55 protein-coding genes (2 of these 55 only partly in view) are annotated in these 57,671 nt (G+C 45.5%); 24 read left to right on the top strand and 31 right to left on the bottom strand.

The window, feature by feature from the left end:
* The 4 genes from DXN04_RS05845 to DXN04_RS05830 form a co-directional block, all read right to left on the bottom strand.
* Positions 1–1,362 carry the 5' portion of a flavin monoamine oxidase family protein gene (locus tag DXN04_RS05845; protein ID WP_116852341.1) on the bottom strand. 300 nt of this gene lie to the left of the window's left edge, so the window shows 1,362 of its 1,662 coding nt (coding positions 1–1,362); it begins with the start codon at positions 1,360–1,362; the stop codon falls past the left edge of the window.
* 14 nt (positions 1,363–1,376) lie between these two features.
* The gene (locus DXN04_RS05840) at positions 1,377–3,350 is read right to left on the bottom strand and encodes a thiamine pyrophosphate-binding protein (protein WP_116852340.1); all 1,974 of its coding nucleotides are present in this window, start codon (positions 3,348–3,350) and stop codon (positions 1,377–1,379) included.
* Between the two features lie 202 nt (positions 3,351–3,552).
* A complete protein-coding gene (locus DXN04_RS05835) occupies positions 3,553–4,140 on the bottom strand; it encodes a hypothetical protein (RefSeq protein ID WP_116852339.1) in 588 nt (195 codons plus the stop codon).
* Positions 4,141–4,337: 197 nt separating this feature from the next.
* Positions 4,338–4,958 carry a hypothetical protein gene (locus DXN04_RS05830; RefSeq protein WP_147319847.1) on the bottom strand — a complete coding sequence of 207 codons (621 nt, stop codon included), beginning with the start codon at positions 4,956–4,958 and terminating at the stop codon, positions 4,338–4,340.
* A gap of 90 nt (positions 4,959–5,048) precedes the next feature.
* Here DXN04_RS05830 and DXN04_RS05825 point away from each other — a divergent pair, with 90 nt between their 5' ends.
* From DXN04_RS05825 to DXN04_RS05800, 6 genes are all read left to right on the top strand, one after another.
* On the top strand, positions 5,049–6,377 hold the full coding sequence (locus DXN04_RS05825) for an SWIM zinc finger family protein (RefSeq protein WP_116852337.1): 1,329 nt from the start codon (positions 5,049–5,051) through the stop codon (positions 6,375–6,377).
* A 90-nt stretch (positions 6,378–6,467) separates the two neighbouring features.
* Positions 6,468–9,185, top strand: a complete 2,718-nt coding sequence (locus DXN04_RS05820) for a DUF6493 family protein (protein WP_116852336.1) — start codon at positions 6,468–6,470, stop codon at positions 9,183–9,185.
* A gap of 179 nt (positions 9,186–9,364) precedes the next feature.
* Positions 9,365–10,399 carry an MBL fold metallo-hydrolase gene (locus DXN04_RS05815; protein ID WP_233525520.1) on the top strand — a complete coding sequence of 345 codons (1,035 nt, stop codon included), beginning with the start codon at positions 9,365–9,367 and terminating at the stop codon, positions 10,397–10,399.
* 220 nt (positions 10,400–10,619) lie between these two features.
* Complete coding sequence (locus DXN04_RS05810) at positions 10,620–11,231, top strand: Crp/Fnr family transcriptional regulator (protein ID WP_158568864.1); 612 nt, start codon at positions 10,620–10,622, stop codon at positions 11,229–11,231.
* Positions 11,232–11,304: 73 nt separating this feature from the next.
* Positions 11,305–11,943 (top strand): NAD(P)H-dependent oxidoreductase, encoded by a 639-nt coding sequence (locus DXN04_RS05805; protein ID WP_116852333.1) that lies wholly within the window; start codon positions 11,305–11,307, stop codon positions 11,941–11,943.
* A 189-nt stretch (positions 11,944–12,132) separates the two neighbouring features.
* Positions 12,133–12,672 carry a hypothetical protein gene (locus DXN04_RS05800; RefSeq protein ID WP_116852332.1) on the top strand — a complete coding sequence of 180 codons (540 nt, stop codon included), beginning with the start codon at positions 12,133–12,135 and terminating at the stop codon, positions 12,670–12,672.
* Positions 12,673–12,874: 202 nt separating this feature from the next.
* On the opposite strand, the gene DXN04_RS05795 is transcribed toward DXN04_RS05800, so the two are convergent.
* From DXN04_RS05795 to DXN04_RS05770, 6 genes are all read right to left on the bottom strand, one after another.
* Positions 12,875–13,621, bottom strand: coding sequence for an SDR family oxidoreductase (locus DXN04_RS05795; protein WP_116852331.1), 747 nt, complete (start codon positions 13,619–13,621; stop codon positions 12,875–12,877).
* Positions 13,622–13,694: 73 nt separating this feature from the next.
* Positions 13,695–14,624 carry a helix-turn-helix domain-containing protein gene (locus DXN04_RS05790; protein ID WP_116852330.1) on the bottom strand — a complete coding sequence of 310 codons (930 nt, stop codon included), beginning with the start codon at positions 14,622–14,624 and terminating at the stop codon, positions 13,695–13,697.
* A 132-nt stretch (positions 14,625–14,756) separates the two neighbouring features.
* Entirely contained in the window at positions 14,757–15,149 is a 393-nt protein-coding gene (locus DXN04_RS05785) for a hypothetical protein (RefSeq protein WP_116852329.1), read from the bottom strand.
* Entirely contained in the window at positions 15,133–15,861 is a 729-nt protein-coding gene (locus tag DXN04_RS05780) for a class I SAM-dependent methyltransferase (RefSeq protein WP_116852328.1), read from the bottom strand. Before DXN04_RS05780 ends, DXN04_RS05785 begins: the two co-directional genes overlap by 17 nt.
* Complete coding sequence (locus tag DXN04_RS05775) at positions 15,852–16,577, bottom strand: DUF2071 domain-containing protein (RefSeq protein ID WP_116852327.1); 726 nt, start codon at positions 16,575–16,577, stop codon at positions 15,852–15,854. The genes DXN04_RS05780 and DXN04_RS05775 overlap by 10 nt, the downstream gene beginning before the upstream one ends.
* Positions 16,561–16,932: a DoxX-like family protein gene (locus DXN04_RS05770; protein WP_116852326.1), complete on the bottom strand. Its 372-nt coding sequence runs from the start codon at positions 16,930–16,932 to the stop codon at positions 16,561–16,563. Before DXN04_RS05770 ends, DXN04_RS05775 begins: the two co-directional genes overlap by 17 nt.
* A gap of 111 nt (positions 16,933–17,043) precedes the next feature.
* Here DXN04_RS05770 and DXN04_RS05765 point away from each other — a divergent pair, with 111 nt between their 5' ends.
* A complete protein-coding gene (locus tag DXN04_RS05765) occupies positions 17,044–19,062 on the top strand; it encodes a CehA/McbA family metallohydrolase domain-containing protein (RefSeq protein WP_116852325.1) in 2,019 nt (672 codons plus the stop codon).
* A 122-nt stretch (positions 19,063–19,184) separates the two neighbouring features.
* Here the strand turns inward: DXN04_RS05765 and DXN04_RS05760 are convergent, their stop codons facing one another.
* Both DXN04_RS05760 and DXN04_RS05755 read right to left on the bottom strand, forming a co-directional pair.
* Positions 19,185–19,970 carry a hypothetical protein gene (locus DXN04_RS05760; RefSeq protein ID WP_116852324.1) on the bottom strand — a complete coding sequence of 262 codons (786 nt, stop codon included), beginning with the start codon at positions 19,968–19,970 and terminating at the stop codon, positions 19,185–19,187.
* A gap of 7 nt (positions 19,971–19,977) precedes the next feature.
* The gene (locus tag DXN04_RS05755) at positions 19,978–21,756 is read right to left on the bottom strand and encodes an ABC transporter ATP-binding protein (protein WP_116852323.1); all 1,779 of its coding nucleotides are present in this window, start codon (positions 21,754–21,756) and stop codon (positions 19,978–19,980) included.
* A gap of 93 nt (positions 21,757–21,849) precedes the next feature.
* On the opposite strand from DXN04_RS05755, the gene DXN04_RS05750 reads away from it, so the two are divergent.
* The 3 genes from DXN04_RS05750 (at position 21,850) to DXN04_RS05740 (ending at position 25,720) form a co-directional block, all read left to right on the top strand.
* On the top strand, positions 21,850–22,080 hold the full coding sequence (locus DXN04_RS05750; protein ID WP_116852322.1) for a DUF3072 domain-containing protein: 231 nt from the start codon (positions 21,850–21,852) through the stop codon (positions 22,078–22,080).
* A 92-nt stretch (positions 22,081–22,172) separates the two neighbouring features.
* A complete protein-coding gene (locus tag DXN04_RS05745) occupies positions 22,173–22,397 on the top strand; it encodes a VF530 family protein (RefSeq protein ID WP_116852321.1) in 225 nt (74 codons plus the stop codon).
* 143 nt (positions 22,398–22,540) lie between these two features.
* Positions 22,541–25,720, top strand: coding sequence for a reprolysin-like metallopeptidase (locus DXN04_RS05740; RefSeq protein WP_116852320.1), 3,180 nt, complete (start codon positions 22,541–22,543; stop codon positions 25,718–25,720).
* A gap of 49 nt (positions 25,721–25,769) precedes the next feature.
* Here DXN04_RS05740 and DXN04_RS05735 read toward each other — a convergent pair whose 3' ends face one another.
* Complete coding sequence (locus DXN04_RS05735; protein WP_116852319.1) at positions 25,770–27,065, bottom strand: hypothetical protein; 1,296 nt, start codon at positions 27,063–27,065, stop codon at positions 25,770–25,772.
* Positions 27,066–27,371: 306 nt separating this feature from the next.
* Here DXN04_RS05735 and DXN04_RS05730 point away from each other — a divergent pair, with 306 nt between their 5' ends.
* The 7 genes from DXN04_RS05730 to DXN04_RS05700 all read left to right on the top strand — a co-directional run bounded on the left by DXN04_RS05730 (position 27,372) and on the right by DXN04_RS05700 (position 34,287).
* Positions 27,372–29,564, top strand: a complete 2,193-nt coding sequence (locus DXN04_RS05730) for a ribonucleoside triphosphate reductase (RefSeq protein ID WP_116852318.1) — start codon at positions 27,372–27,374, stop codon at positions 29,562–29,564.
* Positions 29,557–30,234: an anaerobic ribonucleoside-triphosphate reductase activating protein gene (locus DXN04_RS05725; protein ID WP_199414987.1), complete on the top strand. Its 678-nt coding sequence runs from the start codon at positions 29,557–29,559 to the stop codon at positions 30,232–30,234. Before DXN04_RS05730 ends, DXN04_RS05725 begins: the two co-directional genes overlap by 8 nt.
* A gap of 280 nt (positions 30,235–30,514) precedes the next feature.
* The gene (locus DXN04_RS05720) at positions 30,515–31,099 is read left to right on the top strand and encodes a hypothetical protein (RefSeq protein ID WP_116852317.1); all 585 of its coding nucleotides are present in this window, start codon (positions 30,515–30,517) and stop codon (positions 31,097–31,099) included.
* Positions 31,100–31,313: 214 nt separating this feature from the next.
* A complete protein-coding gene (locus DXN04_RS05715) occupies positions 31,314–32,180 on the top strand; it encodes an EamA family transporter (RefSeq protein WP_116852316.1) in 867 nt (288 codons plus the stop codon).
* Positions 32,181–32,183: 3 nt separating this feature from the next.
* Positions 32,184–32,723, top strand: coding sequence for a prolyl-tRNA synthetase associated domain-containing protein (locus DXN04_RS05710; RefSeq protein WP_116852315.1), 540 nt, complete (start codon positions 32,184–32,186; stop codon positions 32,721–32,723).
* A 469-nt stretch (positions 32,724–33,192) separates the two neighbouring features.
* A complete protein-coding gene (locus tag DXN04_RS05705) occupies positions 33,193–33,930 on the top strand; it encodes a lysophospholipid acyltransferase family protein (RefSeq protein ID WP_116852314.1) in 738 nt (245 codons plus the stop codon).
* A 30-nt stretch (positions 33,931–33,960) separates the two neighbouring features.
* Complete coding sequence (locus tag DXN04_RS05700) at positions 33,961–34,287, top strand: gamma-glutamylcyclotransferase family protein (protein ID WP_116852313.1); 327 nt, start codon at positions 33,961–33,963, stop codon at positions 34,285–34,287.
* Between the two features lie 84 nt (positions 34,288–34,371).
* Here the strand turns inward: DXN04_RS05700 and DXN04_RS05695 are convergent, their stop codons facing one another.
* The 10 genes from DXN04_RS05695 to DXN04_RS05650 form a co-directional block, all read right to left on the bottom strand.
* Positions 34,372–34,941, bottom strand: a complete 570-nt coding sequence (locus DXN04_RS05695; RefSeq protein ID WP_116852312.1) for a hypothetical protein — start codon at positions 34,939–34,941, stop codon at positions 34,372–34,374.
* 157 nt (positions 34,942–35,098) lie between these two features.
* On the bottom strand, positions 35,099–36,628 hold the full coding sequence (locus DXN04_RS05690) for a hypothetical protein (protein ID WP_116852311.1): 1,530 nt from the start codon (positions 36,626–36,628) through the stop codon (positions 35,099–35,101).
* Positions 36,629–36,661: 33 nt separating this feature from the next.
* Positions 36,662–37,084, bottom strand: a complete 423-nt coding sequence (locus tag DXN04_RS05685; RefSeq protein WP_116852310.1) for a hypothetical protein — start codon at positions 37,082–37,084, stop codon at positions 36,662–36,664.
* Positions 37,085–37,498: 414 nt separating this feature from the next.
* Entirely contained in the window at positions 37,499–38,194 is a 696-nt protein-coding gene (ric, locus tag DXN04_RS05680) for an iron-sulfur cluster repair di-iron protein (protein ID WP_116852309.1), read from the bottom strand.
* A 21-nt stretch (positions 38,195–38,215) separates the two neighbouring features.
* Positions 38,216–38,983: an ABC transporter permease subunit gene (locus DXN04_RS05675; protein ID WP_116852308.1), complete on the bottom strand. Its 768-nt coding sequence runs from the start codon at positions 38,981–38,983 to the stop codon at positions 38,216–38,218.
* Complete coding sequence (locus tag DXN04_RS05670; protein ID WP_116852307.1) at positions 38,980–39,687, bottom strand: ABC transporter ATP-binding protein; 708 nt, start codon at positions 39,685–39,687, stop codon at positions 38,980–38,982. The genes DXN04_RS05675 and DXN04_RS05670 overlap by 4 nt, the downstream gene beginning before the upstream one ends.
* Positions 39,684–40,904: a nitrous oxide reductase family maturation protein NosD gene (locus DXN04_RS05665; RefSeq protein ID WP_116852306.1), complete on the bottom strand. Its 1,221-nt coding sequence runs from the start codon at positions 40,902–40,904 to the stop codon at positions 39,684–39,686. Before DXN04_RS05665 ends, DXN04_RS05670 begins: the two co-directional genes overlap by 4 nt.
* Positions 40,883–41,842, bottom strand: coding sequence for a nitrous oxide reductase accessory protein NosL (locus DXN04_RS05660; RefSeq protein WP_116852305.1), 960 nt, complete (start codon positions 41,840–41,842; stop codon positions 40,883–40,885). The genes DXN04_RS05665 and DXN04_RS05660 overlap by 22 nt, the downstream gene beginning before the upstream one ends.
* Before the next feature lie 10 nt (positions 41,843–41,852).
* Positions 41,853–43,814 carry a Sec-dependent nitrous-oxide reductase gene (nosZ, locus tag DXN04_RS05655; protein WP_233525519.1) on the bottom strand — a complete coding sequence of 654 codons (1,962 nt, stop codon included), beginning with the start codon at positions 43,812–43,814 and terminating at the stop codon, positions 41,853–41,855.
* A 7-nt stretch (positions 43,815–43,821) separates the two neighbouring features.
* Positions 43,822–44,313 (bottom strand): c-type cytochrome, encoded by a 492-nt coding sequence (locus DXN04_RS05650; protein WP_116852303.1) that lies wholly within the window; start codon positions 44,311–44,313, stop codon positions 43,822–43,824.
* Between the two features lie 178 nt (positions 44,314–44,491).
* Between DXN04_RS05650 and DXN04_RS05645 the strand changes: the two genes are divergently transcribed.
* From DXN04_RS05645 to DXN04_RS05625, 5 genes are all read left to right on the top strand, one after another.
* Positions 44,492–45,082, top strand: coding sequence for a Crp/Fnr family transcriptional regulator (locus DXN04_RS05645; protein WP_116852302.1), 591 nt, complete (start codon positions 44,492–44,494; stop codon positions 45,080–45,082).
* Positions 45,075–46,226, top strand: a complete 1,152-nt coding sequence (locus DXN04_RS05640) for a hypothetical protein (protein ID WP_116852301.1) — start codon at positions 45,075–45,077, stop codon at positions 46,224–46,226. Before DXN04_RS05645 ends, DXN04_RS05640 begins: the two co-directional genes overlap by 8 nt.
* A 17-nt stretch (positions 46,227–46,243) precedes the next feature.
* On the top strand, positions 46,244–46,774 hold the full coding sequence (locus DXN04_RS05635; protein ID WP_116852300.1) for a hypothetical protein: 531 nt from the start codon (positions 46,244–46,246) through the stop codon (positions 46,772–46,774).
* Between the two features lie 335 nt (positions 46,775–47,109).
* Positions 47,110–47,652 (top strand): hypothetical protein, encoded by a 543-nt coding sequence (locus DXN04_RS05630; protein ID WP_116852299.1) that lies wholly within the window; start codon positions 47,110–47,112, stop codon positions 47,650–47,652.
* A 48-nt stretch (positions 47,653–47,700) separates the two neighbouring features.
* Entirely contained in the window at positions 47,701–48,150 is a 450-nt protein-coding gene (locus DXN04_RS05625; RefSeq protein ID WP_116852298.1) for an SUKH-4 family immunity protein, read from the top strand.
* A gap of 2 nt (positions 48,151–48,152) precedes the next feature.
* Here DXN04_RS05625 and DXN04_RS05620 read toward each other — a convergent pair whose 3' ends face one another.
* The 8 genes from DXN04_RS05620 to DXN04_RS34515 form a co-directional block, all read right to left on the bottom strand.
* Entirely contained in the window at positions 48,153–49,256 is a 1,104-nt protein-coding gene (locus tag DXN04_RS05620; protein WP_116852297.1) for an FAD-dependent oxidoreductase, read from the bottom strand.
* A gap of 306 nt (positions 49,257–49,562) precedes the next feature.
* Entirely contained in the window at positions 49,563–50,603 is a 1,041-nt protein-coding gene (gene hypE, locus DXN04_RS05615; RefSeq protein ID WP_116852296.1) for a hydrogenase expression/formation protein HypE, read from the bottom strand.
* The gene (gene hypD / locus DXN04_RS05610; protein ID WP_116852295.1) at positions 50,600–51,688 is read right to left on the bottom strand and encodes a hydrogenase formation protein HypD; all 1,089 of its coding nucleotides are present in this window, start codon (positions 51,686–51,688) and stop codon (positions 50,600–50,602) included. Before hypD ends, hypE begins: the two co-directional genes overlap by 4 nt.
* Positions 51,685–51,930 (bottom strand): HypC/HybG/HupF family hydrogenase formation chaperone, encoded by a 246-nt coding sequence (locus DXN04_RS05605; RefSeq protein WP_116852294.1) that lies wholly within the window; start codon positions 51,928–51,930, stop codon positions 51,685–51,687. Before DXN04_RS05605 ends, hypD begins: the two co-directional genes overlap by 4 nt.
* A gap of 2 nt (positions 51,931–51,932) precedes the next feature.
* Positions 51,933–54,110, bottom strand: a complete 2,178-nt coding sequence (gene hypF / locus DXN04_RS05600; protein ID WP_158568862.1) for a carbamoyltransferase HypF — start codon at positions 54,108–54,110, stop codon at positions 51,933–51,935.
* Positions 54,086–54,802, bottom strand: coding sequence for a hydrogenase nickel incorporation protein HypB (hypB, locus tag DXN04_RS05595; RefSeq protein ID WP_116852442.1), 717 nt, complete (start codon positions 54,800–54,802; stop codon positions 54,086–54,088). Before hypB ends, hypF begins: the two co-directional genes overlap by 25 nt.
* Positions 54,803–54,812: 10 nt before the next feature.
* Positions 54,813–55,145, bottom strand: a complete 333-nt coding sequence (locus tag DXN04_RS05590) for a hydrogenase maturation nickel metallochaperone HypA/HybF (protein WP_116852292.1) — start codon at positions 55,143–55,145, stop codon at positions 54,813–54,815.
* Complete coding sequence (locus DXN04_RS34515) at positions 55,138–55,332, bottom strand: hypothetical protein (RefSeq protein ID WP_147319846.1); 195 nt, start codon at positions 55,330–55,332, stop codon at positions 55,138–55,140. The genes DXN04_RS05590 and DXN04_RS34515 overlap by 8 nt, the downstream gene beginning before the upstream one ends.
* 135 nt (positions 55,333–55,467) lie before the next feature.
* Between DXN04_RS34515 and DXN04_RS05585 the strand changes: the two genes are divergently transcribed.
* Together DXN04_RS05585 and DXN04_RS05580 are read left to right on the top strand one after the other, a co-directional pair.
* Positions 55,468–56,580 carry a hydrogenase small subunit gene (locus tag DXN04_RS05585; RefSeq protein ID WP_147319845.1) on the top strand — a complete coding sequence of 371 codons (1,113 nt, stop codon included), beginning with the start codon at positions 55,468–55,470 and terminating at the stop codon, positions 56,578–56,580.
* Between the two features lie 14 nt (positions 56,581–56,594).
* On the top strand, positions 56,595–57,671 hold the 5' portion of the coding sequence (locus tag DXN04_RS05580; RefSeq protein ID WP_116852290.1) for a nickel-dependent hydrogenase large subunit. The gene runs 648 nt beyond the window's last position; only the first 1,077 of its 1,725 coding nucleotides appear in the window; its start codon is at positions 56,595–56,597; its stop codon lies off the right edge, out of view.

Below are 57,671 nucleotides of genomic sequence, written 5' to 3'. Positions count from 1 at the left end.
CATCTGTTGCAACTGGCGTGCGATCTCATCCACCATCCGGCGTGGTGCCCTGTATTCTTCCCAGGTCTGGTTCAGCTTACCATTCGCTGTAGTGCCCTTTCCATCATCATCTCCAATAAACGGATCTGCAATCTGTGCATGCGAGCTGCCCAGTTTCCATGCCCTGGAACGCTGCGGTCTTAATCCATCCCAGTAGCCTATATTGCTACCATCATCATAACTAGCCAGCAACATGGCCCTGCCATTTACAGCAGGCGTACCATCGCTGTTCGGCCAGTAATAAGTTTGCCTTACCGGCAGGTCTGTAACAGAACGACCTGATTGCACCGGGACAAATTCACCGGCAGCATTGGTATAACCCGCTATTCTCCACCATGGATTTGCATAGGTAGTAAACAGCTTGAACAATGGTCTTGGTGTCACACTGCCGATCAGTGACTGGATCTCCTTTAGCTGCGGACTCTCAGGCGTGATCAGATCAAGTGCACGACGCGGCATGGCCAGGATCAGTTTTCCTGCACTGATTGAGTCCTGGTTATTGAAGTTCAAAGTAAACTGTCCGTTTGCATACTCAAAACCCCGAAGCTGTTGTTCCAGGCGAACTTCACCGCCATCTTTTACAAACAGCTCTGCCAGGGCAATAGGCACCTGCTGGAAGCCATTGCAAAAACCCTTGTACTTAGGTGTCATCCCGAAGTCTGACAGGTACCATGGAATGGCATCGCATGCATTCCAGTTTACCAATGTAGAATCATAACCACCGGCATCCATGCTGAACTGGTAGCCTTCACTGCTGATTACCCTGTACAGCAGGTTCCAGAAACCCCATTGGTACAAAGGCACGCCATCAAAAGACGCTTCCCTGGTCATAGCACGACGCTGTGCCTCATGCAGATTTGGATTTGTAATACCCGGAACAATCTGTTCAATTGCATTTACAATGATCGCACCCGGACCATTCCCCTTTTCCAGGAATGACATGTTATAAGGAACCTTATCGGGCCTGGTTACAAAGTCTACCAGGCGCAGGTATTCACCACGCAGGTACGCCAGGTTCTGCGGCTCATCTACCGGGAAATCATAGAGAGTGATCTGCTCTGAAAAAGGTAATTCAGCATTGAGTGTATCAATCAGGTCTACAATCAGTTTCTGCGTATTCTCCAGGATGCGCATACCGCCTAATTCCGCAGTCATGTTAGGAATTTCAGGTGGTTTCACGGAGAGTAAACGTCCACCGATATGATCGCTGCCTTCGAACACAACGATCTTCTGATTGGGAAATTGCTTTTTCAGTTTCCAGGCACTATACACCCCGGAAACACCGCCACCAATGATGGCGATATCAATTTGTTCGTTAACCATGATGAGAATATTTTTTAGAAGAATGAAGGAACGTTTGATGGGATATAGCCATTCTGTGCAGATAAGAGTTCGGACTTGACTGCCTCCAGGTGGTAATAATCCAGGACTGGTTGTTTACAATAATACCCGGTGATGGAATCAGATGTAGTAGGGGCAGTGGGTGTATTGCCGGCAATTCTCATATCCAGTATATAAGAAGTTGCATGCGTGAGTACATGTTCAATACCACGTTTGAGAGCATCTTTCACTGCTGCCGGTGTTTTCACCACTTCTCCGTGCTCGCCGCCAAATGCTTTGGCGAGTGAAACGAAGTCGAGCTTAGGTCTTTCCAGGCGCAGGTATGGAGGATCCATTGTTTTAGGCTTCCAGCCATAACCCGGTGCGTTACCATAAGCGCCCACTACCTGTTGCAGGCCCAGTTGCAGGGTATGATATTCCTGGTTGTTGGTAATAATATAAAGGATCGGTAATTGCTCATGAGCAGCCGTCCAGTAAGTCTGCGGATAGAAAAGCGAAGAACCGTCTCCCACCGCATTAACCACCAGTTTTGTACCTGTACCTTGACTGGACTTATCTTCCAGTTTGATACCCAGCGATGCAGGCATTGACCAGCCCAGGGAGCCTCCGGATACACAGTAATAACTTACCGGCTTTGCACCATTGTTGCCAAAGGGCAGATAGTACTGGAAAGGCGCACCATCAGATACCGCTTCATGCACATACACAAAATTGTCTTCCAGTTTCCTTCCTTCAATTTCTTCTTTCAATGCTTTGGCGATTACAACAGACCAGATCTCTTCCTGCTCCATTGCCTCCTGGTGATATTCATCCCAGTCCGCCGTTCTCTTTTCTGCCAGCATGCGCATTTTCTCATTTCTGGCATCTGCACCTTCGGGAGGTGTTTGTTTAACATACCCGTTCAGAATGGGCAATGTGGCTTTGATATCACCGAATACCGCTGCCTCACCATAATAGTTCTTACCGATATCCCAGGTGTTGTTAGTCAGGTATACCTGTTTTAATGCAGGAGGGAACAGGGGCCCGTCGGAATATTTAAATACGGCTAGTTGCGCCTGTGCGCCAAAACCTATAAGGAAGGCGACATCATGATCTTTGAACACGCCCTGTACACCGGCCTGACTACCTGGCAATTCACCCTGCCAGTGATAATCGTTATTGGGATAATTCGCAAGACTGCTGAAACATTGTAATACCACGGGGGCACCCATTACTGTTGCCAGTTCCTGTAGTTCGGCCCAGGCATCGGCATAACCGACAGCATCACCCGCTACAATCACAGGATTTTTAGCGGAAGAGAGAATGGCGGCGGCTTGTCTGATAGACGCGTCATCCCCCGTAAAATGTGGGGAAATACGGGTCACGCCTTTCACCTTAGCTTCATCTTCGATGGCGACCATGGTAAAGTCCCATGGAATGGATACGAATACTGGGCCATTCGGTGGTGCCATGGCTTCTTTAAAGGCGCGTTGTAAGACTAATGGAATTTCATCGGGGGTACGTACTTCATGTGCCCATTTGGTATATTGCCTGGCAAGGTCTACCAGGTTGGAAGCCAGGAGGGGTTCCTGGGTGACCAGCTCATTTTGTTGCTGACAACAAAGGATGACCAGGGGAACCTGTGAGCGGTAGGCATTGAACAGGTTGCCGATGCTGTGGGCAATACCGGGGGTAACGTGTACAACCAGTACACCTGGTTTGCCTGTCATGCGGGCGGATCCCATGGCAGCGCCGATGGCAATGTTTTCATGAAGACACTCGATATAGCGTACTCCATTTTCAGGGTAGGAAGTGCCATCAATAATAGGAATTTCATTGGTACCTGGTACACCGAAGATGTAGTGGATACCCAGGTCTTTGAGGATATCGAATACATAGTCGCGTGTCCAGCGTGTAGACTGGTCGAACGCGTGTTCGATCACATCGTCACTGGTCTGGCGCGGAGTCTGCGCCACTTGTGGTGTTGTCATATGATGGTGTTTTGGAATTTCGGCTATTTAGGGCTAGTAGTTGTGGAAATTTGTTTTGTGTTATTAATAGGGTATTGGTTAATTAATTAGTCTTTCACAATGCATTTAAGGTTATAAACAACGGTTTATTGCTGATTGTTTAGGGGAATCTGAAAAATGTTTCATGTGGGGAGGGGATATGATATTTTTTGGTAATAAAAAACTATTCACTCTCCACACTAAATCTATACATAATATCCCCGCGGTATTCAGGCTGTTCTTTTACAGGAGTCAGTAAAAATTCAAATGTAGGTTCCATTGATTCAATAGTAGTATATGTATCATCTATCTTTTTGATTTCAATATTTTGTTTGGTAAGTCCGGCTAAAATAAGAACGGTATACCAGCCATTTGAAAGAGGGATGTTAGCATGTTTATATTTCTTCAGGGCTGCTATTTTTGTGGCAGTATAGTCTCTCAGGTAAGGTATGGTGTACAGGTAAATCCGGCCGTTATTTACTTTTAGAGTGTAGCCGTCCTGTTTATGCTGTAGCTGATTGCCTGTTTGCAATAGTTCAGGTGTTTCATTTATGGTAAAATATACCGTGTAGGGATAATTTTCAACACCGGTCATGGGGATCATGACACCCTGTTTTACTACATCATCTCCGGTTTCCTTTGTAGTAAATTCGGTGAGCAGGTCATCAGGCAAGCCTTGCGCTATTTTGTATTGCAGTAAATAGTCAGGATCGCCGAGAATAAAATAGTCCATTAAGTCGTTTAGCACTTCATCGAATTTGTATTTAGCCATGTTTGGATTTTCAATAAAAATATTACATTAATCTCATTCCCGGTGTATTTATTCTATCCACAGCATTTGAATTTTATCTCTAATATATTTTGCTGCCAATACCCCACTGTATAAACGAAACTTAAGTATTAAAGCATTTTAAAGTTTTCCTCAGGCAGACTCATTATTAAAATTCAGTTTGTGTAACTATCCATTCATTAGTGCCCTGCCCCGCTCTTTTTATACCTTTCAATATACGCACTCAACTCCGCCATAAACTTCCCATAATGATCCACATTATACCTCACCACTTCCCCTCCCACCATCGTCAACACCAAAAAACACTTCCTCCCCGACTTCTTCCCCCGCCGCTTCACGATATACGTTCCCAAAACATCCTTCCACAAATACCTCTTCTTATTCAACCGGATTCCTTTCGCATTCAGGACGATACAAGCCCGCGATAAGGCTTCCCTGGCAGCCAGGATGACAAAACCAAAAGGTAAAACCAATAAAAATGGTCCCGGCCCCGCCTTCCCATTTATCGAAGTCTCAGGATGCAAAGCAATTTTATAAAAAACAAAACTCACAAAAAAGAAAGCAAGCCCCGCCAGACAAGCCATACAGATCCTGTATGAAATACTATACCTGAATCTCTTCTCATCACTGTCAACAATCTCTTTCGCATATTCCGCCGCCCACGATGCTGTATCATTCACCCCAGGTGTCGCATTAAATAGCTTATTAACAAAGTTGTTCTTCCTATTCTCTTCCTCAATCAAATCATACCAGGCATCCATTGCTGCCTGCTGCCGATCAAAGGAGCTTGCTTTTTCCATAAGCTGGGAAATTAGAAATTTCACACAAGGTAACAGGAAAACCCGATTCACCTCCTCCGATTCCTCAATTTTAAATACCTTCACCCCACCATGACCACCTCAGAGATCATCACCTATCAATACGATCGATTATCCTTTTTAGATCGTCAACAATTACTCCTGTCCACCTACAGTGAGATTACACCGGCATCCTGCTTTTTCCAGGGCTTTCTCACCCAACCGTATATTATTTCCCGTTGCCTCATCACCTTGTCGGCTATCGTTCAGTCCAGCTTTAACCTCTCCCCCTTTCAAATGGCCCTGATGCGTGATCCCATAGCCACCGCCGGCAATGAGAAACTGCGATTTGAAGGCTTTTCTCACTGTGCGGGCATCTATGCCAGGGTAGATGTATTGCCGGACGCTATTGACGGTGAATTTCCGGCCAATGGAACGGTAAATGTGGACTTTAACCAACCCATGATCAATGCGCTGGCAAGTGTCGGAAAACAAGGCCAGATGAGGCTCCATATAGGTGCTGCCGCAATCAGCGTGCAGACCACAGCCAGCAAAAAGGTAGTGGAGCGAAAAGTGCCATTGCCCCTTAAATGGATGAAAGGACTCACCAGCGTGCAGGTGTTCCTGTCGGCTTCGGAACAGGTACATACTTTCAACCAGCTGCAGGCCATGCAATTGTTTAAAAGCATCCCTGCGGGACAACCTAAAGCAGATCACTACCTGATCCTGAGAGGGAATAAACCAATGTTCTCCCCGGCTAAGGCCGCCAATGCTCTATGCGTAGGCGGTGTGCACCGGCTTAAACTCCTGGAACCCTTATTGCCCCTGGCCAATGAACTGAGAGTCTTTGCCGGGCCAGATCAGCAATCAACTACCTGGCACCTGTATTTTGGAGATGTACGATTTAGTTTTTCCCTGTCCAGGGAGTGCTGGAGAGGCTTTTCAGGAGAAGGTGCAGCACTGGAATCATTGATTGCAGATGTACCGGATGAATGGCTGGATGCGATGAATAAATACAGTCATGCTAACCAGGAGTTCAACCCTGCATTGATGGCGCTAAAGGAAAATATTCATTTTGATAAAGTAGATAACCTGACAGGGAGAATGGCTGCAATGGGCCTCTTAGGGTATGACCTGGATGAGCGGCAGTTCTTCTATCGCAGGTTGCCTTTCAGGCAAAGCCGCATTTTGCAGCTGAACCCGCGGATGAAAGATGCAGAGAAATTATTGGAGGAAGATAAAGTTGTCATCCTGGAAAATACCGGCAGCCGGGTGAATGCACGCGTAGAAGGCAGTGGTATGCAACACACAGTTGTTATTGACCAGGACAAAGCCCGTTGTACCTGCACCTGGTTTGCAAAGCACCAGGGAGATAGGGGTCCCTGCAAACACATCCTGGCCGTGAAAATAAAAATTGGATAACACACCATTTTCCAGCTAAAACAGAAAACTGTTTCAGCCGAAAAGTATCATTGGAATGCACTGCCACCTGCTGGCTTTAAAGATAAAAATATGACGATTACAGATCAACTTAAGACCCTCATTGAAAATGAAGCAGTCAATGAGATGATTGTTTTTTTGAAAGGATTAAATGAAGGAGATAAAAAGGAGCTGGGACCCGAACTGAAAAAACTAAACACCTACTACTCCGAATTTGTAGACCTCAGCACCATGCAAAAGCCTGAAGGCTCCTTTGTAGCAGGTCGCTCCTACGGTGCCCGCGCCCGCGGTCAACAAGGCCTGGTGCTCGCCATCGCATCTTTCGTTTGCCTGGATAAAAAAGGATTCGAAAAAACCTTCTATCGCGCCAGCATCTTTACCAAAGAAACCCTCGATCAGCTCCTCCCCTGGTATACCCCTTCCTGGTTCTCCCAGGTCCTGGACGATGCCAATACCGGCAACAGCTACCGGCTTGATTACGACTTAATCATGCAACTGGAAGCGGGCGGCTATTTCACGCCATCCCCTGAACTGATCCTTATTCACCTACCTTACCTCATCTTTGGCAACAGCAGCAACCGGGAAAAGATCCCGCCTGAAAAAGCCGAAGAAATACTCTTAAAATACCCGGACACTCTTCAAAAACACTTTTGGTATATCTTTGAATATCCCTCCGACATACATCACCTGAGCCGTTATAACAAAGACCTGAATGGCTGGCAGAATCTCATCCTGAAATTCGCCACAGAAGGCCGCCTGGACAGAATGCGGATCTTAAGGGAAAGCCTCTTAACGGCCAACCGTAACTTTAATAAAGTACTGGCAGGCTGGTTTATGGAACTCTTTAGCTTCCTGAAACCAAACAAGGAGGAATTAAAGGCCCTGGCACCCGAACTGCTGATGACGCTGGACTCAAAGCATTCTACTGCCGTGAGCCTGGCCCTGAACAGCCTTAAACAGCTAAAACAGCTGGACTACAATGCCTTCATTACCCACCTGCCCCAGGTCATCCTATCCGGTACAAAAGCCATCCTGACCAGCGTCTTACAGCTCTCAGAAACTATCTGCAGGCAGCATGCAGATGCCCGGCAAGCCATCGCCATCCAGCTATGCCAGCTCTTTTTAAATAAAGAAGAAAGCCTGCAGCAGAAAACAGCAAAGCTCATCAGCACCTACGCATTCCCTGCCTCCGAAGACTTACAGCAACAGTTACAGATGTACGCTGATACTATGCTGACAAGCATCCGGCCATTACTACTTTCTGATCCTGTCACTATCGAACTGGCCGATGATACAGCATCTGAAACACGGCCCCTGATAGGAGAACATAATATGATTGCCCCTATCAATACCGTAGAAGAGCTGATTTATTTCGCCAGCCAGGCTTTTGAAAACAACGAATTTTATCATGCAGAATTACTTCCTGCTGCGCTGATTAATTTACAACACCTGATCACGGAAGATGTGCTGGTCCAGTTGCAGCCAGCATTCAAAAGAGCAGAAAAATTACATGCACGGCCTACGGGTAATATGGGCCACTTAGATCATTTCCTCACAAAATTCCTGCTTGCTTATGCGAAGCAGGACGAAAATACAATACCCTGGGATGTGAAAGAGGCCTATGTCCAGCCATACACCCTCCTATGGCAACATGCCCTGGAAAAACTCAAGGTAAAAGATCAACGTCCGCTATTATCCACGCCTACACATACTCCTGGCTGGATAGACCCGGCAGTATTAGTAAATCGCTTATCGCAGTACAAGGATCAATTACCTCAGGACCTCGATCTACAGATTGCAATCTGCCGTTGCGCATTAGAAGATACAACTGCAGCAATCGCCCTGGCAAAACAACTCCTGACCGGCGATAACAGGGACCTCCTCCTGTTCCTCTTCGGTCAATCAGGCATCACTCCCAAAAAAGGAAATGCCTGGATCCAGGCTGCCAACAGGAAAGGGATAGACCTGGCAGGCCACACAATACCATCCGTTTATTTAAATGGCGATTTCAAATGGAAGACTGCCCAGGAACACTATCTTGCCTATGGCGCTTACAACAGGGAGACCCATGAGTATGAAAGGGTGCCCGCTACCAGGACATCCATCCAAATCAGCTTCCCCGAAGTAACGCCACTTTCCGGCCCTGATCCGCTCTTACAGGAATACCTGGTCAGACAGGCTAAATTTTATTCCATACCAGCAGCAGATGTACCAAGATTACTTTCATTGACCCCAGCAAATCCTTCGCTGATGCTGGCTAATATTATACAGTATTTCATGCCATTATCAGGCATGTACGAAGTAGCAGAAACAACTGCCATTACCGCTGCCATTACCTGGTTAAAAGAACAGGCAGTTTCCTACCGGCCTACTGTCCACTTATTCATCGCCACCTGTATGCTGCATGCGGATAAAACCATACGTGCTTTAGCAGCTGAATGCTGGATCACAGGTGTCAGTACCCACACCCTGCAAAGTGAGGAAACCGGCTACATCATCGGCATCCATCAAAGCCTGGAATGGGCACCGCTGAAACGCTTCACCGACCTGCTTACCGATCACATGATGCAAATCAGCAAGCAACATAATGAAGCGCTCGAACTGCTCTTATCTGTTGTTATTGAGTGTCTGCCGGACAATCCGGTTAAGCAACTGAAAAAACTGTTAGAAATCTTTGCTGAAGTGCTGGCCGTAAACGGCCACAAAGTGACCAGACCCCTGCTAAAGGCAAAACTGACTACGTGGACAGCCATACCAGGGTATAAGAAATTGATAGCTACCCTGAGTTAAAATAAAAGATGATGTCTCCATTACAGTTTGAAAATTGAAAAATTAAAGGAGAATTTTAAAATATGCTCCCCGCTCATTCGTCTCCATCTCATATGAAGAAATTAATTGGTATAACATTAAAATGCCTAAAAGTAGTCCTCGCACTACTCTTACTATTGACAATCACAGTAATAATATATATGAGACACCCACTATTCGGAGAAAAACCTTCCGGAAAGAGATTAGAATTAATCAAAAAATCGCCGCACTACAAAGACGGACAGTTCCAGAACATTCACAATACACCACAACTCACAGAAGGCTATACCATGGGAGGTGTCCTGTACGATTTCCTGTTCAAAAAACGCTTACGCCTCCGCCCTGTAGACTCCCTGCCATCTGTAAAAACAAACCTGCTCAACCTTGCACCTGATCAGGATGTACTGGTTTGGTTCGGTCACTCCTCTTATTTCATCCAGGCAGGCGGCAAGCGCTTCCTGGCCGATCCCGTGTTTTCCGGCAGCGCCTCTCCTCTACCGGGTGGAACCAAGGCTTTCAAAGGCGCTGACATCTACACCACCGATGATTTCCCGGAAATAGATTACCTCTTCATATCCCACGACCACTACGATCACCTGGATTATAAAACCATGCTTGCACTCAAAAATAAGGTGCACAAAGTGATCTGTGGCCTTGGCGTAGGTGCACACCTGGAAAGATGGGGCTATACACCAGACCAGATCATTGAAACCGACTGGTGGCAGGATGTAAATCTTGGAGACGGATTTGCCGTACATACTGCGCCTACACGCCACTTTTCAGGCAGGAGCTTTGCCCGGAATAATACACTCTGGCAATCTTATGTGCTGCAAACTCCAGCTATGAAGATCTATATCGGAGGCGATAGTGGTTATGATACTCATTTTGCAGAGATAGGCAGGAAATTTGGTCCCATCGATTTTGCCATCCTTGAAAATGGCCAGTACGACCTTGCCTGGAAGTATATCCATATGCAGCCGGAAGAAGTGCTGCAGGCGGCAAAAGACCTGAAAGCGAAGAGACTATTGCCTGTACATTCGTCTAAGTTTACACTGGGTAATCATCCCTGGGATGAGCCTTTAAAAAGGATAAAAGCTATTGCTGATATTCCGCTGGCTACACCTATGATCGGGGAGCTGGTGGACCTGCATAATGAACAACAGCCATTTGCTGAATGGTGGAAAGGGGTGAATTGATTGAATAAATGGAGCCTGTATCAAAAGTAATCTGAAGGCATTGAGAATTACAACAACAAAAATTCTCTCCACCAGGTACCCGAATTAAATCCCAGGAATTTTACTTTTGATACAGACTCCTTTATTTGAGCACAATCCGGCAACCGGAAAAGATCTGCTCATCACAGGAACCATGAACAACACACGCTATATTGTATTTGTCTAAATGAATCTTCCCACCATGCATAGTGAACTAGAAAAATACCTGCCAGCCTTCAGGCAACAATTGAACAAGTGGATTACCTTCAGTGATGAAGAATGGGCAATCGTTTCACAACACCTGCAGCTCAAAACCCTCCGTAAAAAAGAATACTTTACCCAGGCAGGCAGCACCTGCAAAGAATTAGGTTTTATCCTTTCCGGCGCTTTACGCCTCTATCACTTAAAAGACATCGAAGAAATCACCAGTTACTTCTGCCTGGCAAATGATTTCATCTGCTCGTACAAAAGCTTCCTGAAACAACAACCCGGCTTCTCCTATATACAGGCCATTACAGACACCCTTCTCATCACCTTCACTTATGATGGCTTACAACAACTTTTAAACCACCCGCTCACCGCTCACAAAACAGAACGCTTTGGCAGACTCATTGCCGAAGATCTCATTTTCTGCTATGAAGACAGGGTCCAGGCTTTCGTCACCCAATCTCCCGAAGAGCGCTACATAAGCCTTTTGAACAACAACTCCCGCATCCTGCAACACATCCCCCAACACTACCTCGCCAATTACCTGGGCATCACACCTGTATCACTTTCGCGGATCCGTAAGCGGATCCTGGAACCCGGGAAATAGATTTTCTTATCTTTTGTTAATGCCTTTCCATTTCCACTTCCTCTAGCTTTGTTTGAAAACAACAAAGTATCAGATGACGACTGTAAATGAAAGACTGGAATGGCGCTATGCAACAAAGAAATTTGATGCAGGCAAAAAAGTTCCTGCCGATAAACTGGACCGCATTATTGAAGCAGTAAGATTGGCCCCTACCACCAGCGGACTTCAACCTTTTGAATTGATTGTAGTCAGCAACCCGGAGATCCGCGCAAAAATCAGAGCCGTATCCTGGAACCAGGCCCAGATTACCGACTGCTCACACCTCCTTGTCTTTGCCGCATGGGACGATATTACCCCCGAACGTGTCCATATGATGTTCGACCTGACCAATGAGATCCGGGGTTTTAAAAATGAAGGCTGGGAAAACTATCGCCTTCAATTACTGGAGAGGGTTGCCGGCCAGGGCAGGGAAACCAATTACCAGGTAGCCGCACGCCAGGCATATATAGGTTTGGGTACCGCCATCGTTGCCGCTGCCTTCGAAGGGGTAGACGCTACTCCCATGGAAGGATTCGACCCCGCCGCTGTCGATAATATCCTTGATTTACCTGCCAGGCACCTGCGCAGCGTCGTCATAATGCCACTCGGCTACCGGGCGGCCGAAGGGGATTGGCTGGTGAACCTGAAAAAGGTGCGCCGGAGCCGGGAAAACTTCGTCACCGAATTGAAGTAATCTACTTCCCGTCTCCTATATTAAAACGTCACTATAAGGTCACTAAAAGAGTACTTGTATATCGATTCGATATTGAGGTGCTCTTTTGGTGACCTTATGGTGATATATTAGTGATCTTTTAATGTAGAGTAAATACCCAGTTTGTCAGCTCTTTTCAGTATATTCATATTGAACCCCAAAAACCATTTTATGGCAATCGTTACAAACAACCTTCTCTTACAGTTCGTGGAAGGCACTATCGGTGATCAAATCACGATTTACAGGCGGAAAGACCGGATTATCATGGCCAAAAAACGTGGTAAATCCACCAAAAAGCCTACGAAAAACCAAGTAGCCGCCAGGCAAAAAATGGCGGAAGCTGCGGCTTATGCTGTAGCCATCCTCCAGGACCCGGAAATAAAGGCGTATTACGAGTCCAAAGCAGGTCCCGGACAGAATGCATACAACATGGCAATCAAGGACGCTTTTAAGGCCCCTGAAGTGCAAAAAATCCAGGTAGAAGAGACTACCGTGGTCGTGACAGCAAAAGACGAATTCAGGGTAGCAGAAGTGGCTGTAAAAGTGCTGGACGCTGCAGGCAACATCCTGGAAAGAGGCAACGCCATTTTAGGCAGGAACGGTGTGGACTGGTATTATAAAGCAGGCAGTTTACCCCACGGCGCGAAGGTGATTGTAGTAGCTGCAGACCTGCCGGGCAATGAGACTGTGATGGAAGTACAACTGGAATAAACCACCAGAATAATTGGCACCCGCACATCTGCAGGCGTAACAGGTAGCCTTCCTTTAGCATTCAGTATCCTGACATGTCAAATTAAAGGCAGCCTTCCTTAAGCATCTATTATACAGACGTATCAAATTAAAAACAAGTTTTAAATCGCTAAAGCCGGAGATAAAAATCCCCGGCTGCATCTCCATACCTATCCTATTCTCTTTAGTGACTGGCACCGCCATTCACCAGCAAATGCTGTCCGTTTACAAAAGATGCCAGCTCACTGGCAAAGAACTCTGCCACATTTGCCACATCCTCTACATGCGCCAGGCGCTTCATGGGATTAGCCTCAATCAGCCATTTGATAGAAGGCTCATTAGGATCTGTAAAGATCCCGGCATTGTCTACTGCGTAAGGAATAATGGAATTCACCGTTACCCCTCTATGCCCGATCTCTTTTGCCAGTACCTCTACCAGGTATTTAGGCGCGGTTTTACTGCCACCATACAGTCCTACGCCTTCGAAAGGGAAAAGAGTGGTACTGCTGGCAATATTAATAATGCGGCCACCATCAGCAATGTGCTTTGCTGCCTGTTGTAAGGTAAAGAATGCACCCTTGGTATTGATGCCAAAAAGCCGGTCATATTGCTGCTCGGTAAATTCAGTGACCGGTACATCTACCAGTTCCACACCTGCATTTGCCACAACGATATCAATCTTTCCAAATTTACTTTTGGCTTCATTGAATAAGTGTTCGATCTCCGTGGTCTGACTGACATCCGCTTTTACTGCGATTACGCTCACACCCATTGCCTGGATGTTGCTTATCACCTCATCAGCACTGGCCTTGTCCCTGGAATAATTGATGACGATATCAGCGCCCAAAGCTGCGAACCGCTCAGCGATTGCTTTACCTAAGCCTCTCGCAGAACCTGTTACGAGGGCTACTTTTCCATTTAGCGTCTTCATGTTTTTTTTTATCAAAGGTAGGCGCAGTCCGGCCCCTCTGTGAAGTAGCTGGTAAAGGATGTATTGTATAATCTTAAGATCGGGGTGTTTTCCTGTATTCTACCGGGGAGATACCGAGTTGCTTTTTGAAGAACTTACTAAAATGTGCGGTATCAGTAAATCCTAGCCGGTAAGCAATATCTTTCACCGGGAGATTGGTATTTTGTAAGAGAGAGCGCGACTCGGCAATGGACTTTTCTGAAATCCACATACCAATTGTTTTTCCTGTCTTCGCCTTTATGACATTACTGAGGTAATTGGGGTGCAGGTTTTGTGCATCTGCATAGTCCTGTAGTCTGAAAACTTCTGTAGCAGCCCCCCTGGCCAGATCACGATAATGCTTCTCCAGCAGCTTCTTGAAATTGACCACGATTTCTGATCCACGGTTGCCTTCATAAATAGGACTATAGTCCATGAAGAAGTATTCCTTGTACTTGAGCAGTAATGCGAAAAAGAGGCTGACGATAATTTTTTTACGGAAGGGTGATTGACCTGTATATTCCTGGTGGATCTGTAAATAGAGGCGTTCAAACTGGCTGAAAACCTCGGGTGTCACCGTCATGGCAGGAACAGTTTCCGTCAACAAAAAAGGAAATTCATCAAAGATATTTCCATGAATGGATTCTTTTAAGAAGGTCTCGCTGAAAGTAATCAGGTAGGCCTCCTGGATCTCTTCATGCCGGAAGGAACGGTAATGACCAGGGTTCGTAAAGTAAATAGTATTGGGCTTGAATGCAAAGGTGTGATGATCCAGGGTATAGATTCCCCTGGCCTGTTTGATAAATCCGAACACGAAGAAGTTAAGACGGCTTACCGGCAGACTAAAAGGCATGGGCTGCTTCAGGTCAGCCAGGTTAAAAATGGTGAATTCGGAATTCAGGTGAATGAGATCAGTAGGTAAATTATTATACCGGTACTGATCTGCTAATGTATCAAAGAGTAAACCTTTCTGGTTTTCATTCATGATTCTAAGTTACATATTTCTCTTATAATCCAGTTCCCGGACCTTTTGTTCCCGGCCGTTTCGTTCTTTAAAGAATTCTTCTGTATAGTACCTGGGGGCTAAGATCTTCAGGACGCTTTTGTTTTTAGTAAATTACCCCCCTGCCACAAAAAATACGATGCTCATATAACTGAATAATATCGCAAACAACACATGCATAATCGTCTCAAACCGCTTCCCCTTCCAGAGTGCTGGGGAATACCCAAAGAACTGAATAATGAGCCTTAAAACCCAGAATACCCCCATTCCCAGGCATAGTCTCCTGCCCAATACCGTATGTACCAGCTCCTCTCCTGAACTCAGGCATAAGATCCCCAGCAATAATACCACCAGGGCAATAAAGAAAGTATGAATAGTCATAATCTGCCGGTTGATCAGGCTCAGCCTTTTCAGCTCCTCTTTCCAGCTGAAGAACCAGGGAAACACGACATGACTGCCAGCTAATAATATCAACAACAAACCTATGACTCTAAAATGAATGATCATTCCTTGAAATTATAAATGTCGAAATAAATGGAGTCGATTTTATCTCCTGATCCAGTTTTAAGTGAGCATCTTTGACATGCTGCAACCAGTTCTTTTTTGAATAGAAATGGAAGAAGCCAATATTGTACGCGATGAAATTAGCAAGGTCTCTCAGGTGCTCAGTGATAAATATTTCACCACCGGGTTTAATGATCCGGGCAAGCTCTCTCATAAACTCCCTGCGCTCTGCTTCATTCCTAATTTCATGTGCAGAGAATATAACAAAGACCTTATCGGCAACTGCATCCTCCAGCGGTAATCGGTTTGTATCGGATGGTATGGTCTGCGGCAATACCGGGTAGGCTTTGCGGGCACGTTTGATGGAGATTTCTGTATGCTTTTGGGGGTCGTAAAAATCTATGATCTTCAGTGTCGCTCCTTTATATTTCTGTTCAAGCAGGATGCTCGTTTCGTCAAATCCTGCATGGATATTCACAATTACCTGTTCGGTATGATTACAGGACACCCAGTTTAACTGGTACAAAGGTGACAGGTCATAAATATACCAGGAGATAATCAGGGAAAAAATGCTGCCTGCAAGTGCGAGGCTGGCAATGATATACCATCCGAAATAATAAGCGACTGCAATCACCAGCAGGGAAATCACATAGAAATGCCAGTTGAACCGGATAATATTAAGTACCCCCTGAAAAGGTTTTCTTGCTATCGCCATGTTTCCAGTTTGCCTTTTTTCCAATGGTAGGGAATGTTATTTATAATAAAAGCATTTGCAAGTACGATATGATGGAAAGGAGTTAAAAAAGAAAAGTGGTAATCCATCACTTTTATAGGTCTGGGTGTCCAGTTTTCTCTAAGCCCTTCTATGATCAACACTTTTTTCGTCTTTGCATTATATTGAAAAGTGAAGGGAAGTGGCCCTGCAAAGCGGCGGGCTTCTTTCCAGTCTGTAAACGGAGAATGCGCCGGCAGTGGTACTGCATCTTCAGCAAGATCCAGGAAGACTTTGAAATCCGGGGATTCAAACGAGCTGGTACTGCCTGACTGAGATTGTTTTATCCTTGTGCTTGTATAATTATAATGAGTGAAGAAATTGCCGAGGTATGCCATCTTCTTTTTATCCGTTTCAGATTTGAGGATGTATAGTCCACGCAATCTTTTCCCGGCACTGTTCGTATACTTTACAAAGATCCTGTACCCAATCAGGAAAAAGTCATTGCCCATAAACTTTGGAAAACCCTTTGGCCGCAGGTGTTTTGTCTGCACCATGGCCACAGCTATAAATCCGTATTGGTCCTGCAATGTATCCAATTCAAGGCAGGGAGGAAGGAGGGCTTGTAATTGCGCTTTGGGCAGGGCAAAAGTCAACACGATAGAATAATCGAAAAATGCCTCGACTGCAAAGGGATGATTTTTAAGACCTGGAAACACGGGTGCTGAGTTTAAATGCTGTATAATAGATGAGCAGGATAAAGATACATGCGTACAGGGAATTGAACCTGCCCCATAGTAAGAGGTCCGGTGCCAGGATAAATTCAATAATATTCATGATGGCGACAATCATCATTTGCAGGATGGCATTGAACCTTGATTTGATCCCACTGATGATCCAGAGTGCCATGCCTGTTTCTAATATGCCGATGGCCAGCGTGAGTGGCCGGGCATACTGATCGCCCAGGATGCGTGCTACTATCTGTTCATGCCGGGGTACAAGGTGCAATACTTTACAGAACAATCCATTGACCAGCCAGACGAGTGCAATTAAATAAGTTAAGAATTTTCGCATGCTGAGAATGAAGATACAGGATAAATTCTATTATCAGGAGCATATAGATAAGAATAAATGCAATGTGATGCACGGGCTATTCATTCTCCAACAGATTATTATCTTAGGAGCATGAAATTCCACTTATTATCTGTACTCGCAGTATGCATGTCCGTGCCCTCCTACGCACAACCTACCGTTACCCGTCAGCAACAACAGCTCAGCATCAACTGGCCTGCCGGGAATGCCCAAAATGCTAAGGTCGTCATCGATCTTGCTGAAAAGCATCCGCTCTTCAAATCCATATCGCTCGGCCCGCAACAAATCACCGGAAATATTGATCCTGCTTTTGTGCTGACTATCGGTGAGAGAGACCTGGTGTCGCAAAACAGCTGGAACATCTTTTTTGATAAAGTACCCAACAAACCGCATCAGAGTTATCCTATCACCATTAAAAAGAGTTCGGTTGATGTAAAAAAAGAAGGCAGCCGTACGATTGTATCCATCGGTCCCATTATGGCGGCAAACTTCAAAGGGGTGCTGGAGCTTACGTTTTACAATGGTAGTCCGCTCTTCAATATTGCCGCTGTGATCAGTACCCAGGAACAGGCCAAAGCCATTTTATTTGATGCGGGATTAGTGAGCCGGCAACCTGACTGGCAAAAGATCTCATGGGTAAATACCGGGGATAGTCTGCAGCAGGCAACAGTGACCAGCAGTGATACAGCCCGTAACCTCTCAGTGAAGTACCGGGCCATTGCTGCCGATGGAAAACAAGGTTCCGTGATGGTATTCCCCCCACCTCATCAGTACTTTTATCCCCTGGATGAGGCTTTCAATTTGCAGTTTACCTGGTATGGCAATCAATACCGGCAAATGGTGAATGGGTATGGCATCGGGATCCGGCAGGACTTGCAGGGTGATCATCGCTTTGTGCCCTGGTTCAATGCTCCTCCCGGTACACAGCAACGCCTCAATTTCTTTTGCCTGCTCAGTAAGGACAATGATTTTACGGCCCTGAAGCGTTTTACCCACAATGACCAGTATGTGCAGTTACCAGGATATAAAACCATGTCCAGTCATTTCCACAACGAATACATCATGAAGGTGGTGATGGCCGGTAAGGCCACTTCGGAGCATCCTGAGTTTGTAGATGTGTTTAAGCACATGGGAGTAGATATCGTGCACCTGGCCGAATTCCATTACACTGCTGATCCAAAGGGGCCGGATGAAAAACGGTTACCACAGCTGAAAGCATTGCATGAGCTTTGTGAAAAACAATCCGGCAAGGATTTCCTCTTATTGCCCGGAGAGGAGCCGAATGAATTCTTTGGCGGGCATTGGCTGAGTTTCTTTCCTAAACCGGTTTACTGGGTCATGTCAAGAAAAGCGGATCAGCCTTATGTAGAATATAACAAGGAGTATGGAAAAGTATATCATATCGCTGATAAAGCGGAGATGCTGCAATTGCTGAAAGATGAAAAGGGGCTTACCTGGACTGCGCATCCAAGAACGAAGGGATCGGTGAATACACCTGATGCTTATAATAAGGAAGCTTTCTTCCTCTCTGACCGTTTTATGGGAGCTGCCTGGAAGGCGATGCCGGCAGACCTTTCACAGCCCAGGCTGGGGAAAAGAGTGCTGGACCTCATGGATGATATGAATAACTGGGGGGTGAAGAAAAGCGTGATCTGTGAGGCAGACCTGTTCACTATTACGCCGCAGAATGAAATGTATGCACATATGAATGTGAATTACCTGATGCTGGACCAGTTACCCGCTTACAAAGACGGCTGGCAGCCAATACTGGATGCAATGCAGCATGGGAAGTTTTTTGTAAGTACGGGAGAGGTATTGATGCCGAAGTTGAAGATCAATGGGCAGGTGTCCGGCGGGCAGGTGCAATTGGGGGCGAATGGGATGGCTGATATTGAGCTGCAATTGACTTGGACGTTTCCAATGAATTTTGTTGAGATTGTTTCGGGAGATGGGAAGCAGGTGTATAGAGAGAAAGTTTCTTTGAAAGATACGGAGGCATTTGGGGAGAGGAATTTTCATTTTAAAAGCAAGCTGGCAGGTAGAAAATGGGTAAGGATAGAGGCCTGGGATATTGCTGCTAATGGGGCGTTTAGCCAGACATTCTGGTTATAATAGAACAGGGGGTATCAAAAGTAAATTGATGGCATTGAGAATTCAATAAAAGGAAATTCTCTCCATCTGTGATCCGGATTAAATACCGGAAATTTTACTTTTGATACACCCCCTGTATTTAATCATGTCGCCTTCTTCTTATACTTATGAGAAAAGATAAATAATGGAATACTTGAAGTAGTCAGCACTGCACCTGATCCTAACATCCATTTGGCTGCCGCAGAATTATCTTCATTGTTATAAGCATTGGCAATTGTGCTCACCAGGCCGATGAGTGTAAGCGGAACCCCTATGCCTAAAGAGGTCCAGCCCAGTGCCTGGAAGGTCTTATGTTTCTGCCAGTTTTCACTGCTTTTATCATAATTGATCCTGGCTTTTCTTTCAAGGGAATCATACTTATGCTGCGAAGATGAAAATGCATAAGCCAGGGACACGCCTACATGGCTGGCCTTATACCCTCCCTTGTTCCAACGCTCATAATTCCCCGATAGCAGCAGGTGCCTGCTTAAGCTGGTGCCGATATTTACACCATAGGTAGTAGACCCATTCTCATAATAAGTCCTGTTATCAGCAAAATAAGTAAGTCCCACCTGCGGCTCTGCAAATAAGGAGCGGTACCTGATATTCGCGCCTAACTTAACAGGAATCGCAAAGAAATCATAACCTTTGATAGTGCTGCCATGGTACCGGATAGCCCCCGTTTGCAGGGATGCTCCAAAGGTACGATTGATCCTGTGCAGGTATTTTACCGAAGCACCCACACCATAGTTATATCCACCATAAGGCATGTAAGAATTATGCCTGAAATCGCCTACAGGTATGGCAAATTCGGGTCCGGCTGACAGCTGTGCATACAATACAGGTTGAAAGGCTACTAACAACAGAATAAGGGAAAATGTGGATTTCATTTAGCGTTTATTGAAAATGTTTACCCATCGTATCTTTCTGGTGTTTCCATAATTCCTGGAACACCGGGCTATGATGCAGGAGATGTTCGAAAGTACCTTCATCTACGATCCTCCCCTGGTGTAATACATACACATAATCAAATTGTGGTAACAAATGCAGGCGATGGATGGAAGATATTACCGCCTTGTCCGCAAATGCTTCGAACAATTTGTTGTAGATCATAGCTTCGGTTTTGGGATCTACACTGCTGGTAGGTTCATCCAGCAGGACTACTTCACTCTCCCTGGCGGCAAGGATCCCTCTTGCCAGTGCCAGTCTTTGTTTTTGTCCGCCTGAAAGGTTCACGCCTTTTTCACGAATATCTGATTCAAGACCTAAAGGTAACTGTTTGATTACTTCTGTAAAATGCGCACTTTCGCACACCGCTGTAATATCTGCTTCCGTGAATGGTAAGCCGAGCGTGACATTGTAAGCAATGGTGTTCTCAAAGATCTCCGGTTCCTGCGGAAAGAGGGTGACAGTTTCATTGAGGGTATCGAGGTCATAAGTGCGGCCATCTACCCTGAGCTCAAAACCGGGACGGGGGTCGTACAATCCTCTCAACAGGGATAAGAGGGTACTTTTACCGCTGCCACTCTCCCCTATCAGGGCAATGCGCTTACCCCGGTCAATAGTGATGTTCAGGCTATGCAGACTTTGTGGTCCATGCTCAGCATCGTATTGTTCCCGGTGGGAGAAGTTTAGTTCCCTGATAGAAATTGACTGCCAGGTATCAGGCAGGTCGGTAGGTGCATCCGGACGATGGTGTTGTTTGAAAGCGGTGTCAATGTTTGCCGCCGTTTGTACAGAAGTATTGTATTGGGTAATGTCCGTATACTGCCAGGCAAAATCGTAGAATACGCTGGTAAACTGGTTCACATATCCCAGCAGGGTAACCAGTCCGGCCACATAAAAGACTTTTCCCGGTTCCCAGTATTGCAACACATAACCTACTGCTACCACACAGTAAATGATGGTAATGAGGATATCGGCTACAAACCATTTCCATTCATTGATGCGGACGTTCTTTTTGAAGGGAGGAAGGATCTGATGAACTTTGCCCAGCAGTCCTGTTTCCATACTCTTTTCAAGACGCAGGGTAATGACGGTCATGATATTGGAAAGACTATCAAAGAGTGTAGATGACACCACGTGTTCCTTTTCATTCACCTCATCCAGGGTGCGGATGAAGGGCTTATCGAATTTAAAGATGACCCATATGGTGATGATGCCCAGCACAACACCGATGGTACCGAATAAAGGAGAAAAGTAGATGATAGCGATGACTGAAAAGATCAGTTTACCCACAGCCCGGAGGTACATAAAGCCATGGTCGAAGAAAGTCTTTAATGCTTCGTAGGCCTTACGGATGCGGTTGATAGTAGCGCCACTGTGGTGGTCCTGGTGCCATTTTACAGGCAGGTGCAGCACCTGGTGGTAACGTTCATGGAGGAAGTTGCGGCTCAGGTTGAAGGCCAGTTCCCGCTCCATGACACGGGCAGGCCCGTGGAAACACCACTCCAGTAATTTGAGACCGAAATAGCTGGCGGCGTACAGAAATGCGTAATGTAAGACCTGTTGTGTATCCTGCTGGATCTTGTTGATAAACCACCCGAGCAGCATAGGATATAAGGCGTAAATGATGGCGGAAACGGTGAACATGGCATAGACCAGTACGTATCTTTTTCTTTCTTTCCGTGCGTAGTGCCAGGCTGTACTTAACAGGGAAACATATGGGTTTGCCATTGCAAAAAAATCTTCTTAGGTAAGGTGCAAAGATATAAAAAGCATTTTTCCCTGGCACAAAATTGGTTGTGGTTTTACTAAAAATATTAGCATATGGCAAACAAAGATGATTTACAGCATAGCGATCAGGGCAATACTATTAAGGACCCGGATCAGTGGACTACCGGCGATGAGCCAATGACTGGCGCGCAACGTTCCTATCTTCACACCCTGGCGGGAGAAGCAAAAGAAGAGATTGATGAGGATATGACCAAGGCGGAAGCTTCTAAAAAGATTGAAGAATTGCAGGAGCAAACGGGTAGAGGTAAACAACAAAATGACTAATTGAGAAGCAAATCCCCGGACTTTGCCCACGGCAAGGCCCGGGGATTCTTTAAGGTAGGTTCTTTGTATCTTTGCCCTCCAAATCACTCAACATGGAATCAAAAGATCCGCTTCACGGCCTTACGCTCGAAAAAATACTCATTCACCTGGTAGATTCCTTTGGCTGGGATGAACTGGGGTACCAGATCCGGATCAATTGTTTTATCAGTAATCCTTCTATACAATCCAGTCTTAAATTCCTCCGCAAAACACCCTGGGCGAGAACCAAGGTGGAAGATTTCTATAAAGATGCACTGAAAAAAGGGAAGCTGAAATAATTCAGAAGTACATTGAAAGGCAAAAAAGTTCGTGAACGGCACCTTAAAAAAGGGGCCGCTGAAATAAGCTGACTGTACTCAGGGCTGCAGCGAGTTCAACTAAATTCATGGGTAGAGCAATTATTGACCTAAAAACCCTACGCATGAGACAAGTTTTACTCTTCGTCACTGCATTACTATGCAGCACCCTATCATTTGCACAAAACTACTGGAGACCCCACACCGACGGTGCCAGAATTACACCCGACAAAGCAGTATCCCGCCTCGCATTTCCAGCCGAATACAAATTGTTCGACCTGGATTTATCACCATTAAAGACCGAGGTATTCAGGGCTGTCGGCAAAACTTCCGCACAGGGCATCATCATTTCCCTGCCTAATGCAGACGGACAGATTGAACAATTCGAAATTGTAGAAGCATCTAATTTTGAGCCTGCCTTGCAAGCGAAATTTCCTGAGATCAGGGCATTTTCAGGAAAAGGTGTTACCGACAAATCCGCAATTTTGAAGCTGAGCATCTCTCCACAAGGTATCCAAAGCACTGTATTCCGCGTGGAAAAAGAAACTGAATTCATTGAGCCTTTTTCTGCTGACCACACGGTGTACACAGTATTTAAAAAACAAGCAAAATCATTGCCCTGGAAATGCTCCACGCCCGAGCAGAAACTGGCAACTGACCTGAGCAACAGCGTGACAGCCAGGTCTACCGGTGACCTGAAAACACTGCGATTGGCGCAATCTGTGACTGCCGAATACTCCAACTATTTTGGAGCTACAAGTTCCAGCCAGGTAGCCCTGGTGCTAGCAGCTGTCAACGCTACACTTACCCGTTGTAATGGCGTGTATGAAAAAGACCTCGCCATTCACCTGAACCTGATAGCTTCGACTACCAACGTATTTTATTACAACGCTTCTACCGATCCTTATTCCAATGCCAGCACAGGTGCCTCAGGATCCTGGAACAGCGAGTTACAAAATACGCTGACTTCCGTAATCGGTGCGGCCAACTATGATATCGGTCACCTGTTTGGTGCCTCCGGTGGTGGTGGCAATGCCGGTTGTATTGGTTGTATCTGTGTGGATGGTTCAAAAGGTAGTGGTTTTACCTCTCCTGCTGATGGCATTCCACAGGGCGATAATTTCGATATCGATTATGTGGTGCATGAAGTAGGGCACCAGCTGGGTGCCAACCATACCTTCTCTTATGGCAATGAGGGCACTGGTGTGAATGTGGAACCCGGTTCTGGTATTACTATTATGGGTTATGCCGGTATTACCGGCTATGACCTGGCCCCCCATTCAATTGATATCTTCCACGCCGTTTCTATCAACCAGATCCAGACGAATCTTGCCAGCAAGACTTGTCCTGTCACCACCAGTATCTCGGCTAACAATGCGACTCCCGTAGTGAGTGGCGGTGGTAGTTATACCATTCCTATCAGCACTCCCTTTGCGCTGACTGGTTCTGCCACTGATGCCAATGCCAGCAATGTGCTTACTTATTGCTGGGAGCAGATTGACAATGCATCTACCTCACAGACAGGGTCCAGCAGCGTAGCCAGTGCTACTAAGGCATCTGGTCCTAACTGGATTTCATTTGCACCCACTACCTCTCCTACCCGGCTGTTTCCTAAGCTGGCTACAATCCTGGCAGGTAACCTGGTATCGGGTCCGCTCTCGGGTGGAGATGCAGGTGCAAATACCGAAGCTTTGAGCTCAGTAGCAAGAACCCTGCACTTCAGGTTAACTGTAAGAGATAATGCCCCGTATAGTTCTACCGCTCCCGTTAGTGTGGGTCAGACCAACTATGCTGATGTAACGGTGACTGTAAGCAATGCAGCAGGTCCGTTTGCTGTGACTGCACCTAATACCGCGGTATCATGGGCAGGGAATTCTTCACAGACAGTCACCTGGAATGTGGCCAGTACCACCGCATCGCCGGTAAGTACTGCTAATGTTAAGATTTCCCTCTCTACTGATGGTGGTAATACATTCACTACCCTGGTAGACAGTACCCCTAACGATGGTAGTCAGGTCGTAACAATTCCGAATACCCCTACCACAACCGCCAGGATAAAAGTTGAAGCAGTAGGAAATATCTTCTTTGATATCTCTAATACTAACTTCACGATCACTGCGGGCACAGGATGTTCTGCACCTACAGGCTTAACTTCATCCGGTGTTACCACTACTGCTGCTACCATAGGCTGGACTGCGGTAAGTGGGGCAGCATCTTACAAGGTGGATTACAAGGCTGCTTCATCCAGCACCTGGATCAGTGCTGCCACTGCTACTACGGCCACGTCTATAGGATTGACCGGGCTTACACAGGGTACGACCTACGACTTCAGGGTAAGAACTACCTGTAGCAGTGATACCAGCGTATATAACAGTGCACAGTTTACTACCATCTCTACAGATAGCTGTAATGTGCCTACCGCGTTGACCAGTGCTGCTATCACTTCTACAGGGGCTACTGTAAGCTGGACAGCTGCAAGTGGTGCATTGAGTTATGATGTAGCTTATAAGCTGAATACATCGTCTACCTGGACGACTGCCGCTACGGCCACTACTTCCACTTCAGTAACCTTAAGCGGGTTAACTGCTGCCTCCCTGTATGACTGGAGAGTAAGGACCAATTGTGCAAGTGGCAGCGGTTCATATGTTGCTGCACAGTTCACGACCTTAACAGCTTCAGGATGTTCCAATACTAAGGATACAAGTACCAATGGTACGATCTCCGGTGCTGCAACGATTCCATTCAATACAAATATTACAGGGCTGATCAGTCCAAGTGGTGATATAGACAATTACAAGTTTGTGATCACTACCAGTGGTACAATTACTATTACACTGAGTACACTGCCGGGTGACTACGACCTGAAACTGCTGAACAGCTCAGGTACGCAAATCGCTATTTCACAGGCAGGAGGTACTACCAGCGAAAGCATCAGTGGTACGATCAGTCCGGGTACTTATTATGCACAGGTATATGGTTATAGCGGGGCAAACAGTGCAACTACCTGCTACACTCTGAGAGTGGCACTGGGTACAGCCAGCCGTTCTGAGGCCATCAGCGGTGATGCAGAAAAGGTACAGGTTTATCCAAACCCGGCTACTAACGTGGTGAACGTAAATCTTTCCAATGTGAAAGGAAAATCAGAGGTAGGGGTGTATGATGTGAATGGCCGCCAGGTGTTGCGTAGAGAAGTGAACGCGGTGAATGCACAACTGGATATTTCAACCTTATCTCCGGGTATTTATATTATCAAAGTGAAGAATGGAACGAAAGAAGTGAGTACGACGAAGATTATTAAACAATAATTTAAAAAAAGTAAGGCCGGAGATCAGTTTCTCCGGCCTTACTTTTTTATTACTTTACTAATTCGCCCATCATCTGGAACATGCCTGTTACCTTCATTCCCTTTCTCAGCCCCTCAAATCGCATATTCTCAGGTACTACATACATATCTATGGTAAAGAAATCCTTCACATCCGGATTGGTCACCAGGCGTACTTTCATGATATACCCTTTTAAAGCGCCATCTTCCAGCAGCACAGTTTCCTTCAGGTCCTCCACCTCCCCGATAAAATCAAAACAGCCACACTGTGCAAGGTCTTTATTCGGGATGTAAGCTGTATATTCAGGACTGTACTTCAGCTCTCCCTCATCGTCATTGGTATAAATATCCAATACATACACAATACCACTGATCTTAACCAGGTGCTTCTTCTGCTTTAAATAAAGCTCCCTGTTTTCCGCATAGTCGGTTGCAAAATAGGTAATACCAAATGTATCTTTGCCGGCACCTGTAATCACTGCTTCCAGGTTATCTACATTCTCCCATTCACTGATGAACTTATTCTCTACATCAATAAAGTAATCTGTTTTGATCACAGGAATGATCGTTTTGGCCCTTTCATTCTCGATGAGCACTCTAAACTTCACATCATCAAATTCTACTTCACTTACTTTCAATCCATTGTTTTCATATACAGGTTCATTAAGGATGCCCTTAACGAAATATTCTCTCAGTGCATTACTACCGCCGGGCTGCCTGTAAGATTCAAAACCAAATATAGCGGCCCATGTATTGCTCATATCATAGGTATTCGCTTTGGCGATCGTCAGTCCGGCCTGGTTGGTTGTTGACGGTGCGACAATCTCTTCCAGGTCTTCAAAGTAATTCTTTTCTTTTGCCAGTTCTATACCGAAAATAAGGTTGGTTTGTTCAGTACTAAAGCCTGTAAAATTGTGATAAGAAATCTGCTCTCCATCTATTTTATACGGGCATGCAATCTTACCTTTTTGTCCGGTGCTGAAATGATATTGCACTACGATTGCGCCGGAGGTTTGCTCATCATAATCAGCATGAAATAAAACGACATAGGAATTAATTTCACCTGCTGCAAGCTGCCGTTCGAACCTCTCTTCCATCTTACTCACCGCATCATCGGCTGATAAATTGTAGGATTTATCTTTCCCAATGAGGAAAAGAAATCCGGCTACGGAGCCATCGTTCCTTTCGTAGGCAGAGATGGGGGCATTGTTTCCCTGTTGCTGCATGATGATAAACCTGACAATGTGTTCATAGTATCGGCTCATTAAGGTAAACAAATCAATGTCTTGTGGCTGTTCTTTCTTTTTGAAGATGTCTAATAGTCCCATATTACTTGTTGTTAACAAAATGCTATGGAACAAATATAATAAAATCCAAATACAACATAATGAATATTTATATTTATATAACTCAATTTAAACCGGTTACAAAACGCTGACCGTCATCATGGTTTTATCAATGAGTCTTACCAGTCTTAATTTTCCCGCGCTTATTTTTAAAATTCCGGCGCTAAAACCAGCTATTCTTCATTATTTTTTTACGCACTTCCTGTTGACAAGTTTTAAAACGTGTCAGCTATCGATCCGGTATTTTGCAGCCCGAAGCATGAAGAATGTTTAAACCCATTACAAGCCATGAATTACGTTATCAAAAGAAATGGTGAGTTCGAGCCCTTTAAAGCCTTTAAGATAAAAGACGCTATAGAAAAGGGATTCATCAGTGTGAATAAAAAACCTGATGAGGCGATATACCAGCAGGTGAATGCACAACTTTTACATAAAGAGGTATGGTCGGTAGAAGAGATCCAGGATATCATTGAGAAGGAATTATTTGCACACAGTCATTTTGAGGTGATGCGGGCATTTATGTTGTACAGGCATACCCGCAAATTACAAAGGGAGCATGTGCATGGTCTGACTCCGGCTACGACACTGGTGGATAGTACGCAAACTATTGAAGAATACATTTCACAAACGGATTGGCGCATCAATGCCAATGCGAATACATCTTATTCCAATGCTGGCCTGGTGAACAATGTAGCAGGAAAGATCATTGCGAATTACTGGCTGGATAAAGTGTATTCACAGGAAGAGGGATATGCGCACCGGAACGGGGATCTTCACATTCATGATATTGATTGTCTGACGGGGTATTGTGCAGGATGGAGTTTACGTGCATTGCTGAATGAAGGTTTCAATGGTGTAAGAGGACGTGTGGAAAGCAGGCCGCCCAATCACTTCCGGGAAGCACTCGGGCAGATGGCGAACTTCCTGGGCATCCTGCAAAGCGAATGGGCTGGTGCACAGGCTTTCAGCTCTTTTGATACTTACCTGGCACCTTATGTTTTTAAGGATCATTTAGCTTATGAAGAGGTCCTGAAAGCGGTGAGGAGTTTTGTGTATAACCTGAATGTGCCGGCCCGCTGGGGACAATCTCCCTTTACGAATATTACGATTGACTGGACGGTGCCGGAGGATTTAAAATTACAATTCCCGACTAAGAAAGATCTTCATCTCTTTGAGGGTATTACAGATCCTGTCATCATTCAAAAAGCAAAAGACAGGGGTGTTGAGCGATTATCAGAGCTGACCTATATTCATTTTCAGCAGGAGATGAATATGATCAATAAGGCGTATTATACAGTGATGACGGAGGGCGATGCGAACGGTCAGCCTTTTACATTTCCAATTCCTACGGTGAATATCACGGAGGATTTTGACTGGTATGGGGAGAATACAGATCTGCTCTTTGCAAACACAGCACGGATAGGTTCCTCTTATTTTCAGAATTTTATTGGCAGTCAGTACATCTATGATGACAATGGGAATCGTGTGGAGAATCCAAATGCTTATAAGCCCAATGCGGTGAGGAGCATGTGTTGCAGATTACAACTGGATCTGCGTGAATTGCTGAAGCGTGGAAACGGGCTTTTTGGAAGTGCAGAAATGACGGGGAGTATTGGGGTGGTGACCATTAACATGGCACGGCTGGGCTACCTGTATAAAGGTGATGCACATGCATTGTACAAACGTCTTGATCTTTTGCTGGACCTGGCGAAATCAACGCTGGAAAAGAAGCGGGTCTTTATCCGGGATATGTATGACAGGGGATTGTTCCCTTATACAAAACGCTACCTTACGCATTTCAGGAATCATTTCTCTACTATTGGTGTGAATGGTATCAATGAGATGATCCGGAATTTTACGAATGACCAGGATGATATTATATCCGAAACAGGTCGTGAGATGGCGGCTGCGGTGCTGGAACATATTCGCAACAAGATGACGCAGTACCAGGCAGAGACAGGCAATCTCTATAACCTGGAGGCTACGCCGGCGGAGGGTACTACCTACCGGTTTGCGAAGGAGGATAAGAAACGTTTCCCTGAGATAATACAGGCGGGGACGGATAATAATATCTATTATACCAATAGTTCACAGATCCCGGTGGATTATACAGATGATCCTTTTGAGGCGCTTTTATTGCAGGATGAGTTGCAGTGTAAGTATACGGGAGGGACGGTATTGCATTTGTATATGAGGGAAAAGATCAGTACCCCCGAGGCGTGTCGTAACCTGGTGAAGAAGGTATTATCCCAGTTCAGGTTGCCTTATATTACAGTAACTCCTGTGTTTAGTATTTGTCCGGAGCATGGGTATCTTTCAGGGGAACATGAATATTGCCCGGTGTGTGAGGATGAGCGTCAGAAGTGCCTGGTGTATACACGGGTAATGGGGTATCACAGGCCTGTGGAGAGTTTTAATATTGGTAAGAAGGGAGAGCATAAGCAAAGGGTACATTTTACAGAAAAGAGTTGTAGTGAATAAACCGATTCATAGTATTTCACCTTTTACCCTACTGGATTATCCGGATAAGACAGCCTGCATACTTTGGTTTGCAGGCTGTAATATGAGATGTGTGTATTGTTATAACCCGGGAATTGTGCTGGGAAAGGGAACGCAGAGTTATGCAGATGCCCTGGCGTTTTTAAGCAGGCGGAAGGCCTTGCTGGATGGGGTGGTCCTGAGTGGTGGTGAGTGTACTTTGCATAAGGGGCTGCCTGATTTTTGCCGTCAGCTGAAAGCGGAGGGATGGCTGGTAAAGGTAGATACGAACGGGTCAAACCCGGGGATGATGGCGGACCTCCTTACGCATGGCTTGATAGATTATGTAGCGCTGGATTATAAGGCACCGGCGGGTAAATATTTTGCTGTTACGCAGTCTTCATTGTATACAAAATTTGAAGAAACGCTGGAGCTATTGATGAGAGGGGATGTAAAATTTGAAATCAGGACGACTGTGCATGCAGATTTGCTGCATGAGGAGGATTTGCAGGCAATGGTAGATGATCTGGGGTTGCGGGGATTTGAAGGGAGCTTGTTTATACAGCATTTTATAAATGATACAATTACGCTTGGCAAGCTGGAAGGTACGCGGAAGAGGATTGATCCGGGGAGGGTGAAGCATCATTGTATTGAATTGATAGTAAGGAATTAAAGTTTTTCCAGGTTTTTGTTTGTTAGTGATCAGCCCGCCCCGGTGAAACCCGCTACAGGAAGATATAAATTATTGATAATCAATAAATTTATCCACCTGATTGCACTAATGTGTAAGAGTTATTATATTTGTAACTGAAACTATACTATGAAAATGCAGGTGCAGACCACAACATCAAATGGAAACCATATTTCAATTCTTCAGCATCTATGTAGATCGAAAGATTAGAATGTTCCAGTTACCTATGCATTTGACCTGGTTAAACAACTAAAAACTCAACATGGCTGAAGACGCAAAGCAGGAAAAAGAAATACTCGCTGAATTAAAAAAGGATTTCCCACTGACGAAAGAGTCGATCAAAGAAATCAATTTGGGCCAATTTTCTTCTTTTCGCCAGGGTGGTAATTTTAAAATTACTTATGCCTGGAGACTTGCCAATAGTTTACAACAAGTAATTTTTGTCAAGTACAGGAATGCAGCCAAATCTAACGCGGCGGATAATTCCAGATATGCGGGTGTCTGTATCAACCTGGCGCATCCATTGCCAGAATTTAAGATTACAGCTAATACTGAGAATGATAAATTCCTCAATTTATATTTGCCTAATTCGGTGAAGGTAAAGACGGTGCCGGCTTTCAATCATAAATACATCCTGGAATCTACTGATCCGGGTACGATTGAGCAGGTGATTGGTATTGAGTTTTTTAATAAGATTATGACGGTGCAGGACCTGAATGTGGAGGTAAAAGAGCGTAAATGCCTGATTTATGGTGTGCATCCTTTTAACTATGAGAGTTGTAAAGTGATGTTTCAGCTGGCGGAGGATATTGTGAAGATGGATCGGGTGCAGCAGGTTGCAGAATAATTTTTAAAGGCCGGAAAGATTCCGGCTTTTTTTATGGATGCACCTATGGTTCGTCAGGCATAGGTGCCTATTCCGTGCTGTTAAAAAGTTCTTATCTTTAGGTCATGCAACATCTCTTTGTTTCCAATACGCCTCCCCCGGTAGCACAATAAGCTAATCAACCGGTTCTCTTTCTTACAACCTGTGCACCGTCCGTGCACACAAATCTTTTATTTTGAAAAATTTCAAATACCCATTCATGGTATTGCTGGGAGGCGCTATGTATGGAACGATGTCGTCATTCGTTAAAATGTCATATACCTGGGGCTATTATGCGGCCGAAATATCCTTTGCACAAGCCTTGCTGTCCGCCCTGTTCCTGGGATGCATTCCCGGGAAAACAGCGCTTAGGGGCAAGTCATGGATTTCCCTGTTGCTCACCGGTAGTGCGATAGGTCTTGCAAATTTTCTATATTACCAGTCTGTAAGCTATATTTCTGCATCTTTGGCCATTGTCATCCTGATGCAGTTCACCTGGTTTAGTCTCCTGCTGGAATGGATCATCTTCCACCAGCGGCCCGGCAGGCCGGAACTCATCACAGTGTTCTTTATTTTAACCGGCACTATCATGGCCGGTGATCTGCTGCGGGAAGGAGCACTCGCCATTTCCTGGCAGGGTATCGCCTTTTCCTTATCTGCCTCTCTCGCTTATGCCCTCTATATTGTGGCTAACAGCCGGGTAGGTAAAGGGGGGAACTGGCAAACGAAAAGTGCCCTCATTATGGCAGGCTCCGCTCTGACTATTTTTGTGATCAATGCAGGTACTATTAGCGCACATAATCACTTTGGTGCGGGTTTCCTGCTATGGGCTTTGTTCTTTTCAATCGTTGGCACTACGATACCTACAGCCCTCTTTGCCGTGGGTATTCCGAAAATAGGGGCAGGGACCAGTGCCATACTGATGACGATCGAATTTCCTGTAGCCGTGTTATGCGCACATTTTATTCTTCATGAAAGAATTACATTGGTACAGGTGACAGGTATCGTCATCATGCTGGCGGCCATTTCAGTTATGAATTATTTCAAATCATTAAAAAGGTAATCAATGTTCTATATCAGCGACATTCAAAAGACACCACCAGCCGAATTTAGGACACCGCTGCAGGAGCTCGTGTATACCACCCTGCAACGCATGCAGGTACCTTTCGAAAGGGTGGATACGGACGAAGCCATTACCATGGAAGATTGTATCCTGATCAATGAAAAGCTGAACGTACAGATCGTGAAGACCCTCTTTCTTTGCAACCGGCAGCAGACTAATTTCTACCTCTTTGTGACGACTGCCGATAAGCCTTTCGTTACCAAAGATTTCAGCAGTGCGGTAGGAATTCCGAGGGTATCATTTGCCTCTGTGGAGTTATTAAACAAGCTGTTGGGGACCCCGGTAGGCGGTGCCACCATCTTTGGGACCCTGCTGGACAAGGAAAACAAAGTTCAGGTGATGATTGACAAAGATGTACTTAATGAAGAATGGTATGGCTGCAGTGACGGTACGCCCAGGGGCTATATGAAAATAAGCCGGGACTGGATACTCAATGATTTTCTCCGGCATACACAACATACGCCTACATTTATCCAGGTATAGCATATGTATGAAAGCGGGAATTCACCCAGGGAGGAAAGAAAGCCCGTTTTTTTAAATTAAAGAGCCTGTAGCAAAAGTAAAATGTTAAGAATTTGAAGATATGGAATGCTCAATAACTTCAAATCACTTTTGATACAGGCTCTTCCTGTTTATATTACGCCAATAGCGCCAATATTCTCCTCCTGCTTCATTCGCTTCTTATACTTAAAATATTGATAAGTCTTCTTCCAGTCCTTTCATACGAAGCATCTGGTGGATTTCATTATCATCTTTATAGTGCTCTGTCATTCCAGCACATATTGTACATTGTCCTCCAATTCCTGCGGTGTAAGCATAAGTGAGTATAGGTTAGGGTTATTAAAAATATAAATATATAAAAATTTCAATATGCTCCAATGATTATCATCATGCGTTATTAGCCTAAACAGCGCTATCTTGCAGCCGGTTTATAGAAAAAAGCATCGATACAATGAAGAAACTGATTGGATACTTTCTATCCCCCATCCATTATATATTCTTTGGTGGTCTCTTATTGATTTTCCACCCTATCCAGTGGCTCTGTCTTAAAACAGGAGGCTATAAAGCCCATAAAACCTCCGTTGATATACTGAACGGCCTGTTATCCTGTACCTATCTCCTGCTCGGCAGCCGGGCCCGCTTTGTGAACCAGCAGGCATTGCCTACTGACCGTCCGATTATCTTCGTGGCTAACCACCAGAGCATGTACGACATTCCACCCCTGATCTGGGGCTTGAGGAAACACCATGCTAAATTTGTTTCCAAAATAGAACTGGCCAGTGGTATTCCCAGCATTAGCTTTAACCTGAAGTATGGAGGTGCCGCGAACATTGACCGTAAAGATAAAAAGCAGTCTATGGGTGAGCTGCTCAAACTGGGTGCCCGTATGCAGGAAAAGAACTGGTCTGCCGTCATCTTCCCTGAAGGTACCCGTAGCCGGAATGGCGAAATGAAGCCTTTCATGACCGGCGGGGTGAGCATTCTTCTCAAAAAAGTGCCCAATGCTCTCATAGTTCCTGTCGCCATTAATGGCAGCTGGAAGTTTTTCAGGTACGGAAAATTCCCACTCAGCACTTTTGAAAAAATGAGCTGGACTATCCTTGCTCCTATTGAAACTGCCGGCCGATCCGCAGAGGAAGTTTTGCTGGAAGCAGAGAATGCTGTCAGGAAAAGTATTGAAAATCAATAGTAAATTCTACCATTCGCCTACTTTTGTATCATGAATCGTTTGTTTGTATACGGCACTTTGCGCCCGAATGAAGAAAATGCGCACATTCTTGAGGCTATTGGTGGTACATTTAAGAAAGGGTTCATTTATGGTACTCACTACACATCCGGTTTCGGCCCGGGTAAGGAATATCCTGGTGTAGTGCTTAGCGGTACAGGCAAAATTCCCGGCTATATCTTCTACTCCGATCAGCTGGCCAATTCCTGGACTGCGCTGGATGAATTTGAAGGTGAAGGATATTACCGGGTAAGTGTAGAGGTGCAGCTGGAAGACGGCACAACGACCACTGCATATATTTATACGACCGACGCACCATGAGATGGGTAATTAGGGGCTGAAGGTGATGACAATACAAAAATCAGCAGGGTGCAGATGATTGCTTCTTTAGGTGTCATAGCAGGTTTATTTTATGCCATCCATTTCCCTACGTACGGAAGTATAGACATGATCTAATACTGACCTGACCATCAGGTGGCGGGCCTCTTTATAGGAACAAAAACCATATATAGATATTTTGCCAGTTACTTTGATCCTGCCGTGGATGCGGTACCACATGACCAGGATACTGTCTCCTTTGGGTCTGTATAAAAATTCCTCAAATTTTACAGGGACAATGGTTTCGAATTTAAAATACTTGAATATAGGAACCCACATGATACCATGTTTAATATTGTTTATGGATATGCTTACACCGGAGCAGGCATCCTTTGCCCTTACACCGCTTGAATCTTCCAGGTAATGAACGCTTAATGGCACATCTTTTAAAGTGCTGGCTCCAACGCAGCTATTGGTACCTACGGTATGACCTTTTAAATATGTAAGCTGAATCACTTCGCTTTCCCAATCATCTTCTCTTTGGGTTTCAAGATGGCTTTGGTATAAGTTGGCACTTAGTTGTACCGTACTGAAAATAATTATAAGAATGCTAAATAGTATGAGGAAGATGATCAGGGCTTTGTGAATGCGGGTCATGTACAGGGGCTATTAGTTGTTCCAAGATAGTGAAAAAAGAAGAGGTTGAATCAAAAGTAATCTGAAGGTATTGAGAATTACATAAAAGAAAATTCTCTCCATCAGGTACCCGAACCAGATGCCGGGAATTTTACTCTTTGATACAACCTCTTCCAGATTATTCAACTGTAATACTTGCCATGTGATATTTCAGGTTTTCACTTTTTCGTTTGGAGGTGATGACCATTACCTGGTTTCCTCCATCCTGCGTTATACCATCGAATTCCATAGCGTAACCGGATGAAAGGGATGGTTTTTTGTCAATAAAGACCTTACTAAATTTCCCATCTTTAGTGGCGCTTACACAGGCGATGGCCAGTATATTTTTTTGCTTCTTTTTAGGTAAGTAGGCTACTTTTGACTTAGCAGGATCTACTTCGGTATTTTTACGGCTGTCCATGAACAAGAAGCGCAGGCCATCGTCGGCTGTCTTCAGGACGATGGTGCCTCCATATTGTTCAAAGCCAGTTGCAATCTGGTGTTTGGTGATCTTTTGTTTCCATTCCAGTTCCTGTTGCTGGTTGAATTTGAATACGTAAAGATCGCCGAATTCATAATGCACGGAACCGGTAGGCCCATATTCCCTTTTTATCATGGTTGTATTACCTGCATAAGAGATATTTGGATTTCCTATCGGCACAGCTACTTCTTTGGACTCAAAATAACGTGCCTGAGGAATAAACAATTTTCTTTCCAGCACGATGATCTGACCGCCATCTTTTGTAGAAAACTCCGCAATGGGTTCAGACTGGTTTCTCAGGTACTCTTCCGGCAGCGGAGTTTGTTTTACTTTTTCGGCTTTACCACTTGCCAGATCAAATGTGCCGGTAACCAGGGAAGCATAATATTTCTCTTTTCCCGGACTACCCAGTCCCATAAATTGTACATTATTGCCGACAGCTTTGCAGGAGCTAAGGGTTTGCAATCCGGCTGGCAAAGCTCCCATCACGACTGCTTTACTATGCCCTTTGGGATCAACCTGTGTAACCGTGTATTCCAATGGGTTATAGTCTTCATCTCTCCCACTCTTTACGGATTTTGCAGTAATGAGGTTCAACAGGCCTTCATTGGACAGTGCAAATTGCCTGTCTTCAATACGCTTGCCTTCGGGCTCCGTTACCATTACCTTCGTTACTACCTTCATCTGCCTGTCTATCACCACACCTGTATAAGAATAAGGGCGGCTTTGGGAATAACTCCTCAGCAACAGGTAGAAATGAGAGCTATCCGGCGAAGTGCCTGTATATTTCAGGGACGCTCCTTTCAGCTCAATGCTGGCACCGGTGGCATTCAGGCTACCGTCTTCCGGATTTAACTCATAAAAAGTACCGTCTTTGTGTTTGTCAGCTGAATATAGCAGGAATACCTTGTTACCAACGCTGATGCCTTCTTCGAAGGATTTTCCATCCAGGGCTGTTAATTGTTTTGAATACCCTTGCTTCAGATGCTCATTATAGAGGGTGATGGTAGTGCTTTTGTCGCGCCTGCCATCGTCATACTGCAGGTCTAACATTTTTCCCTGACCTGCGGGGAAGGAACGGTGAACATCTATCTTGCTGTCCGCCTCTGATTCATTCACTGTAATCTTTTGTGCCCGGGCTATAGGCACGAACAATGCTGATAAACTTAAAAGTATTATATACTTCATGGTAGGGATAAATTATCCTGCAAAAATATGCAATTAGCGCTGAGTTTCTATTTCATCTTTTGCACTTACCCAAAGCTCAAAATGTGGGAAAGAATGACCTTTAAGCCATATCAATTCATTGCCCAGCACTATTTTCTTATTTACATTCCCATTGATAACCGGCTTCCACTCCGGGCAATATACCTTACAAAACACCCCTGCCGCCATTAAATCCCGCCCCTCAAAACAGACCTGTGTAATTTTCCCCTTCTGCTCCTGCATATTCACCTTCAAATGGTCATAAAAGAGCCGACTCGTATCCTCTCCGGGGTTGATCAGCACAAATCCTTCAGACAGCGGCCTCCGGGCAGGATCCAACAGTACCATCTTTGTTTTTTCTGCCAGCACCCGTACATATTCATAGATCTCACTGGTATCTTTCCCGATAATAGTTAGGGACTGCCCATATATCTGCATACCAGTAAATAAACAAACAATAAAAAAAACACTTCATATCAAATATGATTTTTAATACATATCTTCATCCCGTTTTAAAACCCAATTAAACCCAGACACAATGAAACCTATCTTCCTGTCCCTGTGCTTAGCCCTCTTTATATTCAGTTGTAAAAAAGAGCTAATAATTCTTACCTGAATCAACCGTTTATGAATGTTCATACGCTGGATGGATCAGGATTGCTGCATTCTTATCAATATATAGAATATCACCAGGATGTGCCTGACACGCTCCATACTGTGCTACTAAAATATTAAAATAACAAACCCCGGGCTTACGATCCGGGGTTTATTATTTTAGTTAAATATAAAAAGCGGGAGCACGACAACTCCCGCTTACTCATAAGCCTCTTTAACAATTAACAATCACTCATTTTAAGCTTCCTGTGCCATAGCCAATGCCTTAGGGAATAAGATGTTGTTCTCCAAATGAATATGTTGTCTTAAGTCTGTATCGAACTCCTGCAATTTTTCATATAAGAATCTATATGAATTACAGGCACCCTCCGGCACCTGGTAATTATTTGTCAGTCTGCGCCACTCTTCCAGCGATTCGCCTGATGAACTGTGTTCTTTCATCATCACTTCTACAGTACCCCTGATGTAGGGCAATCCTTTTTCACCTGCAGCCAGTTGTTTGATAGCAGGGAACAGGATCTGCTCTTCTTTTTCCAGGTGATCCAGCAGGTCTTCCGCCTCGCGCAGGATGGCTTCTCTCAGGTCTATCAGTTCAGGGTGGGTATCACCATGGTGTTCTGCTACCTTTTGGCCAAACTGCCAGATCACAGGCAATGCTTCTTTTACATATTTATGGTGTGTACCCAGGATATGTTCTACCAGCAATGCGGGTGAGAGTACACTCAGATCATTGCCTGCCTGCTTATCTTTTGATTCGGCAGTCTCCAATGCCTTCCACAATACTTCTTCAGTAATACCACCCTGCGCTGCCGCCTGCGCAATCGTCTGACCGCCACCACAACAAAAATCTATACCAAAACCCCTGAACACATCGGCCATGCGATAGTCCTTTCCAGCCATTTCACCGACTGTGATTACATTATTTCTTACCATGTTGAAATGTTTTAAATTTGATTACAAGTCTTTTCTATTAAATCGCCGCAGCGCCCAGCATAAGGGCCACCCCATCCATATTAACAAGAGAACAAATGCCGTGAGCATACCACCCACGCTACCAAAGAATGAGGCAAACACCGCGCCTGTATACCCCATCATCGCAGCACTATCCAATCTTAATAACACTATGATTCTTCCTAAATCGATCGGGTTCAAAGCCCCCATCACCACTGCAGGTTTCTCCAGCGGATAATCACTGAACTGGAACAAGAGGAACAATACCAGGCCATCATATAAAAGAGAAAAATAAAACCAGGAGAGTATTGCTACGCCGATCCCTCTTGCCTTATCTCTCATGATCACGGAGCCTAATATGGCCAGTGCTGAGAAGATCACTGTCAATGCCATCCCCACTACGATCAATAATACCGCCGTTATACTCCCGTCGAAAATCAACAGGGGTACGCCTACGCCAACACAGAACGCGATCAGCAATGACAAGGCCAGCCCGACATATACACTCAGCAGGATCTTCGTTCTCCGTAATGGCTGACATACCAGCAATTCTATAAATGCAGATGCATTGTAATAATAGATCGTAGAAAAAATAATACTTACCAGCGGCAATACAATCAGCACGATATTCAATAAACTCAGTAAAGCTTTTGTTCCATTATCTGTCAGGCACAGTAACAACATTGACACGACCAGCAACAATACAGTATAACTCACCAAAATCCGGTTGCGTAATATATCCAGCACTACGTATTTAATAATCTTTTTCATAGTCCTCCGTTTTCCATGACACGAGCCATTGCGCGTACTAACTTTTGCTCTCCTGTTTCTGCCTGCAACGCTGCCACCTGTTTATGAAACTGTACTTTGCCATCCTGCAGGTAGGCTACTTCATCGACCAGGTCATCCAGTTCTGACAGGATGTGGGATGTAATCAGCACCAGCTTTCCATTCTTTGTTTCCTGCAGGATCTTGTCCTGCAAGATGCCTGATGCTACCGGGTCCAGTCCGGCAGTGGGTTCATCCAGCACCAGCACTTCAGGATTGAATAAAAATGCCAGGCATGCACTGACCTTCTGCCTTGTACCACCGGATAATGTCCGCATTGGTTTGCCGGCTAACTGTGGCAGTTTAAATGCCTTTACCAGGTCTTCATCCAGCTTATTATACTGCCTGATATCCTTCATCATTTCCATCACCTGGGAGATGGTCATATTCTCAGGATAGCTACTGATCTGTGGCATATAACCGATATTCGCCCGATAGTCACAGCTACCTAAAATAGAGCTGTCTTTGAAAGTAATATCTCCTTTATCGGGTACTACCATTCCCAGCAGGCTCTTGATCAGGGTGGTCTTTCCACTCCCGTTAGGTCCTATCAAAGCCACGCTTTTGCTTGCCGGAAATGAGAGGTTGATATTGTCCAGGGCCTGCAGCCGGCCAAATCGCTTATAGATATTTGTAAAACGAATCATAGTGCAAGGGGTTTCATGAAAGGTGCACGATCCACCAGGTTCACAGGGGTGATACCCGGCATTACTTTTTCCGTCCGGTCCAGCAGACTCACCATGAAGCTGTGATACAACATCATTACAGCGGGGTTCTTATCTGCGACCATTGCATACAAGCTGACCGGGTGATAAGGCACATCTCCCTTCCCATCCCTGTTCAGGTCATAGCCTTCGTATTTATCCCAGTAGTTGTTATCAAAATTGTTGAGTACCAGTGAGCCATTGGTGGCTACGTCAAAGGTGTTGCCAAAGAAATTGTTGTGCGTGATCCTGTTCTCAGAGCAGCTGGCCTGAACCTTCATCGCCCAACCATTTGTTTTAAACACATTTGCCGTCACCTGTACCCTTGTGGTGCCTTCCATATAGATCCCCACAGTATTGTCTTCAAAGTGGCTCTGTTCCATCCTGCTATCTGTAATCTCCTTCAGCAAAATACCATAGGCACCACCACCCTGATTGCCAGCAAACCTGTTCCGTTTCATATCCACACCATGTGAAAACATTACTGATACACCTGCTTCATTATGTTCAAAGATGTTGTCTTCATAGTGATCATTGTGCGAAAACATAAAGTGCAAGCCATAGCGTACATTTCTAAAACTGCGATTCCCTTTGATCAGTGAATTCGTTACAAACTCAAAATAGATTCCGTCCCGGTGCTGCGTCACTGTATTTCCTGTCAGCTGCATATTATCGCAATGCCAGCAGTGAATTCCATTGCCAGATTGTACCCGCTGACTTGCGTTAGATCTCAATATATTGCCTGCGATCACACAACTGTCTGATTGCTGGCAATAGATGCCAAAAAAGGTTTCTTCAAGAATATTGTTTTTGATGGTCACATGCCGCACATTTCCCAGCTTAATCCCTGCCAGGTCTTTCCAGTCAGAAAATCCTGAATGCCTGATTACAAAACCTTCGAGTGTAACATGGCTGGCCAGGATCAATACCACTTCATACTTACTTTCGCCATCCAGTACTGGTTTGCCAACGCCTTTCAGGTATACGGCTTTGTCAATAACAAGGCCTTTTTCATAATATACCCCGGCAGGTACTATTACAGTATCTCCTGTTGCTGCCTGCTGCAAAGTGGTCTTCACCGAGGCTTTGACAGTCCATACCCTGGCCCATGCATGCAAGGGCAGCAGCCACAATAATATTATCGATATAGCTCTTTCCATGTGAGTGATTCTCCGTTAAATGCTTTCAAATGCACACTGTCTGCAAAAGCAGCAATGTCACTACCCATAGGAGAATGGAATGCAGTACTGTGCAATAGCCTGCTATCTTCCGCTTTGATCCACTGACCATCTGCAAAGTCTAACAGGTAGATGCCGCCGATCTCTTGTCCGCCGGCTTTCAACGCTGCCAGCAAACAATGCACATCATCATACTTAAATACCTTCCCCTTCTTAGTTACGATCTCCGCACCAAATCTCTTATCTGAAAAACCCATTTTACAGAAGTCACAGGCATCCTGTCCGTACCTGATAGGTGCTGGTCCTGTACTGCAACTTTGTAAGCCCAGCATTAAGCCACCGATCACAAAGAAGCCTTTTTTAAACTTAAATGACAGTAACACGAGCGCTGCTCCTACACCAATAAAAATCCATCCACCTACATCAGGGATAGAATATGCCCCGAAATTCAACAGCTGTTTGTACCCCAGCAAAGGCGGCTGATATGCCATCCCTGGTACCCTGATGGGTGCTTCAGGATTCAGGTGGTGCCCGTAGTTATATTCCCACCTGTAGAAATCCACCATAGCAACAACGGCTACCAGCAGGAACAGGGCTACCCAGGCATAATACAGCTTCCTGTTATTCATCGCACCTACTACAAATCCCAGCACTGCCAATCCGCCGATGATAAAAGGTAAAATCTTAAACTCTAAAAAATCTTCCGTATGCAATGTTTGCATACCTATATAATGGTTTAGTCCATTCACGATATCCACATCCCCACGTAATCCATTAGCAGCAATTTTCAATGTAAGCCCTTCAGGGTATTGGGGGGCGGCCAGCTCTATTTTCCAGATAGGAAAATAGAGCACTGCCACCATCGCCAATGAAAGCATGAAAATGACTGCCCGAAAGCGGGTTGACAATTTTCTTTGCATTATGATCAGTTTAGTTTTTCGCTACTGCGCTATCAGGCAGGTTAGTACCATATTTCAGCGGGGTGTTTGCACCTGCTTTGGATACTCTTACATAACCCTGCATTTCCTGGTGCAGTGCGCTACAGAAGTCAGTACAGTAGATCGGGAAAACGCCCTCAGCATCAGGCACCCACTTCAATGTGCAGGTTTCGCCAGGCATGATCAGGATTTCTGCGTTAGCAGCACCTTTCACAGCAAAGCCGTGAGGGATGTCCCAATCCTGTTCCAGGTTAGTAACATGGAAGTATACTTCATCGCCTACGCGAACACCTTCGATGTTATCAGGTGTAAAGTGGGAGCGGATAGCTGTGATATACACATGTACCTTGTTGCCTTCACGTACTACTTTTGCTTCTTTTTCACCCCTCGTTACATAAGGATGTTTGTTTTCGTCGATTTTGAAATACTTCACAGAGTTATTCTTAATCAGTTCAGCAGGAAGCGCCTGTGCGTAGTGAGGTTCACCCACGGTCGGGAAGTCCAGGATCAGCTCCATCTTATCGCCTGAGATGTCGTACAGCTGGGCACTTTGAGCCAGCTCAGGACCCGTAGGCAGATAGCGGTCTTTCGTGATTTTATTATATGCGATCAGGTATTTACCGAAAGGTTTTTTGGTGTCGCCGCCAGGAATACACAGGTGACCTACGGAGTAATAAGTAGGTTTCCGGTCGAGTACTTTCAGGTCTTTGATGTTCCATTTAACTACTTCTGAAGAAACGAAGAAGGAGGTATAAGCATTCCCTTTCCCGTCGAATTCAGTGTGTAAGGGGCCAAGGCCGGGTTTCTGTACTTCGCCGTACAGGGCGGATTCGTATTTAACAACAGGGATGCCCTGGTAGTCGCCGTCGAAATCTTTCTTTTCGATTGCAGCCATCAGCTTGTCGAAAGAAAATACCGGGATCAGCGCAGCCAGTTTACCGCTACCTACGATATATTCACCAGTTGGGTCGATATCAACACCGTGTGGAGATTTAGGACAAGGAATGAAGTACACGAAATCTTTCAGCTGGGAAGGATCCAGTGTCAGCACCTTGTTTTCGATGGTAGAAGTGGCACTATGCGTAGTTTCATTATACACGTTGTGTGCATAACGGGAGTTTTTCAGGGTGCCTTTGTTATTGCGGATGTATTCTTCTGCTTTTTTCCAGTTTACAGCCATGATGAAGTCTTTATCACGCTGAGAAGCGTTTACTTCAAGCAGGGTGTGTGCCTGTTCTACATTGTAGCAGGAGAAGAAAAACCAGTCATGGCTCTTACCTTTACCGGCATGGCTCAGGTCAAAGTTGATGGCAGGGGTCAGCAACTGGAAAGCCAGGGACATACGACCATTGCTACTGTCAATTTTGATAAAGCTGATGGTGCCATTGAATGATTTTTTGTAATCGGCGATAGGTACGTCCTGGTTGTCGCCAATAGGTACGCTGAAGCGTGTACCGGCTACTACATATTCTGTATTTTCTGTACAGAAAGGTGAAGAGTGGTTACCGGCGCTGTTAGGCAGTTCGAGGATCTCTTCAGTTTTGAAAGTAGCGAGGTTGATACGTGCTACCCTTGGCGTGTTGTTAGCATTTGCGAAGAGCCAGCGGCCATCGGGTGTACCATCTTTCTGAGACAGTTCCAGGTGGTGTTGGTCATCCCATGGCAGGGAACCGTGAGATGTTTCAAGCATAGGTTTGGTTTCTTCGCTGTAACCATAGCCATTTTCAGGCATTACGGAGAATACAGGGATGATTTTCAGCAATCGGCCTGAAGGAATACCATAAACAGACACCTGACCATTAAAGCCACCGGATACGAAGTTGTAAAACTCGTCGTATTTACCCGGTGCTACGTAAACCTTTTCAGCCGCACCAGCAGTAATGGCACCGGCTTCATTGCGGGGTTTACAGGATGCGAATGCTACGAGGAGCACCGCTATTGAACATAAGCGCATAGAATTGTTATTTAGATGAATCATTGTTACGCATAAATTCCAATACGTCTCTTGTTTCCTCATCGCTCAGGTGCTGATTAGGCATGCGAACCATGCAAACTGCCAGCATTGCCTGTGCGTGCGGATCTTTGTCGATCATCTCATCTGTATTGCTTACGAAGTTCATAATCCATTCAGCGGATTTCTTCTTCGTAACACCTTTCCAGCCGGGTCCCACCAGCTTTTCATCGCTTAGCTTATGGCAGGCTGCGCATTTTACTTCATACACAGTTTTTCCGCCTGCAATCATTTTCTGATCCAATGTGGCGCTCAGCGCTACATTAGTGTACTTCCCCGCTCCTTTGATGGAATCGTATGCTGCAGAAGATGCAGACGTGGAACTCTGGAGACTATTGTCTTCAGCTACAGGTGCCGACGAGTTCTCCTTAGAAGGTTGGCTGTTGTTTGAGCAGGCCCAGGTGAGTCCCAGTAGCACTGCTGTGTAAACATACTTTTTCATTTATTAAAGATTGTTTTCTGACAATTCCTGAACACAACATTACGCCAGTTATAGCTCCTTAGATATGATCCAAATCATAAAAACGGTCTTGATATTAATCACCCGGAAACCTGCCGGAGATCATTTATCGGCATGACGTGTCGGGGTAGCTTTGAGTATATCCAACAAATCGTACACAATGATTATCCACACCGACCTGCTGCGAGAATGGGGGGCCATCTGCCTGACAGCGGAAAAAGGCCGGGTTATCTTTACCGAGGGGGAAGAAGCGCACTTTTATTACCAGATTGAATCCGGGGAAGTCCGGATGGTGAATACCGGGGCTAACGGAAAGGAATTTATACAGGGGATCTTTGGATCAGGGGAATCCTTCGGGGAGCCACCGCTTTTCACAGGCGGGGAGTATCCTGCTGCTGCTGTAGCTGATAGCGACAGTAAGATCCTGCGACTGCCTAAGCCGACCTTCATTCGATTATTAAAAGAGAACCCGGACATTCATTTTGCATTTACTTCTCTGCTGGCAAAGCGACTGCGGCAAAAGTCGATCCTCTCCAGGGAGATGACCTGCAGTGAACCGGCTGTGCTGATAAGAGGCGTGCTGAAGCGGTATACGGTGCCGGAACAACTGCATGGGCGTTTGCGGGTTACGCTGACCAGGCAGCAGATTGCAGATATGACGGGATTGAGGGTGGAGACGGTGATCCGTACTATCAGAACGATGTATAAGAAAGGTGATCTGTTGGTAAATAAAGGGAAGGTGTATGTTTGATACCATTAAGAAATGGGCGTATTTGTCCCTCGTGAATTTATTGATCGTTTCTGTACTTGGTGTAATACTGAGGTACAAGGGAGCGTTTTCCCTGCCTGTGCCGGATTATAAATACCTGTTGCATGCACATTCTCATTTCGCATTCTCAGGTTGGGTGACAACGATATTGTTTACCTGTTTTGTGTATCTGATTCCGTTCAGGAAGACGTATGTATACCAGTTCTGGCTGAACCAGGTAGCGGGTTTTGGTATGCTGATCAGTTTTGCAATACAGGGGTATGGGCCGGTGTCAATTGCATTTTCCGCGCTATCGGTGGTGTTTAGTTATTGGTTTGCGTGTTCATATTTGAAGGATATTCGTTTACTGAGTTTTCCTCCTTTGGTAAAGTCCTGTTTGCAGCTTGCGATAGCATTCCTGGTGATTTCCAGTGCGGGACCGTTTATGCTGGCTATGGGGAAGGGAAATATGGTACTGTACAATAATGCGATTTATTTCTATTTACATTTTCAGTATAACGGCTGGTTTACGTTTGGGGTAATGGCCCTGTTCTTTTGGGCAGCACCGCGGTTTCATATTTACCTGGCACCGAATTTTAGTAAGGTCTTTGTGATTTTGATGGGGATTGCATGTGTGCCGGCATATTGTATGTCTACCTTATGGGCGCATCCTCCCGGATGGGTATATATGATTGCAGGGGCAGCGGGCATGATACAACTGGCGGCCTTGGTATTTTTGATATTGGCGGTGCCGGTGATTAAGCATTTACATGTGTTGTGGGTGTTGGCTTCCGCTGCCTTTATTATTAAAATTGTATTGCAGGTATTGACCCTGGTGACTCCCCTGGGAAGGTTTGCGTATGGGTTCAGGCCGGTGGTGATAGGGTATCTGCATTTGGTGGTGCTTGGGTTTGTGAGTTTTTTAATTATAGGCTTTTTGATCCTGAATAAGTTGCTGAAGGTGGATAAAGTGGGGCTTGGAATTTTTATAACCGGGGTGATAGGCAATGAGGTGATCCTGATGGTGCAGTGTGTGATGGCATACTTTTTTGGGAGCGGGACACCGATGGTGCCATATTGGTTGCTGGGAGCGGGCGTGGTGATGATGACGGGGATCGGGCTGATGGTGGCAAGGCAGCGGAAATAAGTTTATCTTTGTGAGCTATGATGCATAGCATATTATTTTCCGGCCACATGATCGATGGCCCTGACCGGAGCCCGAACCCCAGATTTCCTGCAGCAAATGAACTGAAAGTGAAGACAGCAATACGGGATTACCTGAAGGAGATTGCCCAACCTGTCAGAGGTATTGCATCAGGTGCCTGTGGTGGTGATATTCTCTTTTTGGAAACCTGTCTTGAACTGGGTATTCCTGCGGAGATGTACCTACCTTTTGTACCTGCTATATTTAAAAAGGGATCTGTATCATTTGCGGGCAAGAACTGGGAAGAACGTTTTGATAAGTTACTTTACAAGCTGCCTGTTCATATAATAGAAACAAGCGGGGGAAATGAGAATGCCTATTACCAGGTGAATGAGTGGATGCTAAAAGAAGCTATGGTGAATGGCTATGCGCATATGACACTTATGGTGGTATGGAATGAAATAAGAAATGCAGCAAAAGGAGGCACTGCCAGCATGGTAGCAGAAGCGGAAAAGCACCAGGTGAAAGTAAAGATTATTCGTCCCTCTTAGATCAGTTTTTTCTGCACTGCCGTTTTAATGAGGATAGAGGGGACGGCGGAGGATTATGCGGTGTGGTTTGGGGCTGTGAAGGGAGGGAGAGTGTTTTTTATAAATGGGAATCCGTTTAGTTGGGTGGGGAAGTGAGATTATGTTGTTTTAAATTGAAGTTGAGCGCTCCGTTTTTAGCGGGGCGTTTTTGTTTTGAGAGGGGGATTATTTAGGGAGAAAATGAACAAAATGAACAGCGGTGTGAACAGGAGATTTGGGTAAATTCGGGAACTATGCGGAAAGAAAGGTATTCTTATCTGCACATTTTAGATCTTCTTTAATTTTTGTAAACGGAGTTGGCGATTAAAACTATTCAGCTTGCTGATGACGAGTGTTCAAAAAGTTTCATCCTGGTCATAGGTTCAATTTATATGGTTATATTTATTCCTATGGAGCAAGCAACGATATTTGAAGACAACTTTGGAGCCGATCTTATCAGGCATCGCCGCCACCTTCTTCCTGTTTGGGCAAAAATATATTGCTGGATAGCGATGATTTCAGGCCTTCTTATTTCAACAGGTATTATTTATTATATCTATTACATCCTCCAGAATTTCGGGGTGTCACTGGATTTAAATCCCCGTCGTAAATTTTATTTCTATGTTGAATACTACTATATAGTGGCGATGGGCCTGGTCATTTTTACTGTACCTTTTTTATTGTGGCTGGGGAAAAAATGGGCTATCGATGTCAATTGGATATTAAGTGCATTGTTTGTACTCCCTGTTATTCTTGTGCAGCTACGTTATCCTACTGAGACCAGTAGCACATTGCCTGTTTTTTTGTTATTGCCCATCTGGATAGCACAGTTCATGGTTCAAAAAAAGTGGAAGCGTTAAAATCCGGCTTAACTATTGCTACTTTTTAAATTCATTAAAACACCCACCATGCTTACCATTGAACAACTACAGGAACTTTATTCCACAGGTGCTCATGTATTCACAGAAAGTCACCTTGCGGATATAGCCCTGCCAGCTGAAACAAAAATATGGTTAACCGATACCGGTTTACCCGATAGCCATCAGCTTGCCCTGGACGTTCGTTTTTTGGGAGAAGCAGCCCCGGTAGTCATTCAAAACAGGAAATTCCTGCCTATTGCTTATCAATGGGAAATCGTTCATCCCATTGGCCTGGAAGAGCACACTGGTGCGGTGTACAATATTGATAATAATGAAGCAGTATATATTAATAAAGATATCCAGTCTTTCCTCACCCTGCTCTACTATTACAAACATTCTCCACAGCAACTGGAAAATTATATAAAAGAAGAAGACCCCAGTGCTATCGAAAATCAGGAGAGCTTCTGGAGTCTTGTTTTGAAAAAAATAAATTTATAACATCAGGCCTGCCCCATTATCTCCATCATACTGCTGATTGCCTCCGGACTATGTAATACCTCCGTCTGTTTCAGCGTCATCGCTGCCATTGCTGATGCCGTCTTCCTCATCTGCGCCTCATACTCCGCAATCGCCACATGTACATCATTATTCTTAGCCAGACTACGGCTCAGCTCCAGGGCATCCAACATCGCCATATTCACCCCTTCTCCAGCATATGGCGGCATCAGATGCGCCGCATCCCCCAACATCGTCACATTTGGCAATGCCTCCCAATCCTGGTCCAGGGGCATACAATACTGCGGCCTTGTAATCATTCCAGCCGTTGCATTCGCAAACAAAGTTTCATATACTGGTGCCCATCCTTTAAACTCAGTCCTGTACCAGTCCAATACATCACCTTTCAGGGCCCAATCCGCAGCAGATTTAAATCCTGCGTAGAATGACAGGGTCCCATCTCCCTTTGCACTTACAATCAGCGTCTTACTATCCCCAAAGATGAACAACTTACCCCCCTTCACCAATTTAAACATTTCAGGCACCAAATTCTCCGCATCATACACACTTCCTTCCAACACTGTCATCCCTACAAAAAAGGGCCTGATTGGGGTGATAAACGGCCTTATCTTTGAATTTGCTCCATCAGCACCCACCACTACATCCGCATAGGCAGATGTACCATTTTTAAAACGCAGTAACCAGCCCTCTCCACTTTTCTCCATCCCGGCAAACTGGCTATCCCATACCACTGTGTCCTCCGCCAGTGAGTCCAGCAGGATTTTTCGCAAGGGCCCCCGGTCTATCTCCGGTCTGCTCTCATCCTTCTCTCCTGCATGCTCATCCGCCAGGATATTCGCATCCTTGTCCATTATCCTGATCTTATCAGCTCCAGGACGATAATTGGCCATAAATGGCTCCATGAGCAGGGCTTCCTGTAATGCTGCTAAACCAGATTCCTCATGCAGGTCCAGGGTAGCACCCTGTACACGGGCATCCTTGTTTAAGTCTCTATCAAATACTGTTACCGATGGAAACCCTTTTACCTGCAAAAGGCGGGCTAATGTCAGGCCTCCGGGGCCTCCGCCTACAATGGCTATCTTCTTCATAGAATTTTCGTTTTTTGATACTACAAAGTTCAGCTACAATTTCCGGATAAAATAACCGGTTTGGGGCAAAAAATAGCTCTAAACGGTCAAAACAGGTTCTTAGTGTTCGGCTGAGGAGAAATAGCAATTATCGTTCCCTGAAGCTAACAGGGGTATAAAAAAAACAAAGGGCCCCAAAAGGCCCCGGCAAAAGCTAACAATAAAGTCAGCCGCAAAAAGCAAAACCAATTAAACAAAAACATCAGCACCATCGATAGTTGTTCCCGCCAGCATTTCGCCACAATTGTATCAGCTAAATAAACAATCTTAACAAATTCTGGGCAACTGCTCACCAGGCAGGAAATTGACTACTCTATGCCCTCCAATCCGGCTCTCCAGTACCACCTTCCCTGCATGCTCCTTTGTCACCGTACCAATGATCGCTGCCTGTTCTCCCCCCTTCATGCCTCTCAATGCGCCTAATACTGAAGGTGCTACTGAAGCACTAACGACCGCCACCATAATGCCCTCATTCGCCACATATAAAGGATCTAATCCCAACATCTCACATGCCGCCGCTACCTGTTCATTCAAAGGCAAACTCACCTCATTCATCATCACGCCTAATTTTGTTGCCTCCGTCATTTCATTCAATACTGAAGCCAATCCTCCTCTTGTCGGATCCCTCAAAAATTTTACCTGCTCACCAAAACAATCCAGCAACTTCCCCACCATCTCATGCAATGGCCGCGTATCACTACAAACCTCCGTTTCAAACTCCAGTCCCTTTCTCACACTCATGATCGCCATGCCATGGGCCGCAATCTCTCCACTCACAATCACCACATCGCCCGGCACAATCCTGTTATGATGAATTGCTGCCCGCGGATGGATATGCCCGATCCCTGATGTATTGATAAACAACTGGTCTCCCTTACCTCTCTCCACCACCTTTGTATCTCCCGTCACGATCGCCACACCAGCCGCCTGGGCGGCTGCTTTAATATGCTTCAACACTTCCCTGAAAAGAGACAATTCCAATCCTTCCTCAATAATAAATGACAATGACAGGTACCTGGCCATTGCCCCGCACATGGCCAGGTCATTGACCGTACCATTTATTGCCAGATCGCCGATATTCCCCCCCGGGAAAAACAGTGGAGACACTACATAACTATCCGTACTGAAAGCCACCTTCCCATTCAATGAAAAAGTAGCCCCATCATGCTGCTGATCCAGCCAGTCATTCTGCAATAAATCAAACACCTCTGTCTGCAACAACTGATGTGTCATCAGTCCACCACTACCATGACCTAAAGTGATGATGCCGGGAACCCCATTAACCGGTAAAGGACAATTTACATTCATACGGAACTTTTATATTGGTAATATGCGGCACATGCGCCTTCACTGCTCACCATCGGCGCTCCCAAGGGATGCTCTGGTCTGCATCTGCCTCCAAAGGCAGGGCATTGCACCGGTTTCTTATGTCCCCGCATTATATCACCACTAATACAATCAGGGTCTTCCTCTCTAACAGGTAAGTGTATATTAAATTTTAACCTTGCGTTATACTGTTTGTAAGCATCCTTCACCTCGTAACCGCTATCGGGGATAGTGCCTATGCCCCTCCACATTCTATTGCTTACATCGAACACTTCATGGATTGCCTTCATCGCCATAGCATTTCCCTCTCTTGCTACCATGCGTGCATACTGATTTTCTACCCTGTAGGTCCCTTTCTCCAGCTGGGATACCGTCATCAGGATCCCCTGCAATAAATCAGCCGGCTCGAAGCCTGTCACAACTATAGGTACTTTGTACTTCAATGCAATCGGATCATACTCCGTAGTCCCCATGATCGTACACACATGGCCTGCTGCCAGGAATCCGTCTATCACATTGTCCGGGTCACCTAAAATCGCCTCCATGGCGGGAGGTACCAATACATGCGAAGCGAGGATACTATAATTAGATACACCACGTGCCGCTGCCTGCACTACTGACAGGGCATTTGCCGGTGCGGTTGTTTCGAAACCGACTGCAAAAAATACGACTTCTTTAGTTGGATTATCAATCGCTAACTGTACTGCTTCCAGGGGAGAATACAGGATCCTGACATCCGCCCCCGCAGCCTTTGCATGCAGCAGGCTCTGTGATGATCCCGGCACCCGCAGCATATCACCAAATGAACAAAAGATCACATCCGGCTGCTGCGCCAGCCACAAAGCTTCGTCCAGCACACTTACACTCGTCACGCATACCGGACAACCGGGACCATGCACCATGTTAATCTGCGGTGGCAGCATATCCAGCAGGCCATTCTTCACCAAACTATGTGTTTGTCCTCCGCAAATTTCCATCAGGGTCCAGGGCCGTGTCGTGACACGGTACAATTCATGCAGATATTTTTTTACCAGCTGTGGATCGCGGTATTCACTGATGTATTTCATAACAGTTCCTCCAGATCACCCATTTGTTCAAGGTACGAGAAGATTTGTTTCGCCTCCTCCTCATTCACTATGCCTATCGCCACGCCTACATGCACCAGCACATAATCGCCCAGTGCTGCTTCCGGCACCATACACAAACTCACTTCTCTTGTAATGCCGCTGAAGGAGACCTTGCCCTTTCTGAACAATACATCTTCTCCTTCATGGATGGCAATGACTTTTCCTGGTATAGCCAGACACATAATTAATCGTTTTGTATACTAAAGCAAGCCAGTTGACCAGCTGCAATACATTCATCATTCGGGCTCAGCATTCTGTGGAAGTGTCCCTGCATCATGCCTGCCAGCAATGGGCTCTGAAATACGCCGCCACTAAATGCTACCTTTTCTGTCTTAAAGTGGAGCTTCAATTTAGTCACCAGGTGAGCGAGTGAATAATATACCTTGTAAGCGATTTCCCGTTTATCCATTCCTCTTTCCACATCAGCAATTACACCCAGGATCAGGGGTTTCCACATGATCACATCCCCGTGGATTGGCATATCGTAATAAGTATGTGTGACTATATCACCAATACCTGCTTCCATCTTCATCACGGCTTCCCCTTCGTAAGTATTGAAGCCTGCTACTCCCAGTATGGCTGCCACACCATCCAGCAGGCGCCCCATACTACTTGTCTTCAGTGGGATATGCCCGTGTAGCAACTGATGATAATACCGCCATTCCTGGTCATTAAAATAATGCCTGATTATGCCGTGCCGCCCGGGGAAGTTTTGCAATAAAGCCAATGCCGACAACCGTGGTTCTTTGTTCATTTTGTCTCCCATTAACTGAGGAAAATAATCAAGGTGTGCCACCCGCTTCATCTGACCTTCTTTATATACAAAAACTTCCCCACCCCAAATCTGTTCATCTTCACCATAACCGGCACCATCCCATATAATGCCCAACACAGGATGCCGTTGCTGTAACAGGTTATTTTCTGCCAGTACAGCTCCAAAATGCGCTTTGTGATGCTGTATAGTCGTCAGTGTAGCGCCGGATAGCTTGGCCATTTGTTTTCCCAGTTTGGAAACGAAATAGCCTGGGTGCATATCCGTCAGGATTTGTACTGGTCGTTTATGTAATAGTTGTAATAAATTCTTTAAGGTGTCTTCGAATCGTTCTTCGGTTTCCAGGGTACCGTGGCTGCCCAGGTATTGGCTTACCAGCCAGTAGTCTTCGCCTGTCAGTGCAAATGTGCTCTTCAATTCCGCACCCATGGCCAATACGCCATCTCTGCTATGCTTATGGAGATAGACAGGTGCTAATCCCCGGCCACCTCTTAAGATAATGCGTCTTCCTTTCGATGTAAAACAGATGACACTATCATCCTGTGGAAAGATGATTTCCCTGTCGAAGCTCACTACCAGGTCGGCAATACCTACTGCATCTTCATCTTTATAAATAATAGGCACACCATTCCCATTAGCACTTGTGCAAATTAATGGTCCTCCATACTTCGATGAAATGAGTTGTAATAAAGGTGAATAAGGCAATAATACACCTAATCTGTCAAGTCCCGGCGCTAAGCCTTCAGCAGGCTTTTTCAGTTTACATAACACTACTGGTGCAACAGGGCCTAATAATTCCAGCGACTCCTGCGCAGTGAGGTATACATCTTCTGCAGCCTGTTCAAGCGTTGGATATAATACTGCAAAAGGTTTCTGTGGTCTGTTTTTCTTTGCACGCATAGCCGACGATTGCGACACATCGCACAATAACAGGTAGCCACCTATTCCTTTCACCGCCACGATGCCTCCTTTACGCAAACAATCGTCTACTTCCTGCAAGGATGGGCCATACACCGGCACACCGCACTCAGGGCAGGAATTCGTTTCACTATGGAAACGCCTGTCGGCACTATCCAGGTATTCCTCATAACATTCGGGGCACTGCTGTAAGTGCGACATACTGGTATGCTCACGCTCATAAGGCAATGCACGCATAATAGAATACCGTGGCCCACAATTCGTACAGGTAGTAAAAGCATACTGATAACGCCGGTTGGAACTATTTGTAATTTCCTTCCTGCAGGTATCGCAAAGCGCGATATCCGGCGTGAGTAAAAGGCTGGTCGCTGAAGCAGCAGTACCAGGTAAAATCGTGAAGGAGGTAAAGGGAAACAATGGCGCTGGTCGCATATGGTGATGGGTAATCAGGGCATGTACGGGAGGTTGCGAAATAATAGTGTTATAAAATTGAGCTGCTTCTCCTGCCGAGGCGTTAAATGCAATATGGACCCCATCCGGACTATTGCTTACCGCACCCAGTATATGCAGGTCTTTTGCTACCCGGGCCACGAATGGTCGGAAGCCAACTCCCTGTACACGACCGCTGATATGGATATGATACGAGTTCACGATTTTTTTGATTCCAGCCATTGATACCATTTATCCAGTCCCTCTCCTGAAGTACAACTTAGCGTAATAACTTCCAGTTTTGGATTAATCCGCTTTGCATTCGCAATTGCCTTGTCAAGAGAAAAAGGGACATAGGGCAATAAATCTATTTTGTTTATGATGCATAGATGAGAGGTGTGGAACATGTCCGGATATTTCAACGGTTTGTCATCTCCCTCGGTCACACTCATCACTACAACTCTTTGTTTCTCTCCCAGATCGAACATTGCAGGGCAAACCAGGTTGCCTACATTCTCTATGAACAATATGCCATTTTCGTGTGGATGCATTCCCTGCAAGGCGTGCATCACCATATGAGCATCCAGGTGACAGCCTTTTCCTGTATTGATCTGAACTACTTTTGTACCAGTGGCATGTATCCGGTCAGCATCACGGGTAGTCTGTTGATCCCCTTCAATTACGCTGAAATTCACCGCTTCCTTCAGGTCTGTTAATGTCCTTTCTAATAATGTCGTTTTCCCTGAACCCGGTGAGCTGACCAGATTGATCGCGAGAATATTCTTTGCATCGAAAAAACCACGATTCCTTGCCGCTAATAAATTATTCTCATATAAAACATCTTTCTCTACAGCTATATGTTTCTCATTGTGATCATGAGTATGAGTATGAGAATGTGTATGAGTATGTGTATCGCATCCACAAGTAGCGCACATAACTTTCAATTTAAAAAATGATCAATGAACGTACCTTCAACTCCTTGCCCTTCGTAATATGTAACAGGTGGCTTCCGCACCTGGTACAGGCATCATAGACTTCTGCAATGGTAAATTCTTCTCCACATTCCAGGCACACAGCCCTCCCTTCTATCCGGTTTATGTCCAGCGTAGCTTTTTCGAGTAAGGTACCTTTGACGGCCTGTTTCCATGCCATATCAAAAGCAAACATCTCGATCGTCGTGAGGCAACCAAGATCCAGTGTTACCTCTTTGACGGGAGCTCCGTTTGCATATTCCGTGACTACATCAATGATGCCCATTACTATGGACAATTCATGCATTCCGGGTTCTCCTCTTTGCTCTTATTACCAATCCGATAGTCAGCATTATCACCGGCCATGTAAACATAGCATGGTTCCATTCGGTAAAGTAGTGGATGATTGTAAAGCCTTCGGTCGTTCCATGACCGGGATGTGCCGATGCCATCAAAGGCAATAAGATGATTGAGAGTATTAGTGATCTTTTCATTGGGCTCGTTTTGTACCCTCAAAGTAAAGATTGAATTGCCGCAAAAATGGTAACAAGGATCAGCCGTTTTTCTGATGGTTATCATCTCCGGCCCCTGCCGTTTGCAGTAACTTCAATGACGATAAACATATGCTCATGAGCCAGCCTTTAACGTATTACGACGAAATGAAAAACAAGGGCTACAGCCGGCGTGACTTCGTGAAATTTGCCACTATGATGGCAGCTTTCATGGGGTTGGAACGGTCTGCAGTCGGCCAGATTGCAAAGTCGATGGCCAGTAAGCCCAGGATCCCGGTGATCTGGTTGCATTTCCAGGAATGTACCTGTTGCAGCGAAAGCTTTATCCGGTCCTCACATCCTATAGTAGCCGATATCCTGCTTGACCAGATATCGCTGGATTACACGGAAACCCTGATGGCTGCGTCCGGTTTCCAGGCCGAGGAAGCCATGCAGCACACCATGAATAAATATAAAGGAGAATACATCCTTTGTGTGGAAGGTAGTGTGCCTGTGGAAGCCGATGGTGTTTACTGCATGATTGGTGGTAAAACCTCCATGCAGATCCTGGAGGAAGCCGCGGCTGGTGCCAAGGCAGTCATTGCCTGGGGCAGTTGTGCATGTAATGGTTGTGTGCAGGCGGCCAAGCCCAATCCAACTGCTGCCACGCCTATTCACAAGCTCGTGAAGGGTAAACCTATTATTAAGGTACCTGGTTGTCCGCCAATCGGCGAAGTGATGGCTGGTGTCATCGTACACCTGGTCACTTTTGACCGTATACCGCAACTGGATGCTTTGGGCAGACCAAAAGCTTTCTATAGCAAACGTGTGCATGATACCTGTTATCGCAGACCATTCTTCGATGCAGGCTTATATGTTGAAAGCTTTGATGATGAAAATGCGAAAAAAGGATATTGTTTATATAAGGTAGGATGTAAAGGTCCGGTGACTTATAATGCCTGTGGTGTCACGAAATGGAACGGGGGTACCAGCTTCCCTATCCAGTCCGGCCATGGATGCATAGGATGTAGTGAAGAAAACTATTGGGACAACGGACGCTTGTATGAGCGTGCTTCTGCATTTGCAGGATTTGGGATTGAAGCCACTGCCGATGTGGTAGGTGGCATTGCCCTTGCAGCGACCGGTGCCGGGGTATTGGGCCATGCTGTAATGACCAATATCCGCAAGAAGGATAACATCCATATGCTGGAAGATGAAGGCAAAAAAGAAGAAAAAGAATTGGATCACTGAGAAATTCCACCATTATGAGTAAAAGAATTGTCGTAGATCCTGTCACAAGGATTGAAGGACACCTACGTATTGAAGCAGAAATAGAAAATGGCAAAATAAAAGATGCTTACAGTAGCGGTACTATGGTCCGCCTGCTGGAAGAAATACTCCGGAACCGTGATCCCCGCGATGCATGGGCTATTGTAGGCCGTGTGTGCGGGGTGTGTACTTCGGTACATTCACTTACTTCGGTAAGATCCGTAGAAGACGCTTTGAATATCACCATCCCGCCCAACGCTGAACTGGTACGCAATATTATGTATTGCACGTCTTTTATGCATGATCACGTTGTCCATTTCTATCATCTCCATGCCATGGACTGGATAGATGTTGTGAACGCCCTGAAGGCAGATCCACAAAAGACATCCGCTCTTGCGCAGAAAATATCCAAATGGCCGAAGAGCTCTCCGGGTTACTTCAGTGACTTGCAGGCAAGGATCAGGAAACTTGTAGACAGCGGCCAGTTGGGTATTTTCTCCAATGGATACTGGGGTCACCCTGCTTATAAGCTTCCCCCGGAAGTAAACCTGATCGGCCTGGCCCATTATCTCGAAGCACTGGAATGGCAGAAAGAAGTAGTGAAAGTACAGGCCGTATTCGGTGGTAAAAATCCACACCCTAATTACCTGGTGGGGGGTATGGCCTGCGCTATCGGTATCGATGATGTAAGCGGTATCAATGCAGAGCGATTGTCTTTAGTGAAAAGCATCCTGGAGGAGGCGAAAACTTTCATTGAACAGGTCTACATTCCTGACCTGATGACCATTGCTTCTTATTACAAAGAATGGGGTAGTATTGGCGGCGGCCTGGGCAACTTTATGGTATATGGTGATCTGCCCTGGAACGGGTATCGGGATGCCTCTTCCTACAAGTTTCCTCCTGGTGTGATCCTGAACAAAGACCTGAGCAAACTCTACGAGGTTGACTTAAGGAACGATGGCGATGTACAGGAATTCATTACCCATAGCTGGTATGAATATAAGGGGGGAAAAGATATTGGTTTACATCCATGGAAAGGAGAAAGCAAAATTAAATACACTGGTCCGAAGCCA

Source organism: Chitinophaga silvisoli, from assembly GCF_003412465.1.
Classification (GTDB): Bacteria; Bacteroidota; Bacteroidia; order Chitinophagales; family Chitinophagaceae; genus Chitinophaga; species Chitinophaga silvisoli.
This window is presented reverse-complemented; position numbering and strand designations above follow the sequence as displayed.

Bases quoted from the DNA above. Each gene is read 5' to 3' on its own strand.
- DXN04_RS05620 (WP_116852297.1), bottom strand. From the start codon at position 49,256: ATGAAGAAGATAGCCATTGTAGGCGGAGGCCCCGGAGGCCTGACATTA.
- DXN04_RS05835 (WP_116852339.1), bottom strand. From the start codon at position 4,140: ATGGCTAAATACAAATTCGATGAAGTGCTAAACGACTTAATGGACTAT.
- DXN04_RS05745 (WP_116852321.1), top strand. From the start codon at position 22,173: ATGGAATCAAAAGATCCGCTTCACGGCCTTACGCTCGAAAAAATACTC.
- DXN04_RS05760 (WP_116852324.1), bottom strand. From the start codon at position 19,970: ATGAAATCCACATTTTCCCTTATTCTGTTGTTAGTAGCCTTTCAACCT.
- DXN04_RS05815 (WP_233525520.1), top strand. From the start codon at position 9,365: ATGAGACACCCACTATTCGGAGAAAAACCTTCCGGAAAGAGATTAGAA.
- DXN04_RS05800 (WP_116852332.1), top strand. From the start codon at position 12,133: ATGGCAATCGTTACAAACAACCTTCTCTTACAGTTCGTGGAAGGCACT.
- DXN04_RS05645 (WP_116852302.1), top strand. From the start codon at position 44,492: ATGATTATCCACACCGACCTGCTGCGAGAATGGGGGGCCATCTGCCTG.
- DXN04_RS05755 (WP_116852323.1), bottom strand. From the start codon at position 21,756: ATGGCAAACCCATATGTTTCCCTGTTAAGTACAGCCTGGCACTACGCA.
- DXN04_RS05740 (WP_116852320.1), top strand. From the start codon at position 22,541: ATGAGACAAGTTTTACTCTTCGTCACTGCATTACTATGCAGCACCCTA.
- DXN04_RS05825 (WP_116852337.1), top strand. From the start codon at position 5,049: ATGACCACCTCAGAGATCATCACCTATCAATACGATCGATTATCCTTT.
- DXN04_RS05670 (WP_116852307.1), bottom strand. From the start codon at position 39,687: ATGATTCGTTTTACAAATATCTATAAGCGATTTGGCCGGCTGCAGGCC.
- DXN04_RS05705 (WP_116852314.1), top strand. From the start codon at position 33,193: ATGAAGAAACTGATTGGATACTTTCTATCCCCCATCCATTATATATTC.
- DXN04_RS05585 (WP_147319845.1), top strand. From the start codon at position 55,468: ATGAGCCAGCCTTTAACGTATTACGACGAAATGAAAAACAAGGGCTAC.
- DXN04_RS05780 (WP_116852328.1), bottom strand. From the start codon at position 15,861: ATGGCGATAGCAAGAAAACCTTTTCAGGGGGTACTTAATATTATCCGG.
- DXN04_RS05765 (WP_116852325.1), top strand. From the start codon at position 17,044: ATGAAATTCCACTTATTATCTGTACTCGCAGTATGCATGTCCGTGCCC.
- DXN04_RS05750 (WP_116852322.1), top strand. From the start codon at position 21,850: ATGGCAAACAAAGATGATTTACAGCATAGCGATCAGGGCAATACTATT.
- DXN04_RS05685 (WP_116852310.1), bottom strand. From the start codon at position 37,084: ATGCAGATATATGGGCAGTCCCTAACTATTATCGGGAAAGATACCAGT.
- DXN04_RS05710 (WP_116852315.1), top strand. From the start codon at position 32,184: ATGTTCTATATCAGCGACATTCAAAAGACACCACCAGCCGAATTTAGG.
- nosZ (WP_233525519.1), bottom strand. From the start codon at position 43,814: ATGCGCTTATGTTCAATAGCGGTGCTCCTCGTAGCATTCGCATCCTGT.
- DXN04_RS05650 (WP_116852303.1), bottom strand. From the start codon at position 44,313: ATGAAAAAGTATGTTTACACAGCAGTGCTACTGGGACTCACCTGGGCC.
- DXN04_RS05605 (WP_116852294.1), bottom strand. From the start codon at position 51,930: ATGTGTCTGGCTATACCAGGAAAAGTCATTGCCATCCATGAAGGAGAA.
- DXN04_RS05700 (WP_116852313.1), top strand. From the start codon at position 33,961: ATGAATCGTTTGTTTGTATACGGCACTTTGCGCCCGAATGAAGAAAAT.
- DXN04_RS05840 (WP_116852340.1), bottom strand. From the start codon at position 3,350: ATGACAACACCACAAGTGGCGCAGACTCCGCGCCAGACCAGTGACGAT.
- ric (WP_116852309.1), bottom strand. From the start codon at position 38,194: ATGGTAAGAAATAATGTAATCACAGTCGGTGAAATGGCTGGAAAGGAC.
- DXN04_RS05770 (WP_116852326.1), bottom strand. From the start codon at position 16,932: ATGCGAAAATTCTTAACTTATTTAATTGCACTCGTCTGGCTGGTCAAT.
- DXN04_RS05660 (WP_116852305.1), bottom strand. From the start codon at position 41,842: ATGCAAAGAAAATTGTCAACCCGCTTTCGGGCAGTCATTTTCATGCTT.
- DXN04_RS05830 (WP_147319847.1), bottom strand. From the start codon at position 4,958: ATGGAAAAAGCAAGCTCCTTTGATCGGCAGCAGGCAGCAATGGATGCC.
- DXN04_RS05805 (WP_116852333.1), top strand. From the start codon at position 11,305: ATGACGACTGTAAATGAAAGACTGGAATGGCGCTATGCAACAAAGAAA.
- hypB (WP_116852442.1), bottom strand. From the start codon at position 54,802: ATGTGCGCTACTTGTGGATGCGATACACATACTCATACACATTCTCAT.
- DXN04_RS34515 (WP_147319846.1), bottom strand. From the start codon at position 55,332: ATGAAAAGATCACTAATACTCTCAATCATCTTATTGCCTTTGATGGCA.
- DXN04_RS05640 (WP_116852301.1), top strand. From the start codon at position 45,075: ATGTTTGATACCATTAAGAAATGGGCGTATTTGTCCCTCGTGAATTTA.
- DXN04_RS05820 (WP_116852336.1), top strand. From the start codon at position 6,468: ATGACGATTACAGATCAACTTAAGACCCTCATTGAAAATGAAGCAGTC.
- DXN04_RS05590 (WP_116852292.1), bottom strand. From the start codon at position 55,145: ATGCATGAATTGTCCATAGTAATGGGCATCATTGATGTAGTCACGGAA.
- DXN04_RS05695 (WP_116852312.1), bottom strand. From the start codon at position 34,941: ATGACCCGCATTCACAAAGCCCTGATCATCTTCCTCATACTATTTAGC.
- DXN04_RS05690 (WP_116852311.1), bottom strand. From the start codon at position 36,628: ATGAAGTATATAATACTTTTAAGTTTATCAGCATTGTTCGTGCCTATA.
- hypE (WP_116852296.1), bottom strand. From the start codon at position 50,603: ATGAATGTAAATTGTCCTTTACCGGTTAATGGGGTTCCCGGCATCATC.
- DXN04_RS05810 (WP_158568864.1), top strand. From the start codon at position 10,620: ATGCATAGTGAACTAGAAAAATACCTGCCAGCCTTCAGGCAACAATTG.
- DXN04_RS05735 (WP_116852319.1), bottom strand. From the start codon at position 27,065: ATGGGACTATTAGACATCTTCAAAAAGAAAGAACAGCCACAAGACATT.
- DXN04_RS05675 (WP_116852308.1), bottom strand. From the start codon at position 38,983: ATGAAAAAGATTATTAAATACGTAGTGCTGGATATATTACGCAACCGG.
- DXN04_RS05790 (WP_116852330.1), bottom strand. From the start codon at position 14,624: ATGAATGAAAACCAGAAAGGTTTACTCTTTGATACATTAGCAGATCAG.
- DXN04_RS05785 (WP_116852329.1), bottom strand. From the start codon at position 15,149: ATGATCATTCATTTTAGAGTCATAGGTTTGTTGTTGATATTATTAGCT.
- DXN04_RS05720 (WP_116852317.1), top strand. From the start codon at position 30,515: ATGGCTGAAGACGCAAAGCAGGAAAAAGAAATACTCGCTGAATTAAAA.
- DXN04_RS05730 (WP_116852318.1), top strand. From the start codon at position 27,372: ATGAATTACGTTATCAAAAGAAATGGTGAGTTCGAGCCCTTTAAAGCC.
- DXN04_RS05665 (WP_116852306.1), bottom strand. From the start codon at position 40,904: ATGGAAAGAGCTATATCGATAATATTATTGTGGCTGCTGCCCTTGCAT.
- DXN04_RS05625 (WP_116852298.1), top strand. From the start codon at position 47,701: ATGCTTACCATTGAACAACTACAGGAACTTTATTCCACAGGTGCTCAT.
- DXN04_RS05795 (WP_116852331.1), bottom strand. From the start codon at position 13,621: ATGAAGACGCTAAATGGAAAAGTAGCCCTCGTAACAGGTTCTGCGAGA.
- DXN04_RS05635 (WP_116852300.1), top strand. From the start codon at position 46,244: ATGATGCATAGCATATTATTTTCCGGCCACATGATCGATGGCCCTGAC.
- hypD (WP_116852295.1), bottom strand. From the start codon at position 51,688: ATGAAATACATCAGTGAATACCGCGATCCACAGCTGGTAAAAAAATAT.
- hypF (WP_158568862.1), bottom strand. From the start codon at position 54,110: ATGGCTGGAATCAAAAAAATCGTGAACTCGTATCATATCCATATCAGC.